The sequence below is a fragment of the Corallincola luteus genome, assembly GCF_004336975.1.
In the GTDB taxonomy this organism is placed as follows: domain Bacteria; phylum Pseudomonadota; class Gammaproteobacteria; order Enterobacterales; family Neiellaceae; genus Corallincola; species Corallincola holothuriorum.
Window position 1 is genome coordinate 115,344 of sequence record NZ_SJXE01000009.1, and the last position, 57,671, is coordinate 173,014.

At 47.2% G+C, this 57,671-nt stretch carries 39 protein-coding genes (2 of these 39 cut by a window edge); 26 read left to right on the forward strand and 13 right to left on the reverse strand.

All coding sequences use genetic code 11. The annotated features are described in order from the left end of the window. Positions 1–504 carry the 5' end (the start) of an exodeoxyribonuclease V subunit gamma gene (gene recC, locus EZV61_RS15690; RefSeq protein WP_131416837.1) on the reverse strand. It extends 2,883 nt beyond the left edge of the window, so 504 of the gene's 3,387 nt are visible here — the first part of the coding sequence; its start codon is at positions 502–504; its stop codon lies off the left edge, out of view. A 414-nt stretch (positions 505–918) separates the two neighbouring features. Here recC and pykF point away from each other — a divergent pair, with 414 nt between their 5' ends. The 6 genes from pykF (at position 919) to EZV61_RS15720 (ending at position 14,266) form a co-directional block, all read left to right on the forward strand. After that, on the forward strand, positions 919–2,325 hold the full coding sequence (pykF, locus tag EZV61_RS15695) for a pyruvate kinase PykF (protein WP_130565387.1): 1,407 nt from the start codon (positions 919–921) through the stop codon (positions 2,323–2,325). A gap of 739 nt (positions 2,326–3,064) precedes the next feature. Beyond that, complete coding sequence (locus EZV61_RS15700; protein ID WP_131416839.1) at positions 3,065–4,261, forward strand: hypothetical protein; 1,197 nt, start codon at positions 3,065–3,067, stop codon at positions 4,259–4,261. Between the two features lie 25 nt (positions 4,262–4,286). Then, complete coding sequence (ovoA, locus tag EZV61_RS15705; protein ID WP_420810813.1) at positions 4,287–6,404, forward strand: 5-histidylcysteine sulfoxide synthase; 2,118 nt, start codon at positions 4,287–4,289, stop codon at positions 6,402–6,404. Between the two features lie 247 nt (positions 6,405–6,651). Next, positions 6,652–7,749 carry a phosphotransferase enzyme family protein gene (locus EZV61_RS15710; protein WP_165569638.1) on the forward strand — a complete coding sequence of 366 codons (1,098 nt, stop codon included), beginning with the start codon at positions 6,652–6,654 and terminating at the stop codon, positions 7,747–7,749. After that, positions 7,733–9,112 (forward strand): MATE family efflux transporter, encoded by a 1,380-nt coding sequence (locus EZV61_RS15715; RefSeq protein ID WP_131416843.1) that lies wholly within the window; start codon positions 7,733–7,735, stop codon positions 9,110–9,112. The genes EZV61_RS15710 and EZV61_RS15715 overlap by 17 nt, the downstream gene beginning before the upstream one ends. A 174-nt stretch (positions 9,113–9,286) precedes the next feature. Next, positions 9,287–14,266 carry a tetratricopeptide repeat protein gene (locus EZV61_RS15720; RefSeq protein WP_131416845.1) on the forward strand — a complete coding sequence of 1,660 codons (4,980 nt, stop codon included), beginning with the start codon at positions 9,287–9,289 and terminating at the stop codon, positions 14,264–14,266. A 48-nt stretch (positions 14,267–14,314) separates the two neighbouring features. Here EZV61_RS15720 and EZV61_RS15725 read toward each other — a convergent pair whose 3' ends face one another. From EZV61_RS15725 to EZV61_RS15740, 3 genes are all read right to left on the reverse strand, one after another. After that, positions 14,315–15,382, reverse strand: a complete 1,068-nt coding sequence (locus tag EZV61_RS15725) for a hypothetical protein (RefSeq protein WP_131416847.1) — start codon at positions 15,380–15,382, stop codon at positions 14,315–14,317. Between the two features lie 365 nt (positions 15,383–15,747). After that, a complete protein-coding gene (locus EZV61_RS15735) occupies positions 15,748–15,945 on the reverse strand; it encodes a hypothetical protein (protein WP_131416849.1) in 198 nt (65 codons plus the stop codon). A gap of 27 nt (positions 15,946–15,972) precedes the next feature. Then, entirely contained in the window at positions 15,973–17,157 is a 1,185-nt protein-coding gene (locus tag EZV61_RS15740) for a hypothetical protein (RefSeq protein WP_131416851.1), read from the reverse strand. A gap of 402 nt (positions 17,158–17,559) precedes the next feature. Here EZV61_RS15740 and EZV61_RS15745 point away from each other — a divergent pair, with 402 nt between their 5' ends. From EZV61_RS15745 to EZV61_RS15765, 5 genes are all read left to right on the forward strand, one after another. Continuing rightward, entirely contained in the window at positions 17,560–18,000 is a 441-nt protein-coding gene (locus EZV61_RS15745) for a hypothetical protein (RefSeq protein ID WP_114338531.1), read from the forward strand. A gap of 78 nt (positions 18,001–18,078) precedes the next feature. Further along, complete coding sequence (locus EZV61_RS15750) at positions 18,079–18,852, forward strand: class I SAM-dependent methyltransferase (RefSeq protein ID WP_130565380.1); 774 nt, start codon at positions 18,079–18,081, stop codon at positions 18,850–18,852. Between the two features lie 125 nt (positions 18,853–18,977). Then, positions 18,978–19,817: a glutathione-dependent disulfide-bond oxidoreductase gene (gene yghU / locus EZV61_RS15755; RefSeq protein WP_114338529.1), complete on the forward strand. Its 840-nt coding sequence runs from the start codon at positions 18,978–18,980 to the stop codon at positions 19,815–19,817. A 169-nt stretch (positions 19,818–19,986) separates the two neighbouring features. Further along, complete coding sequence (locus tag EZV61_RS15760) at positions 19,987–20,709, forward strand: hypothetical protein (protein WP_131416853.1); 723 nt, start codon at positions 19,987–19,989, stop codon at positions 20,707–20,709. Between the two features lie 42 nt (positions 20,710–20,751). Next, positions 20,752–21,246, forward strand: a complete 495-nt coding sequence (locus tag EZV61_RS15765; RefSeq protein ID WP_131416855.1) for a hypothetical protein — start codon at positions 20,752–20,754, stop codon at positions 21,244–21,246. 68 nt (positions 21,247–21,314) lie between these two features. Here the strand turns inward: EZV61_RS15765 and EZV61_RS15770 are convergent, their stop codons facing one another. Beyond that, entirely contained in the window at positions 21,315–22,754 is a 1,440-nt protein-coding gene (locus tag EZV61_RS15770) for an aminotransferase-like domain-containing protein (RefSeq protein ID WP_131416857.1), read from the reverse strand. 197 nt (positions 22,755–22,951) lie between these two features. Further along, a complete protein-coding gene (locus EZV61_RS15775; protein ID WP_131416859.1) occupies positions 22,952–23,875 on the reverse strand; it encodes a manganese-dependent inorganic pyrophosphatase in 924 nt (307 codons plus the stop codon). A gap of 300 nt (positions 23,876–24,175) precedes the next feature. Between EZV61_RS15775 and EZV61_RS15780 the strand changes: the two genes are divergently transcribed. After that, on the forward strand, positions 24,176–25,111 hold the full coding sequence (locus tag EZV61_RS15780) for a DMT family transporter (protein ID WP_131416861.1): 936 nt from the start codon (positions 24,176–24,178) through the stop codon (positions 25,109–25,111). 77 nt (positions 25,112–25,188) lie between these two features. Here EZV61_RS15780 and EZV61_RS15785 read toward each other — a convergent pair whose 3' ends face one another. Continuing rightward, positions 25,189–25,596, reverse strand: a complete 408-nt coding sequence (locus EZV61_RS15785; RefSeq protein WP_131416863.1) for a hypothetical protein — start codon at positions 25,594–25,596, stop codon at positions 25,189–25,191. A gap of 51 nt (positions 25,597–25,647) precedes the next feature. Further along, positions 25,648–26,214 carry a TetR/AcrR family transcriptional regulator gene (locus EZV61_RS15790; RefSeq protein ID WP_114338522.1) on the reverse strand — a complete coding sequence of 189 codons (567 nt, stop codon included), beginning with the start codon at positions 26,212–26,214 and terminating at the stop codon, positions 25,648–25,650. A gap of 146 nt (positions 26,215–26,360) precedes the next feature. Here EZV61_RS15790 and EZV61_RS15795 point away from each other — a divergent pair, with 146 nt between their 5' ends. Beyond that, positions 26,361–27,419, forward strand: coding sequence for an efflux RND transporter periplasmic adaptor subunit (locus tag EZV61_RS15795; protein WP_158538038.1), 1,059 nt, complete (start codon positions 26,361–26,363; stop codon positions 27,417–27,419). Between the two features lie 5 nt (positions 27,420–27,424). Next, positions 27,425–30,490 carry an efflux RND transporter permease subunit gene (locus EZV61_RS15800; RefSeq protein WP_131416865.1) on the forward strand — a complete coding sequence of 1,022 codons (3,066 nt, stop codon included), beginning with the start codon at positions 27,425–27,427 and terminating at the stop codon, positions 30,488–30,490. A gap of 77 nt (positions 30,491–30,567) precedes the next feature. Here EZV61_RS15800 and EZV61_RS15805 read toward each other — a convergent pair whose 3' ends face one another. Continuing rightward, positions 30,568–31,398 (reverse strand): spondin domain-containing protein, encoded by an 831-nt coding sequence (locus EZV61_RS15805; protein ID WP_131416868.1) that lies wholly within the window; start codon positions 31,396–31,398, stop codon positions 30,568–30,570. A gap of 298 nt (positions 31,399–31,696) precedes the next feature. Here EZV61_RS15805 and EZV61_RS15810 point away from each other — a divergent pair, with 298 nt between their 5' ends. Continuing rightward, on the forward strand, positions 31,697–32,365 hold the full coding sequence (locus EZV61_RS15810; RefSeq protein ID WP_131416870.1) for a CBS domain-containing protein: 669 nt from the start codon (positions 31,697–31,699) through the stop codon (positions 32,363–32,365). Positions 32,366–32,514: 149 nt separating this feature from the next. After that, positions 32,515–33,162 (forward strand): class I SAM-dependent methyltransferase, encoded by a 648-nt coding sequence (locus tag EZV61_RS15815; protein WP_130565370.1) that lies wholly within the window; start codon positions 32,515–32,517, stop codon positions 33,160–33,162. A gap of 51 nt (positions 33,163–33,213) precedes the next feature. Here the strand turns inward: EZV61_RS15815 and EZV61_RS15820 are convergent, their stop codons facing one another. From EZV61_RS15820 to EZV61_RS15830, 3 genes are all read right to left on the reverse strand, one after another. Then, complete coding sequence (locus EZV61_RS15820) at positions 33,214–34,770, reverse strand: EAL domain-containing protein (protein WP_131416872.1); 1,557 nt, start codon at positions 34,768–34,770, stop codon at positions 33,214–33,216. A gap of 88 nt (positions 34,771–34,858) precedes the next feature. Beyond that, positions 34,859–35,827 carry a putative signal transducing protein gene (locus tag EZV61_RS15825; RefSeq protein ID WP_131416874.1) on the reverse strand — a complete coding sequence of 323 codons (969 nt, stop codon included), beginning with the start codon at positions 35,825–35,827 and terminating at the stop codon, positions 34,859–34,861. Positions 35,828–35,876: 49 nt separating this feature from the next. Beyond that, the gene (locus tag EZV61_RS15830; protein WP_165569639.1) at positions 35,877–37,817 is read right to left on the reverse strand and encodes an alpha-amylase family glycosyl hydrolase; all 1,941 of its coding nucleotides are present in this window, start codon (positions 37,815–37,817) and stop codon (positions 35,877–35,879) included. A 268-nt stretch (positions 37,818–38,085) separates the two neighbouring features. Between EZV61_RS15830 and EZV61_RS15835 the strand changes: the two genes are divergently transcribed. The 7 genes from EZV61_RS15835 to EZV61_RS15865 all read left to right on the forward strand — a co-directional run bounded on the left by EZV61_RS15835 (position 38,086) and on the right by EZV61_RS15865 (position 54,376). After that, positions 38,086–38,691, forward strand: a complete 606-nt coding sequence (locus EZV61_RS15835; RefSeq protein WP_130565366.1) for an NADPH-dependent FMN reductase — start codon at positions 38,086–38,088, stop codon at positions 38,689–38,691. Positions 38,692–38,734: 43 nt separating this feature from the next. Then, entirely contained in the window at positions 38,735–39,154 is a 420-nt protein-coding gene (locus EZV61_RS15840; RefSeq protein ID WP_131416878.1) for a VOC family protein, read from the forward strand. 198 nt (positions 39,155–39,352) lie between these two features. Next, on the forward strand, positions 39,353–41,017 hold the full coding sequence (locus EZV61_RS15845; RefSeq protein WP_131416880.1) for an ABC transporter transmembrane domain-containing protein: 1,665 nt from the start codon (positions 39,353–39,355) through the stop codon (positions 41,015–41,017). Next, positions 41,014–43,062: an ATP-binding cassette domain-containing protein gene (locus tag EZV61_RS15850; RefSeq protein WP_240695224.1), complete on the forward strand. Its 2,049-nt coding sequence runs from the start codon at positions 41,014–41,016 to the stop codon at positions 43,060–43,062. The genes EZV61_RS15845 and EZV61_RS15850 overlap by 4 nt, the downstream gene beginning before the upstream one ends. 3 nt (positions 43,063–43,065) lie before the next feature. Further along, a complete protein-coding gene (locus EZV61_RS15855; protein ID WP_130565364.1) occupies positions 43,066–44,391 on the forward strand; it encodes an HlyD family type I secretion periplasmic adaptor subunit in 1,326 nt (441 codons plus the stop codon). An 11-nt stretch (positions 44,392–44,402) separates the two neighbouring features. Next, entirely contained in the window at positions 44,403–53,555 is a 9,153-nt protein-coding gene (locus tag EZV61_RS15860; protein ID WP_131416882.1) for a VCBS domain-containing protein, read from the forward strand. 224 nt (positions 53,556–53,779) lie between these two features. Further along, positions 53,780–54,376: an acetate uptake transporter gene (locus EZV61_RS15865; protein ID WP_114338507.1), complete on the forward strand. Its 597-nt coding sequence runs from the start codon at positions 53,780–53,782 to the stop codon at positions 54,374–54,376. Between the two features lie 64 nt (positions 54,377–54,440). On the opposite strand, the gene EZV61_RS15870 is transcribed toward EZV61_RS15865, so the two are convergent. Then, positions 54,441–55,214 carry an SDR family NAD(P)-dependent oxidoreductase gene (locus EZV61_RS15870; protein ID WP_114338506.1) on the reverse strand — a complete coding sequence of 258 codons (774 nt, stop codon included), beginning with the start codon at positions 55,212–55,214 and terminating at the stop codon, positions 54,441–54,443. Positions 55,215–55,555: 341 nt separating this feature from the next. Here EZV61_RS15870 and EZV61_RS15875 point away from each other — a divergent pair, with 341 nt between their 5' ends. The 3 genes in view from EZV61_RS15875 to EZV61_RS15885 are tightly spaced (each overlapping or abutting the next) and all read left to right on the forward strand, a layout consistent with a single transcriptional unit that may run on beyond the window. Then, positions 55,556–56,167 (forward strand): TetR/AcrR family transcriptional regulator, encoded by a 612-nt coding sequence (locus EZV61_RS15875; RefSeq protein WP_165569640.1) that lies wholly within the window; start codon positions 55,556–55,558, stop codon positions 56,165–56,167. After that, positions 56,151–57,473: an efflux RND transporter periplasmic adaptor subunit gene (locus EZV61_RS15880; RefSeq protein ID WP_114338504.1), complete on the forward strand. Its 1,323-nt coding sequence runs from the start codon at positions 56,151–56,153 to the stop codon at positions 57,471–57,473. Before EZV61_RS15875 ends, EZV61_RS15880 begins: the two co-directional genes overlap by 17 nt. Next, positions 57,470–57,671 carry the beginning of an efflux RND transporter permease subunit gene (locus EZV61_RS15885; protein ID WP_131416886.1) on the forward strand. 2,903 nt of this gene lie beyond the right edge of the window, so 202 of the gene's 3,105 nt are visible here — the first part of the coding sequence; it begins with the start codon at positions 57,470–57,472; the stop codon falls past the right edge of the window. Before EZV61_RS15880 ends, EZV61_RS15885 begins: the two co-directional genes overlap by 4 nt.

Sequence of the window (57,671 nt, forward strand, 5' to 3'; positions counted from 1 at the left end):
AGCAACCAGAGCATCAACGATTGCTGACTCCCCCGCCTGCCATTTCATTAACCAATCTGGGCGGAACATCATGTACTGCTCGAAGATATCAGCCAACTTGGTCGCCAACTGAAAACGCTTTAAGCGATCGGGCTGGCCAGTCTCACCCAACCAGTAGTGGGTGGCTTGCTCCGCTTCAGCAAGCTGCAAAAACTCAGTAGACGCTAGCAATTGATCCAGACGCCAGGCCAATACCTCACGGCGGTAATTCGATTGCTTAGGAACACTCTCCTGCCCCAACAGATTTCGTGCCAAATCCCAAATGAAACGTGAGGGCATGGGGAATTCGAGATTCATCGAAATACCCTGACTACTAGCCAGTTCAAGGTTAAGCCAATGCTGCATCCCCTTACTTTCAACCAAAACTGTATCGGGCTGCAGCACACCACCTTGCCGCTGCGCCAAAACAGCTTGCACTAGCAGCGCCAGGTCTTCTAATCGATTGGCAGGATAAACGGTCAGCACTCACTACCCCTTGGTAGAAATATCAGCCTAAACAAGCTCAGTTCAATTCTTACAAAAAAACCGATAAGTCTCGCAACGCTACATGCTAAACCAGCAACATGAGGGATGCTATTAGCGTTATTATGACGCGTGTCGTGTTTTCCAGCAGATTGAAAATTCCCACTAAAGTCAGACAGCTATCTGATTGAACACTATTCAACCAAACAACCTAGTCGTCTGATCTGCATTTACGACGGAAACGACTACACTATTGTCTTGCCACGTTAACAATATTTGATCACGCTCATGTAAATAGCTGCAATGTGAGATATCTCTCAGGAAATCAGTGCATTTTTTACAAAAAGTGATAGGGTATCGCGCAATTTTGAGATACCTAAATCTAACCTTAGTTGCTAAGACTACAGAGGCTTTGAAATGAGAAAGACCAAGATAGTTTGTACTATTGGACCAGCGTCAGAATCTAAAGAGATGCTTACCAAGCTTGTTAAAGCAGGCATGAACGTAATGCGTTTGAACTTCTCCCACGGTGATTACGATGAGCACGGCGCACGTATCAATGCGGTTCGCGAAGTATCTGCCGAACTGGGTCAGAAAGTCGCAGTCCTTCTCGACACTAAAGGTCCTGAAATCCGTACCATGAACCTGGCTGACGGTGATGTGATCCTGGAAGCGGGTCAAACTTTCACTCTGACTACAGACCAAAGCATCACTGGCGACAACACTCGTGTTGCTGTGACTTACGAAGATTTCGCAAAAGACCTGAGTGTTGGCAATACCGTATTGCTGGACGACGGCCTTATCCAACTGACTGTCACTGAAATCAGCGGTAACGACGTAATCTGCCGTGTTGAAAACACTGGTGAGCTGGGTAACAAGAAAGGCGTTAACCTGCCGGGCGTTAGCGTTAACCTGCCTGCCCTGTCTGAAAAAGACAAAGGTGACTTGGTTTGGGGTTGTCAGCAAGGTGTTGACTTCGTTGCGGCTTCTTTCATCCGTCGTCAATCTGACGTTGTTGAAATCCGTGACCTGCTGAATGCCAACGGCGGTAGCGACATCAAGATCTTGTCAAAAATCGAAAACCAGGAAGGCGTTGATAACTTCGACGGTATTCTGGCAGCTTCTGACGGCATCATGGTTGCTCGTGGCGACCTGGGTGTTGAAATTGCCGTTGAAGAGGTGATCTTCGCGCAGAAGATGATGATCGATAAGTGTGTTGTTGCACGTAAGCCAGTTATCACTGCTACACAGATGCTTGATTCAATGATCAAGAACCCACGTCCTACTCGCGCAGAAGCGGGTGACGTTGCCAACGCCATTCTTGATGGCACTGACGCAGTTATGTTGTCAGGTGAATCTGCTAAAGGTAAATACCCAGCAGAAACCGTTGCTATCATGGCTCAAATCTGTGAGCGCACTGATAACGCGATGCCTCCTGTACAACGTGAGTTGCCAGAAGAAGTGGGTGCACTGCGCATCACCGAATCTCTGTGTAAGTCAGCTGTTGCAACGGCACGCAACTTGGACGCAAAAGCTATCGTTGTTTGCACTAACGAAGGTAAATCAGTTAAGTCTGTGCGTAAGTACTTCCCAGAAGCACAAATTCTGGCAATGACTAGCAATGCAAAAACTGCACAGCACCTGTGCCTGACTAAAGGCGTTAGCGCTTCTGTTGTTGAAGACTTCGAAAACAGCGACTGCATCTACACTCGCGCGAAAGAGAAAGCGGTTCAGTACGGTTTGGCAAAAGCTGGCGACGCAATCGTTGTTGTAGCGGGCGCCCTTGTTGGTACCACTAACACTATCTCTGTTCACACTATCTAATCGTTTTGCATTAGCTAGCTGTAAACTTGAAAAAGGCGCCTTTGGCGCCTTTTTTGTTGCTTGTGATTTGCACCGAAAATCGCCAATACCCTGCAACGCTCTACAAACCGACAGCTCAAAGCAAAAGACCCCTCATCTCAATCTTCTCCCCAAGGAGAAGAGGCTAAGAGAAAAACACTCCACCGGCGGCACATCGTCAAGCCTTCGCTCCCTATTTTGCTCCCTCTCCTCAATCCTCCCCCCAAGAGAGAAGAGACAAAGAGAAAAGCATGCCACCGGCGGAACATCGTCAAGCCTTCGCTCCCTCTTTTGCTCCCTCTCCTCAATCCTCCCCCCAAGAGAGAAGAGACAAAGAGAAAAACATGCCACCGGCGAAAGATCGCCAGCCTTCGCTCCCTCTTTTTATCCCCCACCAAGGGAGTGAGGGTTCTTCTCGCTGGCGGCTGCTAAATGATGATTTAGATACAAAACCAGAGCCCAGAGCCCCCTCTTCTCATTTTCCCAAAAGCAAAACAGGCTAAGGCAGATACGTAAAATTTATCTCTCCACCTCCCTTCTCTGCACAGCCCGTTATAACCTTGTTTGATTCAAGCAACTGCAACAATTGCCATCTACACTTTTGTTTACAAGGAATATTTAGCGAAATTAATCCGCTATTTCTCAGGTCTTTGAGATCGGAAGTGGTGTTTCGCACCGTATAACAGCCAACACAGCAAAAGCTCAGCAAGGGAATAACCATTTGGAACGGATAAGCAGGTTAGCAAGAAAAGCTTTGACGCTGCTGGACACCAAGGTGCGCAGCTATGGCTTTACCCCTGTCGTCCACTTTGAATTGGAGGGCGGTTTCAAACCCAGCGCCAAAATGGGCAACAAACAACTCAACTTCTGCGCGATTAATCAGGCGATGGCCAAACTAAATCTGCAAGCCGAACTGAAACCTGAATATTGGCAGAATCAGTGGGAGTATGTGTCGTTGTTTGAAGGCCAATCGCCACTGACAGAAGCCAATAATCTTGAAAAAGCGATGCAGATTTTACCCTCACTACTTAAACAATTTGGTGCACAGGATGTCTACATCCGTCCGGTGATCTGGGCTGGCGACAAAGGGTCACTTGCCACCGGCAGTAAGGCGATTTTTACCGACAAAAGCCGTGATATCCATATTCCTAACGCGGTACAGCTAAACCTCAGTTTACTCGATAGCAACGGCGATAACTTAATGGCTGATGGCCCACTGGCAGAACAGATCCAGCATCGAATGCTACAAACTAGCTACGACTGCTGCTGCATCTTTTTGCCAGAAGAGGAAGCCTATGAGCGCCTGAAGTTAAAAACCGTCTACGGCCTGACAGATGAACTTAGCTCACCGGATAACTTATCTGGGGGCCATCAAGGCAGCATCGCACTCTATCGTCAGTGGGGAAAACACAACCAACCAATGGGCGTAGAGCCACTCTTGGTTGATGCACAGCAGAATACATTAACGACACATCAAGACTGGCGTAAAACCGCTCGTATCGAGCATCGTATCGGTGCCGCCAGCCGATATTTTAATCCTCATTTAAACGTGGTCTACGCGCTGGCCAACGTCGTTGATGTCCTACATTCACGACAAAAAGGGGCGCTCATGCCAATCGGCAGAAGCGGCGATAATCAGCAGATATATCCGTCGCGGGATCTGCCTGATTCGCTTTACGGTAGCGCTACATTCCCGGGAGGCGCGCTGTCACTATTCAAACAAAATGATTGGCTAGAGCAGATAATTTGGCTGGCACAAAGCGACCACACAGTAGCGAACAACAAGAGCTGTTCAGAAGAGCAGGATATTGGCTCAGAGCTTAAGCAAGCCGTCATCGATTTCTATGAGTCAAAGCGACCAGCAGATACCAAAGGCGCATCACCCAGCCAGCCAGCAAACAAGCACTTCGCATCTTAAAGTAAACCGAACAAGGTTAGTAAACATGAGTCAGCAGAACCGTATAAGCCAGATGAAAACGCCTCTGTTAACGGGCGAAGATCCCGAAGCAAAGCGTGCCGAATTAAAGGCTTACTTTCAGAATACCTGGTCAACCTACAAGTCACTATTCGAGCTGATTGCTCAAGACAAAGCTTTCTTTCTGCGGCCTGAGCCACTGCGCCACCCGCTAATTTTCTACTTTGGCCATACCGCCGTTTTTTTCGTCAACAAGTTAATACTGGGTAAGTTTCTAGATCATCGTATCGATCCGCGGCTGGAAAGCTTATGCGCTATCGGCGTCGACGAGATGAGTTGGGATGACCTAGACAGTCGTCACTATGAATGGCCCAGTGCTGACGAAGTTAGAGCCTATCGTGGCAAAGTCGCCAGTACGATTGAAAGCCTGATCGATCAGATGCCGTTGTCACTGCCAATTCAACAGGATTCACTTGCTTGGGTGATACTGATGGGCTGTGAGCATGAGCGTATTCACCTTGAAACTTCTTCGGTGATCATGCGCATGTTGCCGTTAGAATATTTGCAGCAAGATCCTCGCTGGCAAGCTTGCCCCTATCATGGTGATGCGCCAAGCAATCACCTAAAAGCGGTGAGCACACAAACCATAGTTAAGGGCAAAAAACTTGAAGACCTTACTTATGGCTGGGACAACGAGTATGGGGAACAAGTCACGGAAGTCGAAGCTTTCGATGCCGCTACCTATCTGGTTTCCAATCGGGAGTTTATCGATTTCATTAACGCAGGGGGCTATCAAGCACCTGACTATTGGACGGAAGAAGGACAGGCTTGGCTGCGGTTCTCCCGCGCCGAGATGCCCCGCTTCTGGTTAAAAAAGAATGGCCAATACTACCAGCGCAACTTAATCGAAGAGATCCCACTGCCGGCGAATTGGCCGGTAGAGGTAAACTATCTGGAAGCCAAAGCTTTTTGCAATTGGAAGGCAAAATCTACCGGAGAAACCATTCGCTTACCCTCTGAGGCAGAGTGGTATTGCCTACGTGAGCTGATATCCACAGATCTACCCACGTGGCAAGAAGCGCCCGGCAATATTAACCTGGAATACTTCGCTTCCAGCTGCCCTGTCGACAAATTTGAAACAGCAGGTTTTTACGACATTATCGGCAACGTATGGCAATGGACCGAATCCCCTATCGATGGTTACACCGGCTTTGAAGTGCATCCACTATATGATGACTTCTCCACACCCACTTTTGACGGGAAACATAACCTATTCAAAGGCGGAAGCTGGATATCCACCGGCAATGAAGCGCTGAAAAATGCCCGTTACGCATTTCGCCGCCACTTCTTTCAACATGCCGGTTTTCGCTATATTCGCGCGCAACAAGCCGAGCCTGTGCAGGCTCCCGTGCACAACTATGAAACCGATACGGAGATCACCTGCCAACTCGAAGCGCATTTTGGCAAGCCACCGGCGGGCGTCCCTAACTTTCAGGTCAACACAGTGAAACTGCTTCTCGAGGAGATCACGCCAAAACCGGAAGCCAAGGTGTTAGACATTGGTTGTGGTGTCGGGCGCGCCAGCTTCGAGCTCGCCAAACATGCAGCCCAAGTTGACGCCATCGACTTCACCGCGCGCAATATTCAACAAGGCTACGCCCTGCTCGAACAGGGAGAGAAACGCTACACCAGTCAAACCGAAGGGGAGCTGGTCGCGTTTAACACCATTGACCTGCACACCCTTGGCTATGAGCAAGATAAACATAAAATCAACTTTATTCAGGGCGATCCATGCAACCTTAAGCCCCGCTTTAACGGCTACGATCTGGTACTAGCAAATAACTTAATCGACCGGCTTAATCAGCCCGCTCGTTTTCTTGAACAGATGTGGGAACGCTTGAACGACAAAGGGTATCTGGTGATCACATCAACCTACGATTGGCAGGAAACATTTACCAACAAACAGTATTGGCTTGGTGGCATAAAGGTCAACGGCGAGAACTTTACCACGCTAGATGGACTCACTGAGCTGCTGATCCCGAAATTTGAACTCGTATCGGTGAAGTCGTTGCCTTTAGTTCTGCCGCAAAACAAGCGCCGGGCAATTTACGCTACAGCCGAAATGACGATTTGGCGTAAAAGGTAGATAGTGACAAGGTTATTACCGACAAAGTTGATCCCCACGTTCGCGCCCTCTCTCCTTGGAGGGGGCTCGACATATATTCAGGTTCTTAACGGAATGAGCAGTCTGCTTTCCGGTTTCGTTGTCGGCGATCGCGACATAACGTTGTGATAATGACTAATCCCACAAAAACCAATTCAACTAGCCACAATTTCACTGGTAGACTGGCAGCTAATATCTTGTTATCTCAGCTGCTTAGTCAGGAATGCTCATGCCATACGAGCCGGTTCAGGGCCGATTACATTACATCCTAGAGAAGTACAAACTAGAGCCTCTCGGTGACATTACAATTAGCTTCTGTTCTATGGCCAATGAGATGTTCAGTTTCGATACTGAACAGGGGCGTTTCTACCTAAAAAATTGTCTAAAAAACAATAGCCCTGAACGACTTGCTTTAGAAATTGATTTTTCCCAGCATCTACAAACTAACCAGATGCCCTGCCCCGAAGTCGTACCTGCTGCGAGCGGCGAAAACACCGTCTGCTATAACGGTTTTGTGTTCTTAATGACCCGCGCCTTTGAAGGTTCAACCCCCCATTGGAATGACACCTTACAGCCTTGGCATGTCAGCGAAACAATGCGCGGATTGGGGTCCTTTCATCGCGCAGCAGCAACTTTTCCTATTGAGCGAGACAGCGACCGAATTAAAAGCTTTCAATTTGACCGCCAACTGGCATGGTTAGACAGCCTGGAACTGAAATTAAATTCAGCTAAAACAAAAACCTCAATAAAAGAGGCATTGGCACTATTGCCACGTCTGCGAGGTGTGATAAGTGAAATTAGGCCAGAAGTAGAAAATAAGTTACTTCCCAATTGTCAGGTACAGATGATCCACGGTGATTTTCACTGTTTTAATCTGTTCTTCAAAAATGAAAAAATGACGGGCTGCTGCGATTTCGATTTTATTCGCCGGGATCTTGTACTGTTCGATATCTGGTGGTGTATCAACAGCATCATAGACGCATTCTATATCCCGCAAAAATGGCGCGATAAGGTCAAAGATCCAGATTTCCAGCCCGGTGCCGAGGCGATTCAAGCACTGATCAATCTAGCCGTAAAAGAGTGCATCACACTCTACCGCCAAACAGCCAAGCTCAGTGATCAAGAGTTAGCCTTTCTGCCATTGATGCCTGCGCTACTGCTACTTAATAATATGCAGTTCTTTGAACCAGATAACTCTGATGAAGAGTGCGCAGATCACGTGCAATGGCTAACTTATCTGCTAGATGGTGTTGAGCGGCACCACAGCCAGTTACGTCAAGCGATCGCGCCACTACTAAAAACCACAGCCGATGCTGCGCACGATTAAGACCCGACAAAGCCGCCAGCTTTTTACTTTGGCCTTGCCATTGATGGTGCAAGCACTGCTTGCTTCCAGCATGTCGTTTGTCGATGCGCTGATGGTTGGCCAATTAGGTGAACAAGTCATCGCTGCCTTGGGTAACGCGATCCAGTTGATCCTGTTTTGTCACATCCTATTAGCTGCAATTGAAGGCGGTGGTGCCGTATTGCTGGCTCAATACCATGGCTCAGGCCAGAACAGAAAGCTCGGTTCGCTACTATCAAGCTTATGCTTAGTCGGTGTAGTTTGTGGCTTACTTATAGCAATACTGTTTATCAACGCTGGAGAATGGCTGGCCAGTATACTGACACTAGAGATGTGGCAAGCCCCCCAGCACGGTTTAGCAGTAGCTCCTCTTACCGGCAATTACTTAAGCATCATCGGCTGGAGTATGCCGTTTGTGGTTGTCGGTGCGATCCTTTCCTGCGCCTTTCAATCTACCGGCGACACCCGTACCCCAGTAAAAATCAGCATCGCTTTTAACCTACTCAACATTATTGGCAACTGGTTACTGATATTTGGCGCTGCTATTCCTGGGGTTAGCGAGCCTCTATTTACCCCGATGGGTTATATCGGTGCAGCAATATCCACCGCCGTCACCGGTTCAGGTGCGAGTATCGTCATACTATGGCTGGCCGCAAGTAAGAAACGCCCCTGGCATGGTACGTTGCACAGACCAAGTTTCGCAGCGCTAGGGAAAGTGTTTCATATTGGCCTACCTATGTCAGTAGACGGCTTTTTCTGGCAAAGCGCCAGAGTATTCTACACCTTGGTAATGAACGCCATCGGTGCCAAAGCCTTTGCCGTATACGTAATCGTCCGCACATTAAAAGCGCTACTGATGCTACCGATGGAGGGGCTAAATAGCGCATCACAAATACTGATCGGTCAGATATTGGGCAAAGGAAAATTTCAGCGGGCAAAAATCGCATCTAAGCACAGTATTCAACTTGTCTTGCTGGTGACCACACTCCCGGTAGCAGCTATTTTAATCGGCGCAGATTTGTTTCTTCAGCTCTACGAAATAGCACCAGACACGGCCGAAAACGCGCGGATCTGCATCTATATTTTGGCTATATCTCTGTATGCCACAGCGATAAATTCCGTAGTACCAGCCATTCTCACATCGGGCGGTGACACCTACAGCAGCATGAACATCACGCTGGCGTGTTTTCTGTTGGTAGGAGCACCCAGTGCTTGGTTACTAGGGATCACCTTTGAGTACGGGCTCATAGGGGCTTTTATCGGTATATCACTGGAAGAGATCGCGAAAGCCGTGGTATTTATCTGGCGATTGAATCAACAACGCTGGCTAGTAAAATTGGCGTAAACCTATCACAGCCCCGAAAAGGGAGACGAAAAGAGCATTACCACAGCGCAATCAAACATTTTGTGAGCAACGGGGTCGATTTTTTCTTAAATTTATTAGATTCTAATTTTATAAATTGGACGCTTTAAATTTCTGGTACAAATACCTTTGTAGTTAGCCGTAAAGGAATTAAACATGGATGTCACTACCCCTTCTATTTCCATTTCATTAGATCAGCAAGTCGAACAGCTCGAAACTCTTTGTAAATCGGGTCGCTACCATGATGCATATAAGCAAGGTCTCGAGTGGTGGGGTGATATAAGGTTCTGGGAAAACACAAACGGACTATCAGCAACGATACTAAATCGCTTGGGCGGTGACAGACTAGCAGATGCAATAACAATACGCGCTTGGCGCAAACAGCCCCACCATCACGACAATTCACTTGCGTATGCAGCCTATCTTGGAAACACTCGGGGACCGATCGAATGCCTTAGTTTTATTCAAGAAAATGAGCATTTGGCCAACGGGAGTAGCCAAAAGCAGCACGAATGGCAAGTTATCAAGGCCCAATCACTTCTGCGCTTTAGAGATTTTTCAGAAGCCCATCGTCTGCTTGATGATGTGTTACTTCACGATCCAAATAATCTAGGAGCGTTGTTTACCAAAGGTCAGATACTCCTAGAGCAAAAAGCGTTTACTGAACTCGCCAAGTACTGGCAGTCCCTCTATCAAAGCACCCCTCGCGAATCAGTACTTGCTTATTGGATCAGTGCCACCGCCGCATCCAACAGCCGAGCAAAAGCGATCAAACTAGCCGAAAGCCACATTAACGAATACCAGTCGTGCAGGCTATGGTGCCAGCTAGCAAGCTTGTACCAAAGTGAGCAAAACTGGGAAAAAGTCGCTTATACCGTCCAGAAAGCTGCCAGCTTAGCGGTTGTCGCAGATAAATCATTCAAGGGTTACATAGAGTCTCAACTAGCTAGATTAGCGCTAGAAGAGAGTAATTATGATAAAGCCCGCATTCACCTTTCACTCTGCAAAGATGGCTATCATCAAGCCCTATTAAAACGTTTAGATCGCCAAGTAAAAGATCAACGCAGGGTAATTTTAGATGTTCCTTACATGCGGCAGCAACATCTCACCTGCGCTCCCACTACAATGTCAGCTTTGTTAAATTACTGGGGACTTTCGCATTCATCGGAAGATATCGCGAAAGAGATCTGTTATCACGGCACACCTGACCATCTGCAACGCAACTGGCTAAAACAGAAGGATATTCCGTTCCGAAGCTTTGAGCTGACTTGGGATGCTGCCATCTCCCTACTCGATGCAGGTTTTCCTTTCGCTCTCGTTACTCACAGTTCAATGAACTCCCACATGCAGGCTGTTGTTGGTTACGATTCTGTTAGTCGGATCTTTTACTTAATGGATCCTTCTTCATCTTCCAAAGTAGAAATGTTAGCGGATGAAGTCATTGAAGATCTGCAGTTTACTGGCCCCAAGGCACTTGTATTCGCACCAGGCGAACAATTTGAACAATTAAAAAAATTCGACCTAGCAGGTGCCGAAGAATATCTTGTTTACGAACGTTTCTCTGATGCGATTGAGCAGGGGCAACAGCAACTAGCTGCAGAGATGGTCCTTTTACTTGAACAAGAACATGCCGATCATCGCCTTACTTTGTGTGCCCATCGAGAATTAGCCCAATACAGGTTGGACCATAAAGAAACATTACGTTATACCCTCGCACTGTTAGAGCGCTATCCCAACGAAAGTCGTCTTATCAGATCTGCATTTCACAGTTACAACGCTAACGGCGATGCGGAAAGAGCGCTTAGTTTTGCACGTCAAAAAGTCAATGTCCGAAAAGATCCAACTTTCCTGTTAATGCTTGCCAATCAACTTTATTCAATGAAAAAACATCGCGAGGAGGTAAGCAGCTACACCCGCCTTTTACGTCGATACTGTTGGCATGAAGCAGAGGCACTATGGACGCTTGCTAATTGGCAGTGGGCCCATCAATCATTTGACAAAGCATTACAGTTATATCGCTGGGCAGCCACATCAGATGAAGCCAATGAAACTAGCGCCATGAGCTATTTCCAGGCACTGAGGAGTCAAAAGCAAGAAGATGCTGGTATCGAGTTCCTGCAGAAGCGCTTTGAACGATATGGTGATAAAGCCGCAGGCCCTGCAATAACGCTCTATCAAGCCTATGAAATGCTAGATCTTGAACATAACGGATTAGCGGTTCTTGAACAAGCATGTAAAAAACGTGCTGAAGACCCAGAGCTAATTGAGTTTTGTTTAGAGCAACTTCTCACCTCCGGTCAATTCAAACAATACGACACTTTGTTTTCGGAAAAGTCAGCACACCTCAGTAATGAACAGGCTAAATTATTAACGGCGAAATCGCTGCTGCAGCAAGGCCACTTAGAGCAGGCAAAGCAGCTTTACTATTTGCAACACCAACAGCAGCCTCTTAATCGGACCATTGGCGATCATTTATGCCGTTTAATGGCAAAGATGGAAGATATGGAAACGTTGGATGGTTACCTAGAGACGCAAATAGAAAGCCACCCCAATCTCTGGACTCCCTTATGGTTAATAGCCGACTGGCATAGTAATGGTCAAAAAAGAATTGATGCCCTAAAGGCATTAACCGAAAGGTTCGAAGATCATACCGAAGCCCATTACCAGCTCATCAGAACCTTAATCAGCGAGCAAGCCGAAGATAAAGCGCTGAAGTTAGCCGAAGCATTGGTAGAACAAATCCCCCAATTGGCGGAAGTACATAGTGTTTACGCTGAAGCGCTCAATGCGAACCAACGCTGGTTGGAAGCGCGAAACGCCGCCTTGCATGCACTGTCGATCAATATCGATAGTGACTCTGCGATGACAGCATTAATGCGCGCTTGCACCAATATCGACGAAAAACAACAGGCATTAGAAAGCGCTATCCAATACCTTTCTGAACAGTCAGTGTTTGGAGACGCGTTGTGGAATATCTATTACTGGGGCAGTGATATTCTCACTCCTGCCAGACTAATAGAACTATGCAAAGAGTGGCGTTCAAACTATCCAGATTGCTGGGAATCATGGTTGGCATCAGCCCTTATCTACCGTCAGCAAAATCAGCTAGAAAAAGCGGCCAACCACCTCGTCACGGCAAAACAACGATTCCCGCTGGTACCACGGGTGCACTACGAGCTGGGAGAGAACTATTTTCTCATGGGCCAGATAGATCAAGCGATAACCGCATTTGGTGATGCTCTGGCACTTAGCCCACAGTGGCACAGCGTATCGCAACGTCTATCAGAAATGTATGAAAGCCAGCATCAACTAAAGCTTGCCGCCGACGTACTTCAAAAAGCCCAGCGTCACCAACCGGACAACGGCATATTATTTGGAATGGAAGCTGATCTCCAATGGCAACAAGGCCAATATAAGGAGGCGTTGGACAATCTAAAAAAAGCAGTAAAGCTAAATATGCAGTACCCATGGGGCTGGCAATCACTCAAAGAGTGGGGTCGCGAGCAACAACAGCCAAACTTGGCAAAACAGTTAGCCCAAGAATTCGCTGATGATAATCCTAATACGCCAATCGTTTGGCTTAACCTAGCAGAGCACAGCGAGATAAAAGACGTTTCGGAAAAAGAAGCACTCATTCGCAAAGCGCTCACGCTAAACCCCAATTATGCAGCAGCTCAGTCAGCATTGTTGGACCTTCATATCGAGCAATATAGGTTTGACGATGCCATCGACGAAATTGACGCTCAGGAACAAAACAAACAAACCGCTCCATCAGTTCGTCTCCGTCGAGTAGAGATATTTTGGCGTACAGGAAGGTTGGAAGAAGCGTTGCAAGCCTCTCTGGGATTAATGAATGAATGTCCTGACTATGCGGAAGGTTGGCGCCAACAAGCAAGGTTAGCAGAAGACTGTGCTAATAAAACCGCCGCGATGGATGCAGCAGTGCAGTTAGCCAAGCATAACCCGCACGAAGCACGACATCTAGTTTTCGCCGCCAATGTACTTCAACGCCTAAAGGGAGCCACGCCTCAGATAGAACAATGGCTGGCACGGGCATTCTCCATTCAACCCCAAGATGACGTGGTGTCACTGAGCTGGCTGGATCACTTGTTAGCTCAAAGGCAATTCGAACAAGCAATAATGGTAGAGAAAAAAATAGCTCAGTTTGATGATAATGCGTGGCTATGGGTACGAAAGATTCAACGGCTTTGCCTAAGCAACGAACACGAGAACGCACTTCCTATCTGGCAGCAAGTGATCGACAGCCGAGAGGATAACAACTGGATTTACGAAACAGGATTAGCTCATTTTGGCGATACTATTTCAGCATCAAAAGCTGAAGCAAAGCTTAAGTGGGGCGTGGAAAATAATCGTATTTCCCCCAAGGCTGCCTATTTATGGGCAACCAAACAGGTACATGCTAAAGACCGTCTGTCACTGATAAGAACGATTGACCACGCCGAAGAATCACTTTGGGAACCACTGGTCATGGCCTATTTCGATACTCTTGAAGAAGCAGGACTATTAGCTGCTGCCAGCTTTCTGCAACGACATAAAAACCGCATGGAACGATCTTGCCATATGATTGGCCGATATGGATATCTGCTGCAAGTAAACAATTGCTTTTACGAAGCGCTTAAATGGTATGCACTATTACCAACCAAACAGCCAGAGCAGGTAGATGGCTATATCTGGTATCAATATCAGTGGGCATTGCGACATCTAAATCGCTGGAGCGAAGCAAAACGGATCAATATGCTTGCTATCGCTTGTGAGCCTGATGTTTGTTACGACAGTATTCTCTTATGGCGAGCACTAGACCTGAGCATGGCTGGACACCAAGAAGGCCCTAACGTACTTGCAAACCTTAACCGCGACACGTTGACGTTAACTGAACAACGCCTCTACGACTGGTGCCAGCTTTACACAGCGCTGTTAGAACATGATATCGAAACTCTGCTTTCATCCCACAAGAAACAGTTAGCAGCACTACGCTATCATCGCAAGCAAGCTAGCGACTGTGGAATGACAGCACGAGTACGGAATCATTTTATAACGGCGGCCTTAAGTACATTGCAAACCAATAATCCGCTGAAAAGTCTCTGGTGGCGATTTAAAATATCCAACCGCCTTTAGCATTTTGATGGAAAACAGCCGGCGAAGCCGTCGGCTGTTACAGAATATTTAGCGATCAAACTCTTCTTCTCCAACCTTAAACGGCATGCTTCCGGCGCCAAGCAGGTAATCAGGTACAGGCCAGCGCAACAAGTAGTCGTCACCTTCTTTAACGTCTGTCATTGCCGCTTCGTTACCCCCAACATCTGAGGTGGTATCAAATTCATATTCGAAAATCACGGCGGAGAGCACTTCATCTATTTCACCGTCAGGGCCATAAGTAAACTTCAGGCTAGTCTCTGCTTTTTCTATTTTGGCTTTGTCTAGCTCGATCTTTTCCGCCATTAACCGTTCAGCAAATGAATCGGGTAAACGCACACAGTTTTCATAAAACGGCCGGCAGATCCTGTAATGCCCATTTTTGTAACTCAAGCGCTGCCGCAGCACTGAGCTTATCCGTCCAACAAAGCGCACGTCATATTCACTCCGACGATAAAACTCATCCCCAATATACCCAAGTGGCTCTGGTAGATAAGCATCGTCAGGGTAACGTTGTTGCCAGAAACTATTTTCATCTGTTTCAGGCCAGCCTTTGTCTGACGAAAAATAGCCCACGATGATCACTTCATCGATAGTCATATCACGAGACGGTTGAATAATCGTTCGGGAGAATCCGTTGTGACCATGAAAAAGATAAATCAAAAATACGTCCTGCGGTTCGGAATTTTTCGGTGTCGATCGCCAAGACCAAATAAAACCAATATCCCCCTTAATCTCGTAGCCACGCCGATAATGAGCAAGGCCATCGTCAGGCGCTAGTTCATACTCAGAAGCGCTTTTTTGCGCCAAAGAATCCAAATCAGCAAGAAGCCAATCCCACTTGGCATCAGCGCGTTTTACTACCAAGCCCTCACCGATAAAATCACCGTCTTTAGATGCACGATCAATAAGGTGTCGATCAATTTCATCATAGCGGTCATTATGTTGTTCAATATAGATACGCAGACCAAAGGCCATGACAGCCAAAAGTAATAGATAGCCAATAACAAAAATCGCCGTCGCTGACATGATTAAGCCAACCCACCTTAATAAAGACGGCACCTTCTTATGACCTACTGTCTTTTCCTTTTGCTCCATAGCAATATCCCTAACCACCTGAGAACGTTATATACTTTGTCGGCTACTAGCCATAGAAAAAACCCTACGTCGAAAAAGCGTTCACTTCACGTCTGATAATAGAATAACGGAGTGAATATTAGAGCAACCTGTTGTTAGTAAACTTGATGTACCATCGTTAAAAAAGCCACCTATTGTGGCTTTTTTAAATGGCTATCGCCATCGAATGCAGCAGTGCTACTTACGCTTTCCATAAAACAGCAGCTAACCCTACTTATCCTTGTCGGACCAAAAGTTAGTATTAAATTGAGCATCGTCGGTTATCTCGATAAGATGCCAATACTATGATGGGCTGGTGGCAAATTCACCGGCATGGAGCACCTCGGTCACTTCGGGTGTTGTCGCTTCGCTGTCAGGCCTTGACCAAGAAATTCTTCCCGGCTATCTACTGCCTGGATTAACGCCCGGTCAACCTCGTCATAGGCGGCGAGATATTGATTTGATACATAGAGCCGTAGGGCTAAGCCGGCTAAAGAAAACAACAACAAATAGCCGCACAGCCAAACAAATACTTTCCTGATCATCACCCATCGTTATTCAGTATGCTCTGGTCATAAATTAGTATCGCTCAGGCTTTCTTCACTAGCGAGTAGTGGTTCGCCATTTGAGGGCAATAAATCATCAGGTACTTTTTTGAGAACAACCTCGGAACGCTCACTCTCAAGCGCATTCACATCGACCACCGTTACGGCAAAGAAATAGTAACCAGGCTTAAGTTTCGACACATCAAGCTCAACTGTCATCGGCCCACCAGGCACCTCGTCAAATAGAGTAAGATTGTCTCTCTCCTGTCCATACCAGACTTGGTATTTATCTACTTCCCATGCTTTTAACGGGCTACTGTCAGTTCGCGTAGCTGGCGCACTCCACACTAACTTAGGAACGGGTTGGTCACCAGGAGGCAGATCCTCCGGTTCATTGGGATCACTCTCTGGGGGCGCTTCCGGTAATTCAGGTTCCTCTGGCTCTACCCCCGGCGGCGCTTCCGGTAACTTGGGTTCTTCTGGCTCTACCTCTGGCGGCGTTTCCGGTAACTCAGGTTCCTCCGGTTCTACCCCCGGCGGCGTTTCTGGTAATGCAGGTTCTTCCGGCTCTACCTCTGGCGGCTTTTCCGGTAACTCAGGTTCCTCTGGCTCTACCTCTGGCGGCGTTTCCGGTAATGCAGGTTCCTCTGGCTCTACCTCTGGCGGCGTTTCCGGTAACACAGGTTCCTCTGGCTCTACCTCTGGCGGCTTTTCCGGTAACGCAGGTTCCTCTGGCTCTACCTCTGGCGGCTTTTCCGGTAACGCAGGTTCCTCCGGCTCTGCCCTAGGCGGCGTTTCCGGTAATGCAGGTTCATCCGGCTTTGAAATAATCACCACGGGTTGGTCTGGCGATGGCACAGGCAAGGTACCTGTAGGGCTTTCAGGCTGTGGCACTGCAGGAGGCAAAACTGGCACAGGAACGCTCCCTGTACTTGCAGGTGGCTGCACAGGTATTTCTGAAGGTGTTTCTGGAGCGGTGGATGCGGGTAGTTCCGGTATAATGGTAGCTGGCTGCTCAACGGGTTGTAACGGTTGCTCTGGAGCTGTTTCGACAGGCGTGTCGACGACCTCTTGCTCAACGTCCGCCGTAACAACTTCTGATGCTTCAATGACCTCTGTAGGCTCAGTACTTTCGCCTCCGCCGCCACACGAAGCCAAAAATAAACACGCACTGAATCCCGCTACCAGCATTTGCCATGTAGTGTTGTTCAAAACTCTCTTTCCCTGATAAAAGACCAAAACGGCCAAAAATAAAGATGAACAATTTAAATTTTTAACTAATGCGGACAACAGGACAAAGCAGAAGAACCTCACACAAAAGCGCCTGCACCTTCCCATGACAGCGCCAAAATTTCAACTATTTGGCTCAGTAATCAACGGAAATGCAGTTCGAGCCATTGAATAGCACACAGGCGGTGCCGTCATTGATTCAAAACAAGATTGCTCATGACTTGCTGCGACATGACAGAAATGTGATTGAAAGCGTTTAGAATTTAGTCAACCTAAATAACAATATTGACGCTACCAATATGTTGGAGCTGGTCACACACTCAGCCAGCAAGTAGTGTAAAAGCCTCTAATAGTAATAATCTGTTCGTAGGAAGGATAATACGCATGAAAAAGCTAATCGTTGGGTTACTCGTCAGTGTATTAGTCGCCTGCGCCAGTAATACGTTACCACCGCGCAATATTACTAAAAACCTGCATACCTTAGGTGGTGGATTTGTGTTCTCCTCCAAAGGAGGTATCTACTACGCCATGACCTATGTGGCGGGAAGTGAGCTCAACACGCCAGTGTATGTGATCGCAACCTTTGAAAACCCTGCAGACAAAGCGGCCCCTCTTGTTATCGATTTAGGCATAATCGATTTTGCGACACAGCAACAATTGAAATCGCCAGAGTTTTCGGCCATTGAAAATGATAGAAACTACCAGGTCACCGTCGATCTGTATCAAAGCGCCGCACAAAGCGAATTAATTGAATCCCATAGTGATGAAGTCAGATTCAGCATTAATGAAGAGATGGCAAAGCAATTTGGTTTAACGTTACTATGACCTATCACTCGCAATGACGAGTCAACAACGCAATATAACTAACCCAAATCTGCTTTAACTCACTTGGAATCACATAGTATGGACTACATCGCTCTCAACAAAGCCGCTTGGGACAAACGAACAGATGTACATGTGGATTCCAAATTTTATGATGTTGAAGGCTTTTTAAAAGGTAACTCCTCATTGAACCCCATTGAGCTTGCTCATGTGGGGAATGTCAGCAATAAGAGCTTACTCCACCTGCAGTGTCACTTTGGCCTAGACACCCTTTCTTGGGCCAGAATGGGGGCAGAGGTAACGGGGGTCGATCTGTCCTCTGTGGCGATAAATCAGGCTAGAAGCTTGGCAAGTAAATTAGCGCTCAACGCTCATTTTATTAATCAGGATATCTATCTTTTCGGCGATACCAATCAGCAACAGTTTGATATTGTATTCACCTCCTATGGCGCTTTATGTTGGTTGCCCGATCTGGATCGTTGGGCCGAAACAGTGGCCAAAGCACTTAAAGATAACGGTGAGCTGCACCTTATCGAGTTCCATCCCTGCATAGACCTGTATTCGGGCTACTCTTACTTTCCTAAGCAACAGCCAGACGTCGAAGAGGAAGGCACCTACACAGAAAACTGTAGCGGAGAAAAATCGCCAACAGCCGTATGGGCCCACTCACTTGGAGAGCTATTTACGGCGTTAGTCAAAGCGGGGATCAAGGTCGAAGAGTTTGAAGAGTCCCCATTCAGTCCTTACAACTGTCTGCCAGATCTTCAGTATGTCGAGGATAAAGGCTACCAACTTCTGTTTAAAGAACAGCAGGTACCATTGGTATATCGGATTAAAGGTATCAAGCAGCCCTAACTCGCTTCGCACCTCACAACCTTGAACACTCGTTCAAAAAATGCCAAAGTCAAAACTTAAGAATGAGTAAGCCATATTTTTCGTTGAGCTGTTAACGGTAAGATTTCGCAATTAGGTAGCCTATTATGAGTGATACAAGCTATACCCCACCGAAAGTCTGGACTTGGGATAACGCCAGTGGCGGTAAATTTGCCAGCGTCAATCGCCCTATTGCCGGAGCGACCCATGAAAAAGATCTGCCAGTGGGCAAACACCCGCTCCAACTCTACTCATTGGCTACCCCCAATGGCGTAAAAGTCACGATTCTATTGGAAGAGTTACTGGCGCTTGGCATTGAACAAGCGGAGTACGATGCTTTCCTAATAGATATCATGGAAGGCGATCAGTTCAGTAGTGGCTTTGTCGCCGTAAACCCCAACTCGAAAATCCCCGCTCTACTGGATATGAGTACCACACCGCCAATTCGAGTATTCGAATCGGGGTCAATTATGGTGTATCTGGCTGAAAAATTCGGTGCTCTCATACCAACAGACACAACAACGCGAACTGAATGTATGTCGTGGCTTTTTTGGCAAATGGGCTCAGCACCGTTTCTCGGGGGTGGCTTTGGCCATTTCTATGCTTACGCGCCGGAGAAGTACGAGTACCCAATTAACCGCTACGCCATGGAAGTGAAACGGCAGCTTGATGTGCTCGACCAACAGTTGGCTTCAAGACGCTATTTATGTGGTGATGAATACACTATTGCCGATATTGCCGTGTTCGCTTGGTATGGCGTTTTAGTGACCGGCACCCTTTACGAAGCGCAGGAGTTCTTGCAAGTCAGTTCCTACAAACATCTAGTGCGGTGGGCGACAGAGATAGGTGAGCGTCCCGCGGTTAAACGCGGTAGACGGGTGAACCTGACATGGGGTCCTGAAGAAGAGCAAGTACCTGAGCGTCATTCAGCGAAAGATCTGGATTAATACTAGCGACATAATAGCCAACCCTTTCACAGGCAAAAGAAGCATCCGCGATCATGCCTGTGAAATACAAGGTAACAAGTTATAGATCAAAAATAGTTAATTAATCGACAGTTAATCAAAACGTTATGTTTATAATCATCCACGTTTTGAATAATTAGATTGAGCACGCATGGAAGAGAGTAATTTTTTTAAATGGATATGGCGTTTTAACGGCATCATGATTTCGTTGGCTGGTGTTGCGGTGATTTTGGCAACCTTTGTGGGGGTTATCATCGTCGCATTCGAGCTCACACAAGACCGCACCGTTCACAATGTTGTTCATGTTGAAGAGCAGATTGAATCCGACGACAGCGAGAAAATTGAAGAAAGCTGGAAATTCGGTCATATGTCAGTGATTTCTGACTCTCATTACGCAGTTGTACCACTTAACTCAGTACAAGGACGCAATAGCGCTAGCTACAGTAAGTCGTTATCTTCGACAAGAAATTACCTGTTTATGGACACCACCAGCGACCGAAAACAGTGGTTGCTGCCCCACAATGACTACCTCCTACTCAATCGTGAAAGCTTATCCCACAGCGCGCCGCTTGACGCGCCCGTTGCGGTGACAGTTTCAGCCTTGATGTACGAAGTCATAAAACAGGATAGCAATAAAGATGAGCAGCTTAGCAGCGCCGATATGCAGACAATTGCGTTATCGAATATCGACGGGAGTAACTACACCGAGGTCCTTTCAAATATCGACATTGTACTGGGCAGTACTGTCACAGCTGACAACCAATTATTCATCGTCTACCAACGCCAAAACGTCGGCTATTCTGCCACGATAGATCTGACGCATTTTAAGGTGACAAATGAATCTGAGTTACCACAAGCAGGTATAAAAAATTAGCTTGTGAAAATCGCTTGTGGCGGACATGGAAGGAGTAACATCATGAGGCTAGCAAACAAAATAGCTGTGCTAGTTGTTGCCATGCAATGGCTCTCGGCGTGCACTTCTAATGTGTATCTAGCCACAACACCTGAAGATGCCTACCCGGGTGCCCATTCGAAAATAATGGTTCACGTGACGAACGCTGATCACCCAGATTACATCGTACTCAAGCGATCACACATATATGAGCTTAGCGACGATGATACAAGCCAGACAAAACTCACCTTGCATGCTCCAGATACCTACCCAACCTGCGGCAACGGCATTTTTGGTACTCTTTTTACGCTAGGACTGATACCCATTCATACACCGATACGAGAAGATTTCACCTACACACTTGAAGAAAATGAAAACTCAACCAGGTACCGACACTCATTAAACATGTACGAAGCCACCTCGATTTGGGAGTGGCTCTACAAACCCTTTGCAGAAACGGAAACTGACGTAAGAGCGAACGCATTAGCTGTCAGTAACCGAGAGTCGCCAAGATTTTAATCAGCCAAAGCCGTCAAAAGAAACGTCCGAAAGAATAGCCAAGAATAGGCCTATCGGTTTTTCGATAGCTAACCCATTTCCTTTACCAAGCTTGCCAGTGTTTTTACGCCCTGCTCTACTTGTTCGCACCAGGGCAAACTGTAACTAATTCGGATGCAATGTTTAAACCGATTAATAGGCGAAAACAGGCTGCCGGGGCTAATGCTGATCTGCTTAGCCAATGCCGCCTGAAACAATTCATCACCATCTATAGCGCGGTCAAACTCCAGCCATAAAACCGCTCCGCCTTTTGGGTCACTGACCAAAACGTTAGGCCCGAAAGACTCACGAACCAAGCTAACCATGCGATCTTTATTCGTTTGCAGCACCTGCCTGAGGTGCCGAATATAGCGGTCGTACTCGCCACTGCGCATATACTCTGTGATGGTCCACTGATTCAAAAGCGGTGCAGAACATGAAAAAGCACGTTTGCAGCGACCTACTTTGTCGGCAAAACCTGGAGCAAGTACCCAGCCGATCCGATAACCTGGTGCGGCGGTTTTAGAAAAGGAAGAACAAGTTAGTACCATGTTCTTTTTGCTAAAGACCTGTGCAGGTAATCCTCGCTCGCTACCAAAATAGAGCTCACCGTACACATCGTCCTCAATCAAAGGAATGTTTCGGGACTCTAGCAAACGCACAATCTCTTTCTTTTTACTGTTACTTAACCAACACCCCATCGGGTTGGCGATCGAGCTAGATAACACAACAGCTGCAATATCATGCTGATCTACGGCTCCCTCAATATCTGCAATGCTGATACTTTCATCTGCACACAGGGGGATCTCGAATGCCAGCATATCTAAACTTTCGATTAGCTCCAGAATACCGAAATAACACGGCGTCTCTACTGCGATCACATCTCCCGGTTTCGCCACCGCCTGCAGCGCTAAACAGATCGCCTCTTGAGCACCATTAGTAATAACGATCTCATCCGCATTGACCTGCAACCCATGATCCAAATACCGCATCGCTAACTGTTGCCGCAGCGGCTCGTAACCTTGCGTAGGCCCATACTGAAAAGCACGATCACCTGCCACAGACATGACCCGTCTCATCGCCCTATTCAACGCTTTACTTGCTGGCATCGTGGCGACGGGATTAGCGACGCCCAGAGGGAGGTTTCCCGCTTGATGGATCCCTTGATAAACCTGTTCAATAAGTTGTTGACGGGTGACGGGCACAGGCTTTTTGGCCAGTTTACTTTTGGTGGGGGACACAGCGTTAGGCTCTAACGCTTTCAGGTAATAGCCCGATTTTTCCCGAGCGTAGATGAGCCCCTGCTGTTCCAACTCGATGTATGCCTGCTTGATGGTTGGTACGCTGACGCTCAGTTTTGTGGCAAGACTGCGTAGCGAAGGCAGCTTATCCCCAGCTTTCAATGCATCAGAGCGTTGCATCTCTCGAACCAGGTCAATCACCTGCTGATAGAGGAAGGTATGCGAGTCTTTATGGAGTGAAAGTGACATAAGCAAATATATCTGTATAGGCCAGTTTTTAAAAATTTAACTGTTACATAAACAGATTGCGAGAGAATTTTGCTAAGGATGAGGGTCGCAGGATAAAAGCGGGTGAAAAAAAGGGCCGTCACTTGACGTGACGGCCCTTAATACCTGTAGCCTTTTGCAATCAGCTTTAACCTGAAATCTTGTTATTCAACAATGGCCTATGCAAACGCATCTTGTAACGGTGGGACAACTTGCTTTTTCCGGCTCATCACGCCATCTAGCCAAGCTTTTCCATCAACTAACGACTTGCCGAATGCCTTCTCGACCAAGGCTGCGTCATCACTGGCCACTAGCAGTTCAGAGCCCTCTTTCATAATGTCAGTGAGCAACAATAGAACAGAGTGGCGATCACCCTCTTCCTTGACCGCTGCGATATCTGCTTGCAGATCGGCTTTCATCTCATCAAACAGCGCCAAATCAATCACTTCTAATTGACCAATGCCGATGACGTTGTCGCCCATCTTAAAGTCTTTAAAATCACGTAGGACGAGCTCACGCAAAGGCGTGCCTTCAACAGATGACTTAACCGTGAACATCTCCATTCCCAGCGCTTTGTAATCTTCGATACCAGCGATCTCGGCCAGCGCTTCAACACACTTAATATCTGCAGTTGTACACGTCGGTGACTTGAATATCACGGTGTCACTTAAAATCGCGCACATCATTGCACCAGCGATGTTTTTCGGGATCTCAACGCCGTGGAAGTCGTACATCATTTTGATAATAGTATTGGTGCAACCTACCGGACGGATCCAGCACTCAAGCGGTGTCGATGTCGTTATGTCACCCAACTTATGATGGTCGATAATACCTAAAACCGTGGTGTCATCGATGTCATCAGGTCCTTGAATACGGTCTGAGTGGTCAACGACATAGATCCCATCGGTATCAGCAAAAGTCATTTTGAGCTCTGGTTGCTCAAAGCCAAACTTATCTAATATGAATAGAGTTTCAGGTGACAGTTCACCTAAACGTGCAGGCAGTGTTTCTTCACCAATGGTGGTTTTCAGGTACGAAAGAGCGATAGCTGAACAAATCGAATCTGAATCAGGGACTTTGTGTCCTACTGCGTAAGCTGGCATAAATCTTCTCTCTTATGAACGCTGACGTATGTGTTAACAAATCGGTATGGCGCGCATTCTAGCAAAATGAAACCCTAGGAGCATAGACGCGATATGCGCTGATTTACTGTTTTCCTGTCTAGCGAGTCAAATCGCATTCATTCAAGACTGACCAGTAGCGACAACTAACAATTCACCCATCCCGCTTCAGCACACATCTGTGCAGGTCTTATTTATAAAAAACTGTATATGTTACTTAGACAGTATCAGCGTTACTTTTACTCCCTGTTCATATTCTTGGAACATCAGCGGGAGGCCTCCATGAAAAATTCTTTTCTCTACCTAAGCACCGTGTTGATCTGGGGCTCAACCTGGTTAGCCATCGAATTTCAATTAGGCATAGTAGCGCCTGAAGTGTCACTGTTTTATCGCTTTACCATGGCTGCAATACTGATGTGGGGATATTGCAAGTGGCGAAAACTTGAAATGAATTATTCCCTTCGAGAGCATGGCTATTTTGTCTTACTGGCCTGTTTTAATTTTGGTTTTAACTATCTGGTCTTATATTGGGCGCAGGCTTATCTAAATTCCGCGATGACCTCAATCGCCTTCTCGACACTGTTGATCATTAACATTATCAATACCCGTCTGTTTTTCGGTAAACGTATTGCCAGTCGAATATACATTGGCGCGTCGATAGGGATTGCCGGAATTGTCGCTCTTTTCTGGCACGACTTTGGCGGCTTCGACTTCTCCAGTGCTGCAATGATAGGACTGGTGATGGCGTTGCTCGGCACATTTATGGCGTCTCTGGGAAATATGGTGAGCGTAAGAAACTCCAATAAAGGCATAGGGGTCTTACAGGGCAACGCTTGGGGGATGTTCTACAGCAGCATCATCTTATTAGTTTACATCGAGTTTAGCGGTGCTGAATTTATCATTGATACGCGCAGGTCCTATCTCGCTTCACTGGCCTATTTAACATTGTTCGGTACAGTATTCGCTTTCGCTTGCTACTTTGTTTTACTAAAAAATATAGGCCCAGAAAAAGCCAGCTATACCATTGTTCTGTTCCCAATTGTGGCGGTGATACTAAGTACACTATTTGAAGGCTTTGTATGGCAGGAGAATACCGTATTAGGGTTTGTGCTAGTGATCACGGGTAATGCCGTTGTACTGACCCCATTGAAAAAATTAAAAACGATTAGTCTAAAGTACAGCCAACGCCAGCAACAAAAAGCTTGTCTGCTGAAATAAAAGCGTACCGCCGAATAGAGAAACTTGAATATCTAATGGCTGAGAGTGGCAAGACGCTGGTGAGCGTGGTCTTCAATTCAGGAAACACGCTCCCGCTCAAAACCAATACTTGCTAGCCACTCATAAGCTTGCGCCCGTGTGTCACAAAAACGGTAATTGATGCCAGCGCTACAATATACCCGTTCGAACTGCGCTCGAACGATCGACTTTACCGCCGTATCTCCGGTAACCATGGCGGTAGAGGTTAAACCCAGCGCCTTTCTCATTTTGACTAGGCTCGCCATCTCTTTTTCAGCTTCAGGCGTCATTAATCCGGTACCGTGAACTATGATAATACATGCCCACGGATTAGGACTTAATTGTCTAATCACAGCCAACATGTCGGCTTTATAACTAACAATCAACTCTTCATTCCACGGCCCATTAGCATCAACCAAAAGAACTCGGCCCTGACATTGAATCGAATATTCACCGTGTTGTTCCACTAAAACGTTTCCTATAGATCCAGCTCAATGCGCACACTCCAATCATGCCGATTAGGTGAGTGCAGCTCGGTACAGCTTAACCATGTTCGACACAGTTTCACGTGCTTGTTTCGTGGTTGCCGTAGTAAATACACCTTTGGCGCACAATACCAAATTGCTACCTAACTGCAGTTCAGATAGCCCACAACGACTCAAGTCAACTTGCCCAGTCCGCTCACCTTCTCGTAGTAATTCACCGACAAATTGACTCAGCACTTCAATATGAGCAGCCATCGCATCAACGCAATACTTATTAGCCGCTTGAACAATATCCTGCAACACCACAGAGTCACTTATTTCTTCAAATATAGGCTTCGCCCAATCAAGCAGCATCGCTTCAAGCGTCGACCAGGTATCTTTGTATTGCGCCTTAAAACTCGGCAGATTTGCCTGCATTTCTTGGTGATGACGCAAACACACCTCACGAAAAAGAACCTCTTTGTTCGAGAACTGCTTGTGTATCGTGACTCGAGAAATCTCAGCATAACGGCTGATCATTGAAATGTTGGTTGCACTGTACCCATGACGAAAAAAGCAATCACGGGCGGCATCAAGGATGGTCTGTGTCGTGGAAGGCATTCTACTTCTTATGAATTCTGCACTCTGCTATCTGCCGACAGAGTAGCGACTTAGACCACACTTCGCAATTTCCATGTTTACACTTTTTGTAAATATGTTAACTTGTCGACACATTTTTGTTATGTATGCATCCTGTAGGTATTCCCGTGAAATTTTTCCAATTGCCATTCGTTATGTTGTCTATGGTACTTGTCGCCTGTTCCGGAGATGAAGCGCCAACTGCCACCCATGTGGCAACTCCAAAAGTGGTTCAGCTATCTCCTGTCACACTTGCCAATGAACAACAGTCTTATCAGTTTCCTGCCACAGTAAAGCCGGTGAAGACGGTTAAATTGAATTTCGAAGTGTCTGGACGATTGAATTTCACCGATATGATCCAGGGCACAACCATTAAAAAAGGCCACCTGCTGGCGACGATGGATAGCGCCCCTTTTGAACGACGAGTGAGAGAAAATTTTGCCCGCCATAAGCAAGCCCGATTAGAACTGGATAGACTTCTTTCTCTATATGACAAAAAGCTCGCGGCGAAAAGAGACTTAGATAATGCCGAGACTCAGTTTGAGATCACCTTGGTTGACCTTGAAAACAGCCGTCAGGATCTGAGTGACTCTAAGCTGGAAGCCCCATTTGATGCATTAATCAGTGAGCGTTTGTTAGAAAACGATAGCTATATCAGCGCAGGGACGGCCGTTGTCACGCTGCAAGATGTGTCCAAAGTACGCTTCGAGCTCAACGTATCTGAGCGCATTTTAAGTGCCAATATCAGCAACGAAATTATCAGCGCACAGGCCTTTATCAATGGTGCTATCAACAAAACATTTGATATCCATTACATCGAACATACCACCGAACCAGATCCCGTCACGCAAACTTATAAAGTACTGTTCGAAATGGATCCACCTGAGGATATACGCCTAACCCCCGGTCTTAGAGCTTACGTAGAGGTGAACGTACAAAACAAGCATCATGAAGCGGGTATAGTGGTACCGCTAAATGCAATTGTACCTCTCGGCGAACAACGTTTTAGCGTATGGAAGTACCAACCCGAGAGCAAAACCGTCACCGCAGCAGCCATAGACGTTGCAACCATCAGCGGCAACTTTGCCATTGTTCGTGCAGGGTTAGAGGAAGGTGATGAAGTGGTATCGGCAGGTGTTTCGCAAATGAACGAAGGGTTACTCGTTCAACGTTACGTTGCGGAGTAAACCTCATGGATATCGCACGCTACTCTATTAATACGCCCGTAAATACATGGCTCATGATCCTGGTCTGCCTGATTGGCGGAATGGTCGGGTTAAGTAATATTGGCCGCTTGGAAGATCCCGCATTTACGATTAAGCAGGCCAAAGTGCTGACCAGCTATACCGGTGCCAGTGCCGCTAAAGTTGAACGTGAAATCACCGAGCCTGTCGAGATCGCTATCCAACAAATGCCCCAGCTACGGCGCGTCACTTCGGTTTCAAAACCAGGTCAATCGGAAGTCACCGTTGAGATAAAAACCAACTACGATGCTGACAAGCTACCACAGATATGGGATGAACTACGTAAGCGGCTCTCAGACATGTCAGGCAGTCTGCCCAATGGTGCAGGCAAGCCAAAAGTGGTCGATGATTTCGGTGAAGTGTTCGGTCTTTACTACGCGTTAACGGCGCCAGATTTCACTCCGTATCAGTTACGTGAGTTCTCTCGCATTATCCGACGAGATCTACTGATGGTTCCCGGCGTTGCGAAAGTCGAAGTGAATGGCGTTATGCAGGAGCAGATCGTCGCGGAAATGGATCCAAACCATATTGCAGGGCTAGGACTGTCATTCCCCGATGTGGCCGCTCTACTGCAGTATAATCTGCGCCCGTTTAATAGTGGCCGTATGCTGATAGAAGGCAATCAGGTACGCATTCCAATTGAAGCCGCTAAGAACCACTTGCAAGAGATCGGCAATTTGATGCTCGCTGTACCGGGCAGCAATGCGACGATCCGTATCCAAGATTTTGCAGATCTGCGGCTCGAAACTAAAGATGTACAACCCCACTTGATCCGCTACCAGGGAGATCAAGCGATCACCCTCGCCGTGGCCGCACAAAATGATGTCAACATCGTTGAAGTGGGCAAGGCTGTTCAAGAGCAAGTCAAAGCCGTATTGGCACGATTGCCTGCAGGTATCACGCTAGATGCTATTTATGACCAAGGCAAAGTGGTCGATGAATCTGTTGATGGCTTTTTATTGAACCTTCAACTGTCTGTCATCGTTGTGACGTTAACGCTTTGCCTGTTTATGGGCTGGCGCTCAGGTGTCGTCGTTGGCTCAATCTTGTTGATGACGGTCATGGGGACAATCATGACGATGTGGTTGTTCTCGTTACAACTTCAGCGCATCTCCCTTGGCGCCATGGTGATCGCCATGGGCATGCTCGTCGATAACGCCATTGTGGTTGCCGAAGGCATGATGCTGAGAATGCAGCAAGGCAAATCTGCCAGAGAAGCGGCAAGCTTTATCGTCAAGCGCACTCAATGGCCGTTACTTGGGGCGACTGTGATTGGGATCGCTGCTTTTTCAGGGATAGGGCTATCCGATGATCAAACAGGAGAATTCCTGTTTTCACTTTTCGCCGTCATCTTAATCTCTCTGATATTAAGCTGGATTTTGGCTGTCACAGCCACACCACTCTTTGGTAGCTATTTCTACAAAACAGAGAATAAAGGCAGCCAAGAGAGTTTTAACTCGTTCTTGCATAAAGGCTATTTGGCTGCACTTCGCGGCGCATTAAAATTTCGATGGCTAACCGTTGCCGTTCTTATTGCCATAACAGCGGTCGCCTATGCAAACTTTGGCAATGTGAAAAAAGGCTTCTTTCCTCCGTCAAACACCCCCATTTTTTATATCCATTATTGGGGTCCACAAAATCGAGACATTCGCACCACAGAAGCCGTAATGGCGGAAGCAGAGAAAGTTGTCATGGCGGGTGACAATGTTGATTCGGTGAGTACCTTTATTGGCCGAGGTGCCGATCGTTTTACCCTCACCTACGCTCCCGAATCAGCCAACGAAAGCTATGGACTGTTCCTGGTTCGTATGAATAGCGCTGACAATATCGATGCTTTTGCAAACACAATCGCCGACAGATTAGCAAGCTTAGATCCTGATGCAGACATTTATGTAAAACGGATAATTTTTGGCCCTGGCTCTGCAGCCAAAATCGAAGCGCGTTTTTCAGGGCCAGATGCAACCGTATTACGGCAGCTGGGCGAACAAGCCTTAGCACTGTTTCGTGCCGATGGTCAGGTAAAAGACACCCGACATAATTGGCGCGAAAAAGTGATCACCATGATGCCTTTGTACGACGAGTATAACGCCAGTGTCGCCGGTGTAACCCGCGCCGACTTTGCTGATGCGGTGCAGTACACCACCAACGGATTACAGTTGGGTAAACTTCGCGACGGCGACTACGACTACCCTATCGTCGCTAAGACGCCAAACTCTGAAAATGCGACGGTCGATAGCCTGCGTGACGCTCAAGTATGGAGCGCACAACAACGCCGCTATATTCCATTGAGTCAGGTAATGGAAAAAATCCAACTGGCCAGCGAAGACGTATTGCGTCAGCGACGGAATAGGATCCGCACCATCAGTGTACTCGCAGAGCCTGCAGCTCATGAAACTGCGGCAGCCGCACTGACTCGACTGCAACCCGCGCTAGAAGCTATCCCACTACCAGATGGGTACAAACTGGAATGGGGTGGTGAATACGAGTCATCAAGAGATGCGCAGAAAGCACTAGGTGGTGGCTTACCGGTGAGTTTTCTTATCATGCTATTAGTCACCGTATTGCTATTCGGTAAGGTCAGACAACCTCTCATCATTTGGCTAATAGTACCCATGGCGGTAGTAGGCGTCGTATCCGGGCTGATCGCCACTGATATGCCATTCGGATTTATGTCCTTATTAGGCTTCTTAAGTCTATTCGGCATGATGATCAAAAACGCTATTGTGTTGATTGAAGAGATCGACTTACAGATTGAAGAAGGTAAACCGGTGCGGGAAGCCATCGTCGATGCCAGTCTAAGCCGTTTACGGCCTGTGTCATTGGCTGCCATCACCACGATTTTAGGTATGGCACCGCTGTTGTTTGATGCTTTCTTTGCCGATATGTCCGTAACAATTATGGGCGGCCTCACCTTCGCAACGCTACTCACATTGATCGCTGTACCCGTACTGTACAGCATCATGTTTAGAGTCAGTTTTAGGGTTAAAAATCTGCCTCAAGCGACAACGAAATAGTATTCACACTTCAGTAAAAAGCCCTCTCAATGTATGAGAGGGCTTTCTTCATCAAAATACACAAGATTAGCTATCAGCTACAAAGTCTGGCCTCGCTTCCGGCGCAGTGCTGCTACACCAAAGGCACTGAGCGCGAATACGCCGATAATAGCCGGATCTGGCACTTCACGGATCTGGATCCTCGCCACTTCAAAGCCCTGTTGGGTAAAGTCAGCAGCCATCTCGTCGATGGTATAACCGGTAGGTGTTGATCCGCCAATAATCGCTAAGCCGCCGGGAAGTACATCCAGGCCGGTATGAAAACCAACAACGCCATTTTCATCCTGCCGAGCCTCGCCATCAGCCCCCACTAAAAAGGGCGAACCAAAGCCACGATTAAGCTCTGTGCCGGAATCCCAAACAGATGACCCCAATACCAGAATATCCAAATCCTGAAACTCACCCATCATGTCAAACAGCGAGTAAGCCATGGCATCGTCGTTGCCGATAAAACCATCATTGGTGGGAATAAGCATAGATAGAAAGCTGAAATAGCCACTGCTAGCGGCATCCACTTCAAACACATCCGAAGTAGCACTCTCCCCAGGCTCAAAAACGGGTGCCATACCACCAAAGGCCGCCAACGTACCTTGCACCCCATCGGCATGAGAGGCAGTAAATGAAGCGGATATACCAGATGTATCACCATTTTCAGCCAACGCCTGCAGCTCAGCAGAAGCCGCGGAACCCGCATCAAAGCTGTCGAAACTGCCATCGTGAAAACCCATCCACACGGGCGTAATTGCCAATCCACCTTCAGCAAACAAGCTGCTAACTTCCACTTTTACATACGTTGCATTGGCAGCGCCTGACCAACCGATGGCGCTCACCATCGCAGTCAATAAAACTCTCTTTGTATTCTTAAGCATAAGGGTTGTCCCAAGTTTTAAACCTCAGCGTCCATCAAAGGTGATAAAACGCGACGAACGGTTTTAAACTCTCGCCAGCCATTGAACGACAAACAGGAGATCGTTATTCCTGTGCAAGACGTACCACTAAATGAACTTCGAGTGTTTCACTACAAACCAAATTCAGTTTGGAGAGCAGTTATCACAAAAGTATCACTAAGAAATAACGAATTGCGCAAACACACAGGTCTTGCGCAGCGCTTGACCAAGGTTCCTTAGTTACCGGTGCCAAAACACACAGACATCAACGGATAAAGTTATGTTTTATATCTACTCTCCCCAAGGACGTATATTCTCCGGCACCCTCGAGATGCTCAAAAAGGTGGAAGCGGTCAGTGATAGCGCTAAAGGGGAAGTGCGTCAGGAGTTCATGTTGCAACAAGAGATTGAAGCATCGGTTCGCCAAAACATGACACCTGCAGAAACGCAGGAAGAGGAGAAGCCTTACCAAGCACCAGAAGGCCTGATAACAAAGTACAACCAGGTCTTAAAGTCACAGGGGCAGCGCGAGCCGGTATACCATGTTTACCAAGTAATGAGCCGTCCTGTGGTTAGCGTAACGCCAGATTTTTCTATCGAACGTCTGTTTCAAACCTTTGAACAGTATCCCTACAAGTTGTTTCCCGTAGTAACAGGTAACCAACTGATCGCCGCCATATCAAGAGCACAACTGTATCACCTCATGTTAACTAACCCCGAGGCAGCATACCGTGAATCGACCCTAGCTATGCTTCTCGACACGGGAGAACAACAAGTGCTTACCGCAGATCCGGTGACCGATATCCGGCGAGCTGCGCGGGTGATGTTAGAAGAAAAGCTCGAAGCCCTACCCGTTGTAGATTCATCAGGGCAAGTACAAGGCATCATATCGCGAACCGATATATTGCATTGCGTAGTAAAAGATCCACCGCTGTCGATCTGGACCTAGATCGGCAAACAATCTCGATCAATACAGGCCCTGTCGTCGTGGCAGCCAATTCGCTATTCCCTGCTTGCTGATGTATGGTGAAAACTCTCTGGCACATGCCTTGTTAAACAAGTTGTTTGCTTCCATTCCTCTGTATAAGAGCCGCAGCAATGAGTTTACGCGTCAGCTACAACACCCATGAATTTGAAGATATCGATATTCATCTGCGTACATTACGCGACAATCAGCAGTTTGAAGACAACGATGGTATTGCCGAAAAGTTAGGGATATCTTCCGCCACATGGCCACTGTTTGGTATCGTCTGGCCCTCTGCTCAGGTTTTAGCTCATTACCTGTATGACTTTGACTTTGCGAACAAACGCATCTTAGAAGTCGGCTGTGGTATCGGCCTTAGCAGCTTACTACTCAATCACCTGAATGCAGACATCACCGCAACAGATTATCACCCCGAAGTTGAAAGCTTTATGCTGAAAAACACCCAGTTAAATGATGATCCTAAGATCCCATTTGTTCGCACTGGCTGGGCTGATGAGGTCACCGAATTAGGCACTTTCGATCTCATCGTTGGTAGTGATCTGTTGTATGAAGATGAACATATCGAAATGCTCGCAGGTTTTATCGACCAACACTGTAAAGCACAGTGCGAGATCATATTGGTTGATCCTGGCCGTGGTCGTCATGCCAAGTTCAGTAAGAAGATGGCGACATTAGGTTTCTCTTTCGAGATGAGTAAGCCGCGAGAGCAGACCTATCTCGATAAACCATTTAAAGGCGTGGTACTAAAGTACAGCCGATAGTCGCTGTAACAAGTCTCGTCATTCGATGTCAGATCTTTAGTCACTTGAACGCTACGGCTGCCTTTCTACGCTGTTTCTTTGCGTCTGCAACAACTGGTTCAATTGTACAATGGGCATTGGCTTGCCAAATGCCCAACCTTGGCCGTACTCAACATCTAAATCAACTAAGGCATCACGTTGCATCTTGTTTTCGACACCTTCGGCCACTACTTTCAATCCCAATCCGTGGGCGATAGCAACAATATGTTTAATAAGTGACGATTTGATACTGCCCTCTTCCATGTCAAAAACAAAAGTCCGGTCAATCTTCAACAATTGGCAATGCAGCTTCTTCAGTTGGTTCAAGTTGGAATAACCGGTACCAAAGTCATCAATCGCGATGCTAAAACCCGCCTGATGCAGTGCTGCCAGATTCCGCCGCGCACTGTCGCCATCCAGATACTCATCTTCGGTGATCTCAAAAACAATATCGAAGGGTGACTCCTTTAACGAAGGTATATGGGGCAATTCGGCAATGGCATCGTTAGTCACGTCTTGAGGGAAAATATTAAAACTCACCCTAAAACTAACACCGACGCCGGATATGATGGACAAGTCATCCATCGCTTTGCTAATTAGCTGACGAGTAAACAGCCAAGTTCTATCCAGCTCACGTATGAATGGTATAAATCTATCTGGAGACATTGGCCCCTGATTATCTTCAAACCGGGCTAACATCTCACAACCGATAACCTGTTCGGTACGCAAATCAACAATCGGTTGATATAGGCAGTAAAAAGCGTCCTCGGCAAGTCCACGCTTTATTCGCTGTTTATCAGAACGATGGCGCCTAAACAGGTAAGTTAAAATAGCAAAGCAGCCCCCTCCGACACAAAAGCTTACCAGCAGCAATAATAAGATGACTAACCCATAGCCATGAGCGAACGCCAGTTGATTCAAATCCAGAGCGACACAATAAGGACTCACCGCACTACAATGCGTGTAGTAGCTATCACCTAGCCGGGAAAACAGGCCTGGTACCGACTTACCGATGATAAACGTACCTCGAACACCAAATACATGCTCCACTTCATCACCCATTCGTGCGACCAACTGCCAAGAAAATGGAGCCATAGTGGTGTGACTAATAAAGCGCGGATCCAGTACCACGTTGTATCGATCCTTGCGGACCATGATCGCTTGGTAATCCATATCAAACATGAGCAGTGGGCGATCAACCCACAATGAATAACCATTGAGATCGATGAGATCGGGTGGGTCTTCAGCAACCGGGGTTTCCAACATCCCCATTCCTGTTGTGCACACCAGATTGTTTTCAATGAAGAAACCGATATCTTTGATATGATCGGACTGAAACAGCGCACGACGCATCGCCAATAAATTACGCTGATCACAAAGCTGATAACCTAAAGCATTTAGCTTTTTAATGACGGTCGTCGTATCAACAGCTCGTTTTTCCACTTCATGAAGAACGTACTCGGCCTTTCTCAATTGATTGACCCGAATATCGGCCACAAGGGTATAAGCGAGCACAAACCCAAGCCCCATGGTCACAAGCAAGCTGAGTATTAGCGCCACCCAACCATCACGAACTCTTAATGTTGGCATCGAGAATTTACGCACGATAGAAAAGACTAAATCTTAATATAATCTATAACTTAGCTTACTGCTGAACTAATAGGTGGCTCTCACGAGGCTAGCGTTCCGCACACTTGGCGATCCAAAGTGGTTTGTCGACCTGTCGAGCAAGTGATACCGCTTCATCTAAAAATGCTTCGACTCCTTGGCCTAGTAGGAAAATTCTAGTGTAGTCCTTGCGGATAATATTCAACTCGTAAAAGACAAACGAGTCTTCAGCGTCGGTAGGGAGGATCTCGATGAATTGGAATGCCAGCAGATCTGATAAGTTAACCGTTTCCACTTTACTTACTCTAGGCCACCACCGCGGTATTTCACCTCTAACAATCTGACCTTTATCTAAATAGAAATTTGTCGTTTCGAGTTTGCGAGACAGTGAACCAAAAGAGACAACCGCCATTAATGCAGAGAAGGCATAAGAGAGCCATTGGCTAGTTTCAAGGGATAGCGAGTTGATCGGTTTATGTCTGAACGCCCAAACAACCAGCAGGGCGATAGCCAAAGGGATCAATGACAACAAAATGGAAGAAACTGTCACCCTATAGCCAAACATCGAAGAGCCAAACTGGCAAAGCTTATGGGTTCTGTAACTCTCGCGAAAACGGGATTGCGGCGCCCAGCAAATATGCTCAGGCCGTATCGCAATGCGTCGCATACATTCAATGGACGCTTTCGCCACCCAGCAAGTCGAACGATCTGCTCGATGCTGAGCAACGCCAGTTCCTGAAACCTCAATGTATGCTGGCTCTGAAACGGTTTCGACGTTAAGGGTCGTTTCTTCCTCTTCATCTAAGTCCAGCTCATCAGCAACATCTTTCGAATGGTCACTGGCCAGGACTAATCTAGCTCGTTCCAGATGCTCGGCAAGCACCAACAGCCTGATACCACCGGCAGAATTACCTAGCTGCATACTGGCTACATGCTCATTGGCAATCACCGCAGGTATCCCTGAAAGTTCCAAATTGTCCCGCGCAATTTGTGCTTCATAGGGAAAATCAAAAATTGCGACAACAACAGATCCCGTCATTCACAAACATCCCTTTGCTACAAGCCGTTATCGTCGTCACTGCAACGGCTTAATCACACCCTTCAGCCAACTGGAAGCCATACCGACGTGTCACCTCATCAAACCAGAACTGATAACAGCCCGATTCGGCTAACTGCAAGCGGATATTACTGCCGTCAACTTCACCACGCTGGTCGTTCTCATTATCGCCCCAGTTTAAGCCCCATGACGATTGACCACTGACTTCAAATTTATATTCGTAACGGCCATGGCTCAGCTGAGTGACGATGCTCCAAAGGCCATCATCCCCGCGACTCATTGGCAAACTGCCGCCCCAATCATTCATACTGCCCCGCAAAAACAGGGACGTTAAAGCGGGCGCTTGAATATTAGGTAACGTCGTCGGCGCCACGACATTAGGGTAATACCCGTCGATCAATTTCTGAGGTTCCGCGCCCAAATAGAGCACAGTGACGCTATTTGGTGGGATCCTTGCCACTTCAACTTTACTTGCGGTGACGCTATCAATAACCGCAGGGATCTTAACCTTACCCAATAGTAGCGATAGGTGAGCCCAATCTTCAGACAATGACTCACTCTCAACAGATTTAAAAAACGGCATTAAATCCAAGGTTGCCTGTTGCTCACTACTGCTGGCGTTTATCAAAATCACAACACCCGAGCCCTGATATAAGCGCATAAAACTACTGACACCATATTGCCGCGTGACAACAGGCAGTTCGGAACCATGGGTGATAGCCTGATATTGGTGGCGGATCTGCAACAGATCACGATAGCCACTAAGCAATGAATGCGGCTTAGCCGTTTGTCTTTCCACATCCTGCCAATTAAACAATGCACGTAGCTCCGCATCTGGCCTAGGTTTGCCTTTTAGCCCTAACTCATTGCCATAGAAAATCATCGGTGTTCCCTGCCCTAAGATCTGCATTGCAGCAGCAATAAAGGCTTTATTGGCGTTCCCTTCATAGCGAGTCAGAGGACGGGGGAGATAGCTATCATGATTACTAAGGAACGTTGCCATCTGATAGCCAGAAGGGAAATTCTGACGCTGATAGCGTTTAAGATCGGCGACCGCATCAGGTGCTATATTATCAACCACCTCTGTTGCCGCCCACGCCCAGTTAAAATCTAAACCAAGGTGGATCTGATTACTGCCATCACCAAAATAGTTGCCGACCTGTTCACGTGGACGCCATGTCTCAGCGAGTAGTACTTTGGCTGGCGAATAACTGTCAGCAATGCTGCGGTAATCTTGTAATAGCTTAAATGTACCGGCTCTATCGGCCTGTAAACCTGGGCCATCTTCAATAAGGTAGGGGGCACCATCAACTCGCGCGCCATCAAAGCCAAAATCCAACCAATACTTCAGCACCTTCTCCATTTCAGCACGGACATAGGGGTTGTGTAGGTTAAGATCCGCGATCTCTGCACTTTGAAAGTAGGTATAAAAATAGCGGTCACCATGGGGCTTCCAGACGTCATGCCACTGCCCACCACCCCAAGCCGCTTGCCAATCATTGCTAGGTTGATCCTGCCAGACATACCAATTGCGCTTCTGCCCGCCTGCCGCTGAATCAATAAACCAAGGATGCTTAATCGAGGTGTAGCCCGGCACAAAATCAAACAGCACCTTTACGCCTCGTTGATGGGCAAGCTCCAGCAAAGATTTAAGCGTTTTCTCATCACCGAAGCGCGGATTCACAGTGTAGTAATCCAGTACATCATAACCGTGAATATTATCCATCGGATCATCTGACGTTCGTTCAGAGAGGTAAAACGGAGAGAGAAGGATCAGATCTATTCCCAGATCACCACCGGTGTCAGGGTCGCCGTCATTAAGATAGCCAAAGCGATCGATAATCCCCTGAATATCGCCAACCTGATCTTCATCATTAGAGTCAGCAAAAGACTTAATCCAAATATGGTAGCCGGTTGCCTGTCGGTACCACGCACTGGTGTCAGGAGCTGACGCCAACGCACTCACAGACACTATTGAACTGACTATTGATATAAGTAATTTCTGGGCAAGCGTCTGTGAAAATATAGGTATCTGCCGTAGCACTGTTTCTCTCCCTGAGCGCACCTACAGAGGTGATTCTTGAGTCGACATTTAACCTGTCCCGCGCGAACAAAACAACAATAGTGGCAAGGGGTTGTGAACGACCCGGCAAAAAACACCGATTAAATAAACCAAAAACTTTACTTTCTTATGTAAAGAATCTAGCCTAATCATTAAATAAACCAAATGGATTACTTAAATGAGATTATTGATTGTCAGCGGTAGCCAAAGAAAACGCTCACAAAGCGCCAAGGTGGCAGGCTATTTGGCTGAAAAGATGGAAGGCTTTGACCAGGTAGACCACATTGAGCTGTGCCAATACCAACTACCATTCTGGGACGGTGACACATTGACTGGCAAGGACGCAGAGATATGGGACTCGCTTCGGCAACGCAGCCAGCAATCCGATGCATTAATATTGATAACCCCTGAATGGGGTGGCATGGCCTCACCGCTTATTCGTAACTTCCTATTGATGAGTTCACTGGAAGATACCGCCCACAAACCCGTGATGTTGGTATCCGTCGTCAGTGGTATTAATGGCGCCTACCCCATCGCGGAGTTGCGCATGAATGCACTGAAAAATCTCAAGCTGGTTCCGGTGCCAGACCACCTTATCGTCAGAAATGTAGGCGAATGCCTTAATGGCAATGAAGTTAACGGCAAGCGTGATCAGCAACTCAGGCAACGGATCGATTACCACCTGCATATGCTGCATCAGTATGCTCAGGCACTATTGCCGCTGCGTCACTCTTATCAACACAGTCCCCATCCACAGCAAGCTGATTTTGCTTATGGCATGTAACAGTAACGGGCATAGTCCCCAAAAAAACATAGAGGAAATAGAGATGATCAGATTAGAACATATCAACCTAGTCGTACCGGATCTAAAAGCGGCACTGGCTTTCTATCAAGTCGCCTTTCCCCACTGGCATATAAGGGGGGGCGGTGAAGCTGAGTGGTATGGCACACCCAGACAATGGCTGCACTTTGGCGATGAAAACAATTACATCACACTCAATGACAAGGGCACGGGTGAAAACAGGGAATTAACGGGCCAGAGCACAGGACTCGCCCACTTCGCCTTTGTCGTAGATGACATTGACGGCATGATCGCCCGTCTAGAAGCTGCGGGATACCCGGTTGCGAAACAGGGGGCAGATGAGCCCTATCGAAAAAATGTCTACTTTATCGATCCGGCCGGATTTGAAGTGGAGTTCGTGCAGTATTTAAGTGATATACCGGATGAAAGAAATCGCTATAGTTAATAATCAATTCAGAGGCGCAGTTATTGCGGTTGCGTCTCTGGATTGCTCCGAAGTAACACTATTAACGAAAGCCTTCAGTCGCTCCACAAAAAGATGATCCAACTCATCAGCATACACCTATAAAAATCAACACATTCCGAACACTATCTTTTAGTAGCTTCTATACTCAAAGCAAAATTTTTATGGGGAGTGAAATATATGCTGGATCGGGTAACCTCCAGACCTTTTCCACTTATTAAACAGGCAAAAGGGTTTTCTCAAGCGGCTCTAGCGTCTGTCGTTATTAACATTCTGTCACTGGCCCTACCACTGACTATGTTGCAAATATTCGATCGCATTCTTCCCAACCAAAGCTTAGGTACAGCAACAGTACTGGTGGTTAGTGTGGCCATTGCGATCCTGTTGGAAACCCTACTTCGATTCGCTCGAAGTTGGGTACTTGCCGCTTCAGCAAGTCACTTTGAACTGTCTGCCACCATAAATACATCGCAAGCGTTAATGGATGCCGATTACCAACAGATCGAGCAATTAGGTACAGGGAGAATCTTTAGCGGACTTTCGAGCATTGCCACGGTAAGAGATCTCTATTCTGGACAAGCAGCGCTAGCCATCATGGATTTTCCATTTGTAGTTATTTTTCTCGTGCTTGTAGCCTATATCGGTGGCGTACTTGTTTTTATTCCGCTAGCGGTATGGTTGGTGGTGGGGCTAATTGTTTGGTTACTTGGTAAGAAGCTCTATCAAGTAACAAATACTGTAGCATTAAGTAATAGCCAACGGACACGCATGTTGATGCATGTGTTAATTGGAATTAGCACGGCGAAAGCACTGGCTTTGGAAACCAAACTCGCAAGTAAGTATCGCGAATTAAATCATCAACGGTTAGCACAACAACAGCAGGTAGACTGGCTCGCTTCTCGCTTGCAAGAAATCATTCAAGGTGCATCACAAGGCACAACCTTACTGTTAGTGTTAGTTGGGTGCTTAGCAGTGCTTAATGGTGAATTGACGTCAGGTGGTCTCGCAGCGTGTTCGATATTAGCTGGTCGAGCAGTTGCTCCTCTCAGTGCAATCATTAGCCTTCGTTCACGTTTGGTTGCAGCGAAATCAGCCATGACGAGCGTCGATACGATCGTTAACTTACCCAGTAGTCACTTCACAGGTACACATACCTATCAGGCAAAACTACCCGCTCCGTTCATTAAGCTCTGTCAACTATCAGCAAAAAGGGTATGTGCTCATCTGGACCATGTATCACTCACTATCCCTGCAAATAGACTAACCGTCGTGCGTTCAGACCCCCTTACCCACGCGAGTCTGTTACTAACGACGATAGGTGGCTTGCAAAAACCCTGTGAAGGAGATATCTACTTCAACGAAATACCCCAGTACCATCACAACCAAAATGAGTTTTCTCAGTCGGTACTTTACGTTAGCAGCTGGCCCCCACTATTTGATGGCTCGTTAATCGACAACATGACCATGTTCAATCCAGAACTGGCACCAGAAGCAATGAAACTAGCGGATGACTTAGGCCTAACCACCACCATTTCAAGGTTAAATAATGGTTATCAAACACCCGTCGGAGAAGGCGCGGATACTCGTCTAAGCCAAGGCGCGATAAAGCTAATCGCCATGGTTCGAGCATTGGTACAAAAGCCTTCGTTATTACTACTGGACGAGCCACTAGTGTCGTTGGATATCGATGGCCAAAATAGATTAGTGACGCTCTTAAAACAGATGACGCCAGAAATGACGGTTGTTGCAAGCAGCCACAACCCATCACTGATCGTCCAATGCGATGCTCAGATCGAAATTGGCTCCTCAGGTCATGCTCATTTGTCCCAACAGGAGGGAGCATGATGAATACTCAACATTCTGACTTACACCAGTCATTGGTCGGTTTATTTCAACAGCTAGGTATGTATGCTCAAGCCAATAAAATAGCCACAGATCCTCAACTCCATTTTTTGGATACTATTGGATTTAATCGTCAATTAGACAGGTACGATATAGATTTTTCAGTGTTGCCTGCAGACCACAAAAAGATGATGTGTGCGATACACCCGTTCGTGGTTATTCCAAGTGACTCACAAGCGTTTGTCGCGCGGCGAAAGGATGAGCGTTTAGAGCAATTGGCTGCCGACCAGACATGGCAACCATTAACCAATATCACCTCAATGGCTGGCGCCCATATGGTGTTAATTGAACATCTGCCAGGGCAAAGAGGAGAACAGAGTAGATTTACCCAAGAGCTAGATAAACGCCGAAAATGGTACCGCCCTGTATTTTGGTTAAGCCTCCTTGCAAGTATTACCGGATTAACAGTCCCCCTGTTTACTATGGCTGTGTACGACAAAGTTATTGGTGGTCAGGCACCCGCAGAACTACCAGGGATCGCAATGGGGGCCATACTGGCACTGGCGATACTCGTTGTCTGTCGCATTGTACGCGCAGCCATTCTTTGTTCTGTCAGTAACCGTATGGCACGTGATCTTTCTGACATGACATTTAGCCGCTTATTACATATGCCGCTAATGGTATTAGGCCGTGTCGGGATATCCAATCACATTGCCAGATTGAGAAATGCAGAGCGTGTTCGAATGCTGTTTTCCGGTCCCGGAGGCGCTGGTTTAATTGATATCCCTTTCACGTTGATCGCGCTGTTTACCATCGTCTTATTGAGTGGTTGGTTAGTTGTTGTGCCTGTCGGTATGCTCGGATTGTACTATCTAATAGCTCGCGGACTGCAAAAATATGCTCAACGAGCCTCCCCTACGCTATCGACTAAACATCAGAACTCTATTAACGAACTAACCAAGCAACTACTCGCGCTAAAAACCAGTGGTAATTACAGTGGTTGGATTGAGAGGTTTATTCGCCAAACTCGTATCAACTGTCAACAAAACTTTGCCTATGCAAAAAGAAATGGCCTAAACCAAGCTGTTAGCCACGGACTAAGCCTGATGACGGCCTTGGTTACGGTATTTACAGGTATATTTCTAGTATTAGATCAAAGTATTACGGCTGGCGCATTGATAGCCAGCACGATGTTGATTTGGCGGATCACCGGCCCTGCCCAGCTCGCTTTCGCATCATTACCCAAAATGGCCATGCTGAAAAGTGCTTCACAACAGTTTGATAACTTCATGAAAGTGAAAACTGAAAATAATGAATTACGACTAGAGATCCCAGACAGTTCGGGTCCCCCGTCATTGAAATTTCAGCATGTCACACTGCGATTCAGCGCAACGCAAGAGCCAGTCTTATCGAGTATTGATTTCGAAATATGCCCCGGTGAAGTGGCAGTTGTTATCGGACCAAATCAAGCTGGTAAATCAACATTGTTACAGGCTGCTCTTGGCGTTATCGAACCACAATCAGGTTTTATAACGATCAATGACAGGAATCTAACCCAGTACGATCCGACCAACTTCAGACACTGGGCTGGGTATGCGCCTGCACAACCAGATCTGTTCCCTGGAACGTTAGCTGATAACTTAAGAATTTCACGTCCCGAAGCCACAGAAGAAGAGTTACAGCAAGCACTGCTAGAAGCAGGCGCCGCCACTCTTTTAGACACTCTAGGTGGCAGCCTAAATCAAGATCTATTCGAACAAGGCTACAGCACGTTAACTGCGATTGAAGGCAGTTATATTAGCTTAGCTAGAGCACTATTAAAACGCTCACCATTGCTGCTTCTCGATGAGCCGATAGCCAATCAAAACCCTCGCGCAAGGCGGCAATTTGTGCACACCCTTGAACAACTAAAAGGGCTTCATACCGTCTTATTTAGCAGCCATGATCCAGAGTTAATAAAACATGCAGACAAAGTGCTGGTGCTAGACAAAGGCTGCTTAGTTTACGCTGGACCTCAACCACAATCACAGCCCGTGCAGGAGGCTTAATCTATGCAGCAATCCCCTCTTCGTCAACGAGTATGGCCCGCATATGAATTCGCTGATGCAGTCGAATCCCCTGCAGAACAGCGCCTAATACGTAACATTATCTTTATTGTGAGTGGCGCAATTTTATTAATAGCAACGTGGTCAATTTTCACGTCTATCGAGGAGGTAGCAAAGGCAAAAGGTCAAGTAGTGCCTCTTGGTCACAGACAGATAATACAAAGCCAACTAGGTGGAACACTGGCGACAATTAACGTGGAAGAGGGTGATGTCGTAAAAAAAGGCGATGTCTTGGCCAATTTCTTAGCCATTGATAGTCAATCCGCAGTGGAAGAATTAGAGAGCAAACAAGCAAACTTAACGCTACAGATAGAACGCTACAATGCGTTTATTGAACGTCGGGAAATGAATGTATCCAATTATGCAACCACCTACCCTTCCCTTGTATCTCAGCAGATAAAGGCTTTTGGTCACATGCAAGCAGAGTTCAATGCTAGCGTAGCACTAGCAGAAACGGGGCTCGCAAAAACGCAAGCTGAACTCGATGCCATTAAGTCTGAATTACCAGCACTCAGAGATCAGATCAGTGCTTCAACAAAGACGTTGGCGATGATGAACTCGCTGAGCGGTCAGAAAGCCGTTTCTCAAGTACAAATATTAGATGCCCAACAAAAAACTGATAGCTATTTGCGTGAACTAAAGGCAATGGAAGGAAAAGAACTTGTCTTGGCTAAAAATCTCGCTAATGACCGCCAACAGTTAAAACAGAAGCAAGCGGCGCTTTTTACTGAAGTCAGTGAAAAACGTGCTGACGCGCAAGCAGAACTGTTAGCGGTTCGCGCTCGGCTGAAATCATCTGGCCAACAGGTCGCCCAAACCACCGTTTTGTCTCCGGTAAATGGAGTCATCCAATCAATACCGTCTACCTCATCGGGCAGTGTTGTTGCCCCGGGAGGCACGGTGGCAGTTATTGTTCCCACAACACCAACGGCCTTGCTGGAAGCCAAGCTATCACCTCGTGACATCGGCTTTGTTACCGTAGGACAGACGGCTCGAATTAAAGTTGATGCCTTTGATTACAGTCGGTATGGCGCCCTTGATGGCGTTGTAAAAAAGATATCACCAACCACGGATGCCGACGAGCACGGCGGGGTATTTTACAAAGTACAAATAGCGATCGAAAAACCCTATTTTCGTGATAATCCCGAACAATTTGGGTTGATACCAGGCATGACCGCTGAGGCTGATATCGTGACCGGCGAAAAAACTGTCTTCCAATACCTATGGAAGCCGATCTTCACCAACATCAGCAGCGCCTTCGGTGAACGTTAGGAGGATATTTGATGACCAAGTCAGACAAAGATAACAAACAACCTCATACCCTAGGCCTATCAGTTCCTGACGCAAACGATCAAAGCCAGATGGAACAAACGTCATTACATGGCGAAAAATCAACACGCAAGGCGTTTCAAAAGTCCAAGCAGATCGATAAGGATGTGAAGCGCTTAAAAGCCAAAGAGCTTAGAGATAAGGAACTAAAAACTACCGGCGACAACGAAGACCTCGTAGCGGCGAAATCAAAAGCTGCTCCTGTAAGCTCACAAAATGAGCAATCTGCTCCAGAGCAGTTACTAGAAGATCCTGCGGAAAAACAAGCGCAGACTAACATTAACATCGCAAATGTTGAGCAGAAGGCAATTCAAAGCAGAGAGTCAGAAGGCGGATCAGAGCAACAACAGTTGATCGATAACGCGCCTGAAGCGCCTACCAAAAGTAGTGGTACAGTCAGGTATCATGGTACCCATGGCAACATAACACCGACAGACACTCATATACCCCCAGTTACTACAGCACCTGATATATCCGTCGCAAAAACAGCGCAAGAGAACAATGCAGCCACGTTTATTCGTCAAAAAACGGTTAAAGCGCCGGATAATTCCGGGCCACATACTAATCCTCCCCAAGGTCAAGCAACAAACACAAATACGAAAGAACAGATGCTTGGAAAAGGCCATATCCCGCCAACGGATGGCCATACTAGCGTCACTCAAACCGGCTCTTCAAGCGAAAAAGATCCCCTGGGGGCACCATTAATTCCTTCGCCAGCACAGCACAATTCTGTCATATCGGGCGTTAAATCAGGTTCAATCACCGAAGACAAGGTGCTTACTAACGGGCTGCTTCACACTTCGGGTCAGCTCGATGTTATAACTCCTGACACAGGGCAAGATCGATTTACGGCGACCTCAATACAAGGCCATCTTGGTACGCTGAGTATCAATAATCAGGGTCACTGGATCTACACCGCCGATAATTCTCAGCCTACGATCCAAGGCCTTAAAAGCGGAGAGTCACTCACCGATACATTGCTGGTGCACTCCGTTGATGGCACTGAACAAAAAATCACAATAACTATTAACGGCACTGACGATAAAGCTCAAATAGCAGGCACCTCAACAGCAAGTTTAACTGAAGATAAAGAGGTTCATAATGGCCTACTTCGCGTTGATGGTGCGTTAACAATCACTGACGCAGACAACGGCGAAGCCCAGTTCCAAGCAACATCTTTGCAAGGCCAATTTGGTACCTTGTCGATTAATCAATTAGGTCATTGGATCTATACCGCAGACAACTCACAAAGTTCAATTCAAGGGCTAAAAACCGGTGAGTCACTCACCGACACATTACTGGTGCACTCCGTTGATGGCACTGAGCAAAAAATCACTGTCACCATTAACGGGACTGATGACAAAGCCCAAATCGCTGGCACCAGCACCGCCAGTTTCACGGAAGATAAAGAGATTCATAATGGCCTACTTCGCGTTGATGGTGCGCTGACTGTCACTGATGTTGATGCTGGAGAAAACCAATTCCAAGCAGAAGTATTGCAAGGCCAGCTCGGTACGCTGAGTATCAATAATCTGGGTCATTGGACCTACACCGCTGATAATTCTCAGCCTACGATCCAAGGCCTTAAAAGCAGAGAGTCACTCACCGACACGTTACTGGTGCACTCCGTTGATGGCACCGAGCAAAAAATCTCTGTCACGATTGATGGCACCGACGATAAAGCCTTGATTGCTGGCACATCAACGGCCTCGCTCACTGAAGATAAAGACGTTCATGTGGGTCAGTTGCGCGTGGATGGTGCCCTGACCATTACTGATAGCGATAACGGCCAAGCTCAGTTCAGCGCAGAAACCCTGCAAGGTCAATTCGGAACACTGACCATCAATAACTTAGGTCATTGGACCTACACAGCCGATAACTCACAAGCCACGATTCAAGGCTTAACAACCGGAGAGTCAGTAACTGATACCCTGCTGGTTCATTCTGTGGATGGCACTGAACAACAAGTCACTGTCACTATTAACGGTACTGATGATAAAGCCGTGATTGCTGGCACATCAACGGCCTCGCTCACTGAAGATAAAGACGTTCATGTGGGTCAATTGCGCGTGGATGGTGCCCTGACCATTACTGATAGCGATAACGGCCAAGCTCAGTTCAGCGCAGAAACCCTGCAAGGTCAATTCGGAACACTGACCATCAATAACTTAGGTCATTGGACCTACACAGCCGATAACTCACAAGCCACGATTCAAGGCTTAACAACCGGAGAGTCAGTAACTGATACCCTGCTGGTTCATTCTGTGGATGGCACTGAACAACAAGTCACTGTCACTATTAACGGCACTGATGATAAAGCCGTGATTGCTGGCACAGCAACAGCAAGTTTAACTGAAGAGAAAGACGTTCATCAGGGGCAGCTTCGAGTCGATGGGACGCTGACGGTAACGGATTCGGATAATGGTCAGGCACAATTTACCGCGACCTCATTACAAGGGCAGTTTGGTACTCTTTCAATCAATGAATTAGGTCATTGGACTTACACCGCCGAAAATTCACAAGCGACTATTCAAGGTTTAAAAACAGGTGAATCTGTTACAGATACACTCGTTGTGCACTCGGTTGATGGTACTTCACAACAAGTGTCAGTAACCATTAACGGCACTGATGATAAAGCCGTGATAGCAGGCACCAGCACCGCAAGCCTGACTGAAGATAAAGACGTTCATGGTGGTCAACTTCGTGTTGATGGGGCGCTGACTATCACTGACGCCGATGCAGGCCAAAACCAATTCGCTGCTACCTCGTTGCAAGGTCAGTTTGGTACTCTTTCAATCAATGAATTAGGTCACTGGACTTACACTGCGGATAATTCACAAGCGACCATTCAAGGGTTAAAGAACGGAGAGTCAGTTACCGATACTCTAATTGTTCATAGTGTTGACGGCACTGAACAAAAAATCACTGTCACGATTGATGGCACCGACGATAAAGCCGTGATTGCCGGCACAGCCACGGCCTCGCTCACTGAAGATAAAGAGGTTCATAATGGCCTACTTCGCGTTGATGGGGCGCTGACGGTCACTGATGTTGACGCTGGAGAAAACCAATTCCAAGCAGGTGTATTGCAAGGCCAATTTGGCACCTTGTTGATTAACCAATTGGGTCATTGGACCTACACAGCTGACAATTCTCAGACTGCTATTCAAGGCCTTAAGAGCGGTGAGTCACTCACCGACACGCTGCTAGTCCACTCTGCTGATGGCACCGAGCAAAAGATCACTGTCACCGTTAACGGCTCTAACGACTTACCCGTTATTTCAGGAGTATCCTCAGGAAACGTTATTGAACAGGGAGAAAATATTACTGGGAAAGCGAATGCGACTGGCACCCTTATTGCGACTGATCTTGACTCAACTGACAGTATTCAATGGGCGATTAGCCAACCTCAAGGTCAAGGTCAATTTGGTAATTTATCAATCGATCAGCAAGGAAACTGGCGTTATCAGTTAGATAATTCAACAGGTGGCACGACAGACAAGCTGGCTGCAGGTCAACAGCAACAAGAGACATTTTGGGTAACGGCAACCGATTCATCAGGAGTGGCTGTACCACATAAAGTTGTTGTTGATGTAACGGGGAGTAATGATAAGCCTATTGTCACTGCTTGGGCTCAACTAGCAGCCGGAACAGAAGACAAACCTGTCATAATTCAAATCGCAGATCTACTCAGACACGCAAGCGATATTGATACCACTGATACTCTGCGAGTCGAGAACTTGCAAGCCTCCCATGGCCACCTCATAAACAATAACGATGGCAGCTACACCTTCACTCCAGATAAGGATTTTAATGGTGAAGTTCGCTTGAGCTATAACGTAGTAGATGGGCAAGGTGGCAATGTTAGTACCCAAGCCAAATTTGACCTAGCAGCATCTCCCGATAATGCAGTTATTACCGACGCCCAAACAAACCCGAACTTACGGGGTGTCACTGAAGATCGCGGCTATATCGATACTCACTATAAACTGAATTATAACGGCCAACTGAACATCCAAGACCCAGATGCCGGTGAAGCTAAATTTGATCCAAATATTGGCCCGCAAACCAACCAAGGTATTGGTTATGACACTAAGCTAGGCGGCCATGTGGTGCTAATGCAAAATGGTCATTACACCTACACCTTGGACAATCGAAATATTCAACACCTCGCAGAGGGAGAAGCGATAAAAGACTCGGTTGTTATTCGCTCAGCGGATGGCACCACTCATACCATTGAAATGACGGTTCACGGTACAAATGACAGACCCACGATTGCTGCACAGTCGCATACGGTTATTGAAGGTGGTGCCCTCATATATGGGCAAATGCGTGGGCAAGATATTGATACTGGCGCAACACTGCATTATTCAACCCCCAAAATTGATGGACTGATATTTAACACTGATGGCAGCTATAGCTTCGATCCGAGCAACTCAAGTTATCAATCCTTAGCATCTGGCGTCACTAAAACCCTTACCATCCCGGTCACTGTAACCGATGAGCATAATGCCAGCTCTACGCAAAACCTTACTATTAGTATTACTGGAGTTAATAATGCCGCTGTCATAGGTGGGGTTGATACGGGGGATGTCATCGAAGGTACTGCAGGTCGAGATATGTCCCCTGATTATGCTCAACCTGGTATGAGTCATTTAGGTAATAGTCCTCTTTATGCCAGTGGTGCGCTAACTATTACTGATGTTGATACAGATGAATCTGCATTTGATTCTCATGGCGTCGGATACAATTATGTCGGTAAATATGGCGATTTGTTACTGCGAGAAGATGGTACGTGGTCCTATTATGCTGATGCTGGAAACATCCGTGGGAAAGGTGGCCATGCAACAAATAGGGGCACCGCAATTGATCATCTTGGCAAAGGAGAAACCCTGACTGATACTGTGACCGTTTATTCAAAAGATGGCACATCTCACGATATTGTCATCACCATTCATGGCAGTAATGATCGCCCCTATTGTTCGTCAGAAGTGCAACTGAATGCAGGCACTGAAGATACTCGCCAAACCATTACAGTCGCGCAACTGCTGCAAAACACGGTTGATGTAGATAACAATGATGCTGGGCTGCTGAGCATTGAGAACCTGCATGCCGACCACGGTTCCATTAAGCATAATCAAGACGGCAGTTTCACCTTTACACCAGAGAAAGATTATAACGGCCAAGTTCATTTCACCTATGACGTGAAAGATGCCCACGGTGGTATCACTCACACTGGTGCATCCACTAGCTTGACTGCTGTAGATGATCACACAGTATTTGCTGGCATAACCACAGATTTTGCTAAAGAAGATGTTGACCCTGGTGCCAACTCTTATGGCAACTTTGGTGGCAGCCGTTTTGCTGGTACCCAATGGCATCAACTAACGATTACGGATACAGACAGTAAGGTTGATCAAATCGACATTGAGTTTGGTGGGAAAACTGTTACTTGGCAAGTCGGGTCGCCTCTTGATATCCAAACCAATTATGGCAAGTTCGAACTAACAACATATTCCCATGGCCCGCACAAGGGCGAGCTAGTTTGGTTGTATAACGGTGATAATCGCAACCCATCGATTCAAGGTTTAAAAGAAGGGGAATCTTTACACGAAAGTATCACTTTAGTTGCGCCAGACGGCACCCGCCAAGCACTGTCTGTAGAGATAAAAGGCACAGAAGATCATGTGATTATTGATGCCCCCAATCATCTTGGCGATGTGATTGAGCATCAATCAACAGGCGCACAAGTCAGTGGTCAGCTACAGGCCCATGATAGTGATACTCATGATTCAGTGAGCTGGGCCATTACCCAAACTGCTGGCAAATATGGTGAATTTTCAGTTGATACCGATGGCCACTGGCACTACGTTGTCGATGAGTCAAAAGCAGGAGTATTAGGGCAAGGTGATGAATGGAACGAACACTTCACCATTGAGGCTATATCAACCGATGGGAGCCGAATCACCAAGACAGTGACTGTTGTTGTTCACGGTAGTAACGACGCGCCAACCGTTAAAAGCGGCCTAGTACTTAGCCAAGGCAGTGAAGACAAGCAGGTTATATTAACCCAACAGGATTTGTTAGCCCATGCCAGTGATAGTGACCGCAACGATCAAGGCTGGCTAAGAGCCACCCACTTAACAGCCGATCATGGGACAATCAACACCAATGCCGATGGCAGCTTCACCTTTACCCCTGAGAAAGACTTTAACGGCGATGTTCACTTTAGTTATGACGTCACCGATCGTCATGGCGGTGTCACCCATACCAGCGCAAGTACAACCTTAATGGCGGTGAATGATGCGGCCCATATCAATGGTCAGTCACAAGCATCATCGAACGTCAATATATTCGAAGATAGCGCTACAAACCGCCTTACGGGGCTGCTGGCACTGACCGATGTCGATAGTGGCGAAGCCAACTTTGTGCCACAAGCTCATTTACTGGGGCAATATGGTGAAATAAATTTAGAAGCAGATGGCCACTGGGCATATAGCCTAAACAACAACTTAGCCGCAACCAATGCCTTAAAGGCAGGCCAAATGGTCACCGATAGCTTTACCTTTAGTTCACCCGACGGCACCGCTAGCCACACCATCAACATTCAAGTTCACGGCCATGATGATCGCCCTAGCCTCAGCCTCAACGAAGGGGAAGCACAGCAGTCACTCGATCTCTTTGGCGGGCTTAATGCTACGGGCGTGAGCCAATTGCAATTTTCAACTGACGGTATCCACTTTTCTAATCGGGTGCCCGATGGTTTTATGCTTGCCAGAGATGGGCATACCTTGCAGGTCGACCCCGCCCACAATAGCTACAACCACTTAGCTAACGGCATTGCCTCAACCATTGACATTAAGTATCAGTTACAACAAAGCGCGGGCAGCAACCTACAAGCCTCGCAGCAGCAAGCACGAGTAGTTATCACTGGCACCAGCGACAAACCGATTATTCACAGCTTTAGCCCGCATTCGCCACAAAACAATGGCCCGGTTACAGGGAATCTACTCCAAGGCGCAACAGATGTGGATGATGGTGCACACTTAGAGCTTCATGATGTGCAGTATAAAGATCCTGTAACGCAGCACTACGTGACGGTTCAAGCGGGGCAAACTCACAACATTAGCGGTGTTGGGATGATTGCGATTTCAGCCAATGGCGACTACAGCTTTACTCCAAACAACTCTTTTAGTGGGCAAGTGCCTTCTCTTATCTATCGAGTAACAGACACGCACGGTGATTATGCGGATAATAGCCAGAACACCTTGAGTATTCATATAGATCCATACCAGCCTCCCATTATTGCACCGTTAACGGTAGCACTGGCAAATGATACCGGTAGCTCGGCTACAGATTTAGTCACTCAGGATGGGACGCTTAGCATCTCAGGCCAAACAGCGGGAATGCAGGTAGAGTATTCTATTGACGGCGGCAAAAATTGGAGTACTCAATTTTCGCCAATTGAAGGGGTGAATCAGCTACAGGTGAGACAGACTGATGGTGCTGGGCATGCTTCAGCAGCCAGCAGTCTTAGTTTCACCCTAGACACCCAATCACCTTCGCCACATATTAGTCTTGATCCTGTTACCGCCGATAACGTGCTTAATCAAACAGAGCTCAGTGCTAATCTAGCGGTCACTGGGACAGTGAGCAGCGAGGTCAATGTAGGAGATAAGGTTACCCTTACGCTGGGGGCACGCACATACACCGGTGCAGTTGATGCTAATCATCAATTCTCTATTGACGTTCCCGCCGACCAACTGGGCAGTCACACCAATATCATGGCATCAATCACTATAACCGATGAAGCCGGAAACAGTGCCACCGCGACAGATAACCATCACTACAGCATAGATACAGGCGCAAGCATTCGGGTTAACCCCATTTCCGGTGACAATATTATTGAAGCGAGTGAACACCACCAAACCATTGATATAACCGGTACTGTGTCTGGGGTTGAAGATGGACAAACAGTTACAGTCTCCATTGGCGGTCATCACTACCAAGCTGCAGTGGCTCATGGTGCTTGGAGTACTTCTTTAACTGCAGCAGAGGTGCAGGCTCTGCCGGGAGGCACCGTTGATGTTACCGCGTCAGTTCAGGATCTTGCGGGTAATCTAGCATCAATACACAGTCCGCTTTTTGTTGGTGATAGCGCTAATCCTGTACCGAGCTTGAGCTTTAAAGCACCACCCACACCTACGGGCGGTGGCAGTATTGGCTCGCACATATCTGGCGATTTGGTTGTACCACCGTTAATACAACAACTCACCCCTCATTTACCCAGTGGTGGTTGGGCGATTAGTGATGGAAAAGGTCATACCTCTACTAGCCTACACGGCCAATATGGCACCTTAACTATCGACCCAGATACTGGTCACGTTGACTATGTTTATAGCCAAGCGCCAGCTCCTGGCAATAAAGCAGCAGGAGGCACCCATTGGGCAGGGCAAACAGTATCAGAAGAGCATCATGATGTGTTTCAAGTTGTTTATCACGATGTACATGCATCAAATGTGGATGTTAAAGTGAATCTGGATGTGACCTATGTTCATGGCCATAGTGGTCACAATCAAACCTCTACTCATCTTGTTGCTATGACCGTCACACCTGACACTTCGGTGGCTCCGCCACCGGCTGCTGAGATGCACGACGCACCGGACGACATACAGGCTTTTAGCGCCAGCATCACAGAAGATGAATCATCATTTGACCATGTAGTATCAGATATTGGCGCTGCCGATGAAACACCTCCCGCTCAGCCGTCACATACACATACAGCTCCGATTAGTCCTTCAGAAGCAAGTTCGCCCATCGATCACTATTTACAAATGGTTGGTATAAGTCAGACGGATATTACGCCAGCATCTGAGACACCATTGGCCACTGATTTACCTGATATGGCAGCAACACAGATTAACCAAGATGCAGAGATGTTTGATACCCAGCCTACAGACGCGTTTGAAAACCCCTTGCAGGATGAACACCAGCATAAACTTGATGATGCCACGATGGGTGAGCAGCCGGTCGACCACTTAGATAACCAAGTCAACGATGACGAGCTGATGCACTCCGCACTCCACAATATGCACAATCAATGGTAATAAAACAGCCCCATGAGCGAATAAAGCTTGGTTAACATCCACTCGATGCACTGCAAATTTATGGCGGCAGAACGAGTTCGCAAAGCTATCTCAATTATTAATAAGCGATCTTGGCTATGTTTTGTTCGCTGACATTTGCCAATGTAATACAAAGCTTGTGTGATCTATGTCACACGACTACAATCGCGCCTCCTTAATTACCTCCCTCCCTCGGAGTAACGTACGTGACCGAAAAGTTGGCGAACCCAGCCCCATTAGGCCTTATGGGCTTTGGCATGACCACTATCTTACTAAATATCCACAATGCAGGTTTTTTTCCTATTAGCGCCATGATCCTGGCCATGGGGCTCTGTTACGGCGGTTTAGCTCAAATCATCGCTGGCGTAATGGAATACAAACGCGGTAACACCTTTGGCGTTACCGCCTTTATCTCTTACGGTACTTTTTGGTGGAGTTTGGTACTGCTTCTGGTCTTGCCTGAAATGGGTATCGCTGAAGCAACGCCCCAAGCCTACATGGGATTTTACCTGCTGATGTGGGGCATATTTACCCTGTTTATGTTGGCAGGTACAGTCAAGTTTCCACGGGTTAAACAGTTTGTCTTTGCATCATTAACGCTGCTGTTCTTCTTGTTGGCGCTCCGCGATTTCACCGGCAGCGCCGTGATAGGCACGATTGCTGGCTACGAAGGTATTTTATGTGGCGCTAGCGCAATCTATCTGGCAATGGCGACCGTGATCAATGAGCAATATGGACGCACAGTATTACCTATTGGCGAGCACAAGCTCAGCGCGCCAATCCAGTTGAAAGTGGCCGCATAAAAGCTGCTGATTCAATCCAAAAGGCATCTTATCGGTGCCTGATTGGATCCTTATATCAAACGTCTTATATCGAGCGAATAATCCCGCCCTCAACTCTTAGTGCACTGCCATTGACCGCACCATTCCCAGCAACAAAAACGGCAGCATCGGCCACCTCTTCAATGGTAATAAACCGCTGGATCAACGAGTTCGGCTCATGTTCCTGGAAGTAGTTTTCCACCAGTTCATCTAGTGGCCTGCCCTCCTCTTTTGCTAGGCCTGCAAAGTACTCCTCCACCCCAGCCGTCCAAGTTGGCCCCGGCAATAGCGTGTTGACGGTAACGTTGGTCCCTTTAGTCAACTCTGCAAGTCCACGTGATAAGCCTGTCAGCGCCGTCTTACTCACGGAGTAATGGATCATCTGCGGTAACGGTTTATAGCCAGCTTCGCTCGCCACATTAATGATCCCACCACTGTCGCGCGCCAACATACCTGGCATCAGCGCCCGGCAAAGACGCACAACGCTAAGCACATTGGTTTGGTAGTAACGCAGCCACTCATCGTCATCAATGGCAAAAAAATCCGCCACACTAAAAATACCGGCATTATTTACTAAATATTCAACATCATCTAAATGAGATAGTTGCTGTAACACCTCGTCACATGCATTCGCGCTACTAAGATCACCAGCTACGCTCGCATAGCCCTTAATGTCCAAGCAAACCTGTGCGGCCTGTTGTGCATCTCGGCCATGCACAATGACGCGGCAACCCTTGTCAGCAAAGGATTGCGCGATCGCCAACCCTATCCCTTTTGTTGAACCGGTTACCAAAACCACTTTGTTATCTAAGTTGGCCATGCTGATATTCTCCAATGAGCGGGATTATTGAAAAGTACGCGTACTGCCATAAGCGTAATCCAAATATCCCTAAGCAAAGACTATTTCGATAACCACTGACAACCGTTAGTGCGCGATTATTCTTACGACACCAAACAAGCGTCAACAGTCCTGTTAATCAAAGAGATAAAACAGGAGAAAAGCACAGCATGTGCTTTACCTATCTTTACAGTGTTTTACCCCTATTTACCGAGAATCAGCGTAAATTAATCACTCCCAGATATACGATGAATTAAAGCCCTTCGCCATTCAGCATGGCGCGGTCTAAGATATTAATCACCCGATTAACAAGGAAACGCTCCATGGTTGGACGACCAAGTGAAGATAGCCGCGTCCGACAGCGGCTAATTGATGCTGCGGCGCAACTATTTACGTCGCTGCCTTACGAAAAAGTCAGCACTCGTGCCATCGCGACCCGAGCAGACTCCAACATAGGTATGATCCGCTACTACTTTGCTAACAAAGCAGGCTTATTCGAAGCAGTCTGTCGCCAGTTCATCGATCAGATGACAGCACAGTTGGAACGGTTTGTGAGTAATAGTAGCGTCGATGGGCTGGGCGATATTATCAGCGGCTATTACGAAACGATGGCGCCGCTGCCGGCATTTCCGAAACTGGTGCAGCGGGCAATGTCATTGCCGGAAGATGATCCTTCCCGACAGATCATCCAGCGCCTGTTTACCCATATCAACGACACCTTCGACCGGAAGATAGATGCCAGCATGAGTACAGCGGATCTTAAGCCAGATCTTGATCCTAAACTGATCCGTATGTCCCTTATCAGTCTGATGGTATTTCCATTCCTAATGCCACCGGCCATCATGCAGATGCAAGGCATCAAGTTAGATACTAATTTCCTACAACGTTTAGCGAAACATAATAAGGAACTGTTAAAACATGGGCTTTCAGCTTAACTCCCTCACGCCGAAAAAGCGCCTATTTGTCTACGGTGTGGGGGCTGGTTTACTGGCTCTTATTGTCATCATCGCGCTAAAAGGCAAACCAGCACTTTCACCTTCCACAGAGAACGCTGCGGCAGTCGACATACTGGTCGTCAAACAACAGCTGATTGCGCCAACCATTGAGGGCTTCGGCCGTGTCGAGCCGAAGCAGATATGGCAAGCTGTTGCCGAAGTAAGCGGCCGTGTGGTTTACCGTAACCCAGACATGTATAAGGGCAAAACCCTACCAGCAGGTAGCACGCTGCTGCGTATCGACCGCACTGATTATGAGATCAGCCTGGCAGAGGCCGAAGCTGACCATCGCGCCATTGAAGTACAACTCGAAGGGAAAACCTTAGAACGGCAAAACTTAGCGCTGTCTTTGCAAATCGAGCATGATCGTCTGGCGCTGTCCAAACAAGAGCTTACCCGGAAAAAACAGCTAAAGAATAAAAACCTAGTGTCCCAGTCTGAGCTGGATCTTGAAGCGCAAAACCTACTGCAACAGCAGCAAAAGGTGCAAGAACTGGAAAACCAGTTAAAGCTGATGCCTAACGAAGAGGAACTGTTGCAAGCACAACTCCGCCAAGCCAGCGCCAGAGTTGATGATGCCAAACGCAAACTGGATAAAACCGAGGTAGTACTGCCCTTTCGAGGCAGAATCGCAGAAGTTGACGTCGAGTTGGACCAAGTTGTTAATAGTCAGCAAGTGATGGTCAGCGCCCATGGTATGCAACTGATGAACGTGAATGCGCAAGTATCCATTCACGATATGCGAACACTGGTACGGAGTTTGAACTTCAAGCCACTGGACAATGGCATGCCACAAGTCTCTGAACTGGGAATGACTGCCGAGCTAATCCTGGAAGGATTCGATTTTAACTATCGTTGGCCCGCCAGCGTTGACCGGATCAGTGACACGGTTGATCCCAGCCAAGCCACGGTCGGTATCTTTCTGGAAGTTGAGCAAAACTGGCAAGAGATTGAGCCCGCTGTTAAACCACCGCTGGTCAACGGCATGTTTCTCCGTGCGGAAATTAAGGGCAAGCCTAAAGCCCATTGGCTATTACCACTAAAAGCACTACACGGTAATCAGATATATCTGCTGGATAACAATGATCAGTTACAGATCATTCCAGCGAAGATGCTGTTCTTCAACGGCCAATCAGTGGCCATTACCGCCGAACTTTCGCCGGGTGATCGCGTGATCACCACAGATCTAATGCCCGCGGTGGCTGGCATGGCACTGAAAGTAATCAACACCGAGGTTCAGCCGTGATCAACTATTTTACGCGGCACCCAACCGCAGCCAACCTATTGATGTTATCGATGATTTTGGTTGGCTTAATGGTGATCCCAACGATCAAGCGGGAGACCTTTCCAGAATTCGAATCTGATTTTGTGCAAGCACAGATAGTGCAACCGGGTGCGGCGCCTCAGGACGCCGAAGAAAACCTGTGTCAGCGAATGGAAGATG

Excerpts from the sequence above, each read along its gene's own strand:
- EZV61_RS15805 (WP_131416868.1), bottom strand. The coding sequence starts at position 31,398 with ATGCTTAAGAATACAAAGAGAGTTTTATTGACTGCGATGGTGAGCGCC.
- EZV61_RS15880 (WP_114338504.1), top strand. The coding sequence starts at position 56,151 with ATGGGCTTTCAGCTTAACTCCCTCACGCCGAAAAAGCGCCTATTTGTC.
- EZV61_RS15775 (WP_131416859.1), bottom strand. The coding sequence starts at position 23,875 with ATGCCAGCTTACGCAGTAGGACACAAAGTCCCTGATTCAGATTCGATT.
- EZV61_RS15790 (WP_114338522.1), bottom strand. The coding sequence starts at position 26,214 with ATGCCTTCCACGACACAGACCATCCTTGATGCCGCCCGTGATTGCTTT.
- EZV61_RS15725 (WP_131416847.1), bottom strand. The coding sequence starts at position 15,382 with ATGGAGCAAAAGGAAAAGACAGTAGGTCATAAGAAGGTGCCGTCTTTA.
- EZV61_RS15825 (WP_131416874.1), bottom strand. The coding sequence starts at position 35,827 with ATGACGGGATCTGTTGTTGTCGCAATTTTTGATTTTCCCTATGAAGCA.
- EZV61_RS15810 (WP_131416870.1), top strand. The coding sequence starts at position 31,697 with ATGTTTTATATCTACTCTCCCCAAGGACGTATATTCTCCGGCACCCTC.
- EZV61_RS15815 (WP_130565370.1), top strand. The coding sequence starts at position 32,515 with ATGAGTTTACGCGTCAGCTACAACACCCATGAATTTGAAGATATCGAT.
- EZV61_RS15875 (WP_165569640.1), top strand. The coding sequence starts at position 55,556 with ATGGTTGGACGACCAAGTGAAGATAGCCGCGTCCGACAGCGGCTAATT.
- EZV61_RS15715 (WP_131416843.1), top strand. The coding sequence starts at position 7,733 with ATGCTGCGCACGATTAAGACCCGACAAAGCCGCCAGCTTTTTACTTTG.
- EZV61_RS15780 (WP_131416861.1), top strand. The coding sequence starts at position 24,176 with ATGAAAAATTCTTTTCTCTACCTAAGCACCGTGTTGATCTGGGGCTCA.
- EZV61_RS15800 (WP_131416865.1), top strand. The coding sequence starts at position 27,425 with ATGGATATCGCACGCTACTCTATTAATACGCCCGTAAATACATGGCTC.
- EZV61_RS15770 (WP_131416857.1), bottom strand. The coding sequence starts at position 22,754 with ATGTCACTTTCACTCCATAAAGACTCGCATACCTTCCTCTATCAGCAG.
- EZV61_RS15745 (WP_114338531.1), top strand. The coding sequence starts at position 17,560 with ATGAAAAAGCTAATCGTTGGGTTACTCGTCAGTGTATTAGTCGCCTGC.
- EZV61_RS15720 (WP_131416845.1), top strand. The coding sequence starts at position 9,287 with ATGGATGTCACTACCCCTTCTATTTCCATTTCATTAGATCAGCAAGTC.
- EZV61_RS15855 (WP_130565364.1), top strand. The coding sequence starts at position 43,066 with ATGCAGCAATCCCCTCTTCGTCAACGAGTATGGCCCGCATATGAATTC.
- EZV61_RS15835 (WP_130565366.1), top strand. The coding sequence starts at position 38,086 with ATGAGATTATTGATTGTCAGCGGTAGCCAAAGAAAACGCTCACAAAGC.
- pykF (WP_130565387.1), top strand. The coding sequence starts at position 919 with ATGAGAAAGACCAAGATAGTTTGTACTATTGGACCAGCGTCAGAATCT.
- EZV61_RS15760 (WP_131416853.1), top strand. The coding sequence starts at position 19,987 with ATGGAAGAGAGTAATTTTTTTAAATGGATATGGCGTTTTAACGGCATC.
- EZV61_RS15750 (WP_130565380.1), top strand. The coding sequence starts at position 18,079 with ATGGACTACATCGCTCTCAACAAAGCCGCTTGGGACAAACGAACAGAT.
- ovoA (WP_420810813.1), top strand. The coding sequence starts at position 4,287 with ATGAGTCAGCAGAACCGTATAAGCCAGATGAAAACGCCTCTGTTAACG.
- EZV61_RS15850 (WP_240695224.1), top strand. The coding sequence starts at position 41,014 with ATGATGAATACTCAACATTCTGACTTACACCAGTCATTGGTCGGTTTA.
- EZV61_RS15710 (WP_165569638.1), top strand. The coding sequence starts at position 6,652 with ATGCCATACGAGCCGGTTCAGGGCCGATTACATTACATCCTAGAGAAG.
- EZV61_RS15860 (WP_131416882.1), top strand. The coding sequence starts at position 44,403 with ATGACCAAGTCAGACAAAGATAACAAACAACCTCATACCCTAGGCCTA.
- EZV61_RS15735 (WP_131416849.1), bottom strand. The coding sequence starts at position 15,945 with ATGATCAGGAAAGTATTTGTTTGGCTGTGCGGCTATTTGTTGTTGTTT.
- EZV61_RS15765 (WP_131416855.1), top strand. The coding sequence starts at position 20,752 with ATGAGGCTAGCAAACAAAATAGCTGTGCTAGTTGTTGCCATGCAATGG.
- yghU (WP_114338529.1), top strand. The coding sequence starts at position 18,978 with ATGAGTGATACAAGCTATACCCCACCGAAAGTCTGGACTTGGGATAAC.
- EZV61_RS15820 (WP_131416872.1), bottom strand. The coding sequence starts at position 34,770 with ATGCCAACATTAAGAGTTCGTGATGGTTGGGTGGCGCTAATACTCAGC.
- EZV61_RS15870 (WP_114338506.1), bottom strand. The coding sequence starts at position 55,214 with ATGGCCAACTTAGATAACAAAGTGGTTTTGGTAACCGGTTCAACAAAA.
- EZV61_RS15840 (WP_131416878.1), top strand. The coding sequence starts at position 38,735 with ATGATCAGATTAGAACATATCAACCTAGTCGTACCGGATCTAAAAGCG.
- EZV61_RS15845 (WP_131416880.1), top strand. The coding sequence starts at position 39,353 with ATGCTGGATCGGGTAACCTCCAGACCTTTTCCACTTATTAAACAGGCA.